The sequence below is a fragment of the Amycolatopsis sp. NPDC089917 genome (assembly GCF_040684635.1).
GTDB lineage: Bacteria > Actinomycetota > Actinomycetes > Mycobacteriales > Pseudonocardiaceae > Amycolatopsis.
Genome location: NZ_JBFBGL010000059.1, coordinates 1 through 49,938 on the forward strand (window position 1 = coordinate 1; position 49,938 = coordinate 49,938).

Here is a 49,938-nt window from a genome sequence, read left to right on the forward strand (position 1 = left end):
TCGGCTGGCCCTCGGGCGTCGGTGAGCACCGGTCCGTGAAGGCCTCCTTGAGGGACCCTGGGTCCCTCAAGGAGGCCTTCACGGACTTGGCACCTGGCCTACTTCTTGGTGAGGTTGATCTCCAGGCTGTTCCCGTCGCCCGAAGCCATCGCGCTGATCACCGGCGTCAGCAGGCCGCAACCGCGGAACTGCGGCAGCTTGTACTCGGCCGTCAGCTTTCCGCCCTTCAGCGGGTTGAAGCCGTGCGCGGAAACCAGCGGGATGTCGGCGGGCTGGGCCGTCTTGCAGGTCGAGCTCGCCAGGATCGGGAACCCGAACAGCCGCACGGTGAGCAGCTTGACGTCGGCCTTCGTGTCGGCCTTGACCGCGCCGGCGTTGACGGTGCCCGTCACGTCGCCGACCTGGTTGATCTTCACCGTCGCCGAGGCCGGGAAGAACCCGAGGAAGCGGAACTGCACGTTCGACGGCGGCAGCGACAGCTGTCCGGTGAACTTGCCGGACTGCGCGTTCAGCTTCGCGGTGAACTCACCGGGACCGAGCGGCAGTTTCGCGTTCAGCCCGGCGATGGTCGTCTTGCCCTTGACCCCGTAGGTGATCTGGGTGTCGCCCGGCGGCTGCGTCGTCGTGGTGGTCGGCGCGGTGGTCGGGCTCGTCGGCTGGGTCGTCGGCGTCGGCTCCGTCGTGGGAGTCGGCTGAGTCGTCGGGGTCGGCTCGGTCGTGGGAGTCGGCTCCGTGGTCGGGGTCGGTTCCGTGGTGGGCGTCGGTTCCGTGGTCGGAGTCGGCTGAGTCGTCGGCGTCGGCTCGGTGGTCGGCGTCGGCTGAGTCGTGGGGGTCGGCTCGGTCGTCGGCGTCGGTTCCGTGGTCGGAGTGGGCTCCGTGGTGGGAGTCGGTTCCGTGGACGACGTCGGTGTCGGCTGAGTCGTGGGAGTCGGCTCCGTCGTCGGGGTCGGCTGAGTCGTCGGAGTGGGCTCCGTCGTCGGCGTCGGTTCCGTCGTGGGAGTCGGCTCGGTGGTCGGCGTCGGCTGCGTGGTGGGCGTCGTCGGGGTGGTCGGAGTCGTCGTGCCCCCGCCGGCGGGCTTGATCTCGAACGTCCCCAGCTGCTGGTTCTGTCCCGGCTGGACGACGCAGTCCGACGTGAACGTGCCGAGGTCGGTCGGCTGTCCCTGCGCGTTCTTCGGCGTCATGGTGGTACTGAAGTTCCCGACCGTCACCGAAGCGGTGCCCGGGCTGGGGAACGTGACCGCGGGCGCCTTGCCGCTCGTCTTGACGTGGAACTCGCCCGACTCCGGCACCGGCGTGACCGGGATGGCCAGCGGCAGGCCGAGGTTCAGCGTCTTGTCGACCGGGTACTTCAGCACCGCGGCGGCCTTCGCGCTGCCTTCGACGGTGGTCGCGCCGACGAGCGTGAGTCCCGAGGTCGCGTCCGCCGGGACGGTGACGTCGACGTCGAACGTGATCGGCGTGGACGTCTTCCCGGCCACGGCGTCGTCCGGCAGGACGGTGTCGATCTTCACGACCAGCGTCTGGTCGCCGATCAGCGGGAACGGACAGGTGTACTTCAGCGTCAGCGACGCGGGCGCCGCCTCGCTCAAGCCCGCGCCGACGACGCCCAGGGTGGCCGCGACGGCGGCCACCGTACCGGCGGCCAAGGCTTGCACGGATCTTTTCGACTTCAGTGGGAACTTCACAACGGTCACTCCCGGGGAATCGGAGAAATTGCGTGACACGACCGAAACGGTGTGGACACGGAAGCGGTAAATTACCTGTGCCCTTCCGCACCGGCAAGGACACCGAATCCGTTTGTGATGCGGGTGGGATCGGGTGACTCATTAACTGGCACGCGGGAATTCGCTTTTGTCACTTCCGTCAGCTCCGGGAATCGCGAAACTGTCACACGCGTCCGGAGTCCGCCCGCGTTCATTGCTGCCGCGCCGAAACCCCCGCTACGTTCGGCGAATGGAGCAGGCTGCCATCGAGGTGACCGGCCTCGCCAAGCACTACGGTGAAGTGACGGCCCTCGCCGGCGTCAGCCTTCGTGTCGGCCGCGGCACCGTGCTCGCGGTGCTCGGGCACAACGGCGCGGGCAAGACGACGCTGATCGACATCCTCAGCACCCGGGTCAAACCGAGCGGCGGCAGCGCCAAGGTGTGCGGTTTCGACGTCGTCCGCGCCGGGCATCACGTCCGGCGGCGGATCGGGGTCACCGGCCAGTTCGCGGCGGTCGACGACGCGCTGTCCGGCCGCGGCAACCTGGAACTCGTCGCCCGGCTGCTGGGCGCGAACCGGCGCCAGGCCAGGACCCGCGCCACCGAACTGCTCGCCATGTTCGGTCTCGACGACGCGTCCGACCGGCCGGCGCGGACGTATTCCGGCGGGATGCGACGGCGCCTCGATCTCGCCGCCGGGCTCGTCGGCTCCCCCGAGGTCCTGTTCCTCGATGAACCGACGACCGGCCTCGACCCGCTCAGCCGCGCGGGTCTCTGGGACGGCGTCGAACGGCTCGCCGCGCGCGGCACCACCGTCGTGCTCACCACGCAGTACCTCGAGGAGGCGGACAGGCTGGCGGATCACGTCATCGTGCTGGGACTGGGGCACGTCACGATCTCCGGACGGCCGTCGGAGCTGAAGGCCAGACTCGGCGAACGGACCGCGACCCTCACCTTCGGCACCGAGCTCGCCGCCCGGCGGGCGCTGGCCGCGCTGCACCGGCTCGGCATGAGCTGCACGCCGTCGGCGTCCGGACTGGTGATCGGCGTCGCGCTGTCCGGTCCCTCCGACATCACGGTGCTGGTCCGCGCGCTCGACGCGGCGGGCGCGCCGATGAAAGACCTCACCGTCGCCGAGCCGACGCTCGACGACGTCTACCTTTCCCTGCACCGGAATCCGGCGGTCCCGTCATGACCGAGGCACGGCACCGCGCGCCGGAAACACCGGTGCTGACCGATCCGGCGACCTGGCCGCCGAGCACCTTCGGCACCCAGGTCCGGGTGCTCGCCGCCCGATCACTGAAGACGGCTTTCGGGGACCGCCGGCTGGTGTTCTTCGGGCTGCTGCAACCGATCGTGCTGCTTCTGCTGTTCAGCCAGGTTTTCACCGGGGTGAGCACGCTGCCCGGTGTCGCGGCCTACGAGGGATACGTGAACTTCCTCGTCCCGGCGACGCTGGTGAACATCGCGATGACCACGGCGATGAGTTCGGGCGCCGGTCTGCTCGCGGAGATCTACAGTGGATTCACCGGACGCCTGCGCTGTATGCCGATCAGCCTTTCGGCCGTCCTGGTGGCCCGCACCATCTCCGATACCGCCCGGCTCGGCGTGCAACTGCTGGTGACGACGCTCGCCAGCGTGGTGCTGCTCGGCTTCCGGCCGACCGGTGGCGTTTTCGGTGTCACCGCGGCACTTCTGCTCACGCTCGTCGTCGGCTGGTGCCTGAGCTGGATCTTCGTCGCCATCACGACCTGGCTGCGCAAGGCCGAAACCTTGCAGATGGCGTCGTTCGTCGTCATGTTCCCGCTGATGTTCTCCTCCAGCGCGTACATGCCGCTGGAGACCATGCCGACCTGGCTGCGCGTCGTTTCGGCGCTCAACCCGCTGACCTACGCGATCGACGCGACGAGGGCTTTGGCGCTGGGACGGCCGTCGGGCTGGTCGATCCCCGTGTCGCTCGCGATCGCGGCCGTGGCGGCGCTGGCGGGCGGGTGGGTCGCGGCCCGGACCTTCCGGTCACCCCGGGAGACCGCGCCGCAGTGAGCGCGCTCGAAGGCGTGACTCGCGTGATCAAGCACGTGACTCGCGTGCTTGAAGGCGGAACTCGCGTGATTGGAGACCGCACTCGAAGGTACGGCTCCAATCACGCGAGTTCCGCCTCTGATCACGCGAGTCACGCCTTCAAACACGCGAGATCCGGGTTTGAGCACGCGAGATCTGGCCGCAGCTTCAGCGAAGCAGGGACTCCAGGTGGTCCACCGCGGCCACGACTCCCCCGGCCGCCGCGAACGAAGCCCGCACCCGCGCGGCCGCCGCGGCGTAGGCGGGCTCGGTGAGCACTTCGGTGACCGTGGAGCGGATGTCCGGCGCCTTCACGCGGTCGAAGCGCAGCCGCAGCCCGGCTCCCGCCGCCTCGACCTGCTGAGCGAGCATCGACTGGTCGTCCCGGATCGGCGCGATCACCAGCGGCAGCCCGGACGCGAGAGTCTCGCTGACGGTGTTGTGCCCGCCGTGGCAGATCACCGCCGCGGCCTTCCGGACGACGTCCGCCTGCGGGATCCGCCGGGCCGTCAGCACGGTTTCGCTGAGCAGTTCGCCGGTGGGGTCGACGACGAGACCTTGGACGTCGGGCATCCCGGCGAGGGCGTCGACGCATTCGGACAGGAAGCGGCGGCCGAGGGTGGCGTTTGCGGTGCCGAGGGTGGCGACGACGAGCGGACGGCCGTCGAGCCGGTCCCACGAGAACCCGACCGGGGGCGCGGGCGCCAGCGCAGGGCCGACGAACCGGACCGTGCCGGCGTCGGCGATCGGTCCCGTCAGGGACACGGTGGTGAAAGCCAGGACCAGCTCCGGCGAAAACCGCAGGTCGCCGCAGGACACCTTGTGCCGCGTGCGGAGATCTCCCTGCAGCTTGCCGACCCAGGCGGCGATCTTCGGCATGGCCGCCAGCGGATCACCGAGTTCGGTCGACGTCGACGCGGACGTCACCCACGGCAGCCTTCGGCGGCTCGCCACCAGGGCGCCCGCGAAGGCCTGTTGGTCGGAGATCACGACGTCGGGCCGGAAGGCGGCCACCGCCTTCTCGACGCCGGGGACCATCGCGTCCGCGAGCGGGACCAGGTACTGCTCCCACAGGAACTTCAGTGCCGCGAACCCGCGCAGCCCCTCGGGACGGCGCTCGACGGCGAACTCCAGCGCGTCGCCGGCCACATACACCCGGCCCGCCCGCGTCAGCTCCGACGTCGTGGGTTCCGGGCCGCACCAGGCGACGTCGTGACCACGCCCCACCAGTTCGCCGGCCACCGCGCGCAACGGCGCGACGTGTCCGGTGAGCGGCGGGACGACCAGCAGGAACCGGCTCATCCGCGCGGCCTCCCGTGCCGCGAGATCCAGTTCAGCACCAGCTCCCGCACCTCACGGTGCTGCTCGACGAGCACCGAATGCCCCTGTCCCTCGAACACGTGCAACTCGCCACGCGGCAGCAAGGACGTCAGCGCGTCGAGATCGTCGGCCTGGTAGCCGTGACTGCCCAAAATGGACAGTACGGGGCAGTCGATCCCCGCCACCTGGTCCAGCGTCAGCAACGGACCGAGCGGGACCTCCTCGGCCATCGACGTCGCCATGATCCGTTCGGCCGCCATCCTCGCGAGCCGCCGGTGATGGGCGCTGTAGTTGGCCTCGATCCACTCGAAGCTCTCCTCGACCTTCAAGAAGCGCACGGTGTGTTCGAGGATCTGCGCCATCTTGTCCGCCCAGAGCTCGGTCGCGGGTTCCGACTCGATGCACACGATGCTGCGCACCCGCTCCGGTTTCGCCACCGCGTAGCTGTACGCGAGGGTGCCGCCGAAACTGTTGCCCACCAAGTGGACGGGCCGGTCGAGGTCGAGCTGGACCAGCAGGTCGTCGAGGTCGGCGACGAAGTCCGCGATCGTGTACCCGCGCTCGGGGCGTTCGGTCTTGCCGTGCCCGCGCAGGTCGTAGCTGATCACGTCGACCCCGGCGGCTGCGACCGGCGGGGCCAGCGTGAGGTAGAAGCTCGCCAGGCTGTCGGTGCCCATCCCGTGCAGGAACACCACGGTCTCGGTGCCGCCGCCGGGCACGAGCTGCACGTTCGTGCGCAGCCCGTTGACGGTCATCGTCGGCACCGCCTCAGCCCCGTTCGCCGAGGCGGGCGGCCACGTAGTCGGCGATGTCGCCGACCCGGAGCCCGATCACGTCGTCGAGATCCTTCTCCGCCAGGAACTCCGCGAGGTTGACGTCCTCACCGAAGAACTCGGCGAGGATGCTCGCGAAGGTCACCAGGTCGATGCTCTCCAGCCCGAGATCCTCGTGGAAGGTGGTCTGCGGGGTGATCTCGATGCCGAGGACGTCGACGTCCCCGACCAGTTCCCGCAGCAACTCGGCCACCGTGCCGAAGACCGACGTCGGGCTCTGCTGTTCGATCGTCATTGCTCTGCTCCTGTTCCTACCCGCGATTCCAGGCCACCACGTACCCGGGTATTCCGGCGAACTCCGCCCCGATGCCGATCTCCTCGGCCAATCCCGCCAGCTCTCCCTCGGCCCGGACCGCGATCCGGGGTGAAGCCGTGGTCTCCTCCCGGACGAGAGCGACCGCGACCTCTCCCGCCGACGCGACGGCCACCGCGAGCGGCGGCACCGTCCGGCCGTGGACTCCGGTCACCCTGGTGCCGTCGGCGCTCACCCGGAGTTCGGCCGGGTAGACACCGTCCGAGCCGAGCTTCGCGCGGACAGCGTCCTTGATCGCGATCCGCTCCAGGAGCCAGCCGCGCTGCCGCCGGGGCGCGCACTCCGCGAACTCCGCGCGTTCCTCGGCGCCGAGGTAGACGCCGGCGTAGATGTCGCGCGCGGCAGGGCTCGGCCAGCGGTCGGTGACCACCGTCCACCCGCTCTGGTGGTCCTCCGAAAGCCGGTGCCGGTCCGGGAAGGCGTAGACCCGGTGGGCGGACCGGTCGCACGGGAACCGGATGTCCCGCCACTGCTCGATCCGGGCGAGCACGACACCGTCCCGCACCAGTTCGGCGTCCATCTCCAGCACGTCCGGCCGGGGCAGGCGGACCCGGACCACGCAGCCGACCGTGGTGCCCGGCGCCGGTTCCGGGCCGTACCAGCTGATCCGGCCCATCGACGTCGGGAACGCCAGCAGCGCGTCCGCTTTGGTCGCCATCAGCCAGCAGCCCAGCAGCTGGCCGACGTTGTCCAGCAGCGCGCCGGGGGCCGACGGGACGACGAGGTCGCCGCGGATGTGCCGTTCGCCGAGTCCGACGAGCCTGGCGAGCCCTTGGTACGCGGGCCCGTGGAACATCTCGCGGCGCGAGTAGATCTCGGCGGCGCTCAACGGCGGCGCGGTCTCCGGGCCGGGCGCCGGGGACGGCCGGGGCGCCGTGGGGTAACGCCGCGCCAGATGGACGTCCATACTGGCGTGCGGTCCTATTTGGACACTGATCCGATCGCCTTCGCGGGTCATCGACAGCGGCACTCGCGCCGCCGGGGCGGCGATCAGCCACCGGGAGAACGCCGCGTTGCTCACCCCCGTCGCGACCGTGCCCGGCCAGGCCCGCTCCGCCTCCCGGCAGGCGAGATCGACGAGCGTCGTCGCGGGCACTGTGGGCCGGAAGTCCGCCTCCTCCGGCCAGCCTTCGCGCTGACGGAAGAACCGATGGTCGACCAGGTAAGGCATCGTGTTGAGCGACACGTCCACAGTGGACTCGACGGTTCGCTGGGCCGCCGCGTTGGCCACGCTCGCGGCGGCTTCCCGGGTCTCGGCGAGCAGCGCGGTGAACTCCGCGACGATCGCGTCCGGTATCCCATCGGCCAGCTCGGGAACCGCACCGGCGCCGTCGAACATGCCCTTGAGATCGCCGTCGACCGAGAGCAGCGTGCCCGCCGTGTCGATCCGGGTCCGGCGTGGCTCCAGCACGTCGAACGCGGGCCGTCCGCCTTCCACCCAGACGGCGGTCGCCACGCGGCGCAGCTGGGCGAGGCCGGGCCGCGTGCCGGAGGACGCCGGGATGACCAGGTGCGGCCGCGTGCCCAGCGTGTCCGCCACGAACGTGCCGACCTGACCGGCCCCCGCCTGCACGAAGACGCGGGCACCGTCGGCGTAGAGCGCGTCGACGAGTTCCCGGAACCGGATCTTGCGCACCAGATGGGCCAGGTACAGCTCGCGGACCTCCACCGGATCCTCGGGATACGGCCGCGCCGTGGTCGCCGACCAGACCGGGATCCGCGGCGCCTTCAGGTCCAGTTCCGCCGCGAGCCGGGTGAACGGGCCGAGCCGGGAGCGCATCAGCGGGGTGTGGAACCCGGACCGGAACGGCAGTGTCCTGGCGACGACGCCGTGTTGCGTGCACAGCTTGGCGAGCCGGGCGGCGGCCGCCGGGTCGCCGCACACGATCGTCTGCCGCGGCGCGTTCTCGTGGGAGATCATCAATTCCGGTTCGGCGGCGAGCAGCGTCTCCGCCCGCTCCGCCGAGCACCCGAGCACCAGGAATTCGGCGTCCGGCAGGGTGAACCCCCGCGGCCAGTAGCGGTTCAGCAGGTCCTCCGTGGACTGTCCCGGGTACATCCCGGCCGCCTGCATCGCCGTCCACTCACCGACGCTGTGCCCGGCGAGCAGATCCGGCTTGACGGCGAGCCGTCGCAGCGCGGTGTCGAGCAGCAACCCGACCTGCGACACACTCGACGCGCGCGCGAGCACGCTCGACGTCGACCACTCGGGCCGCTCCAGGCCGAAGTGCCGGGCGACGTCGGCGCAACGCGGTTCCGCGTCCGCTTCCAGACCCGGGTAGACGAACGCGGTCTTCGCCCCGTCCTGCGCCAGCAGGGGCGCCGTGCTGCACCAGATGTCATTGGGGCCGTGCCAGGACTTGCCCTCGGCGGCGACCTTCGCGAGCACCCTGCGTGCGACTTCCAGCCGCTTCCCGGTCGGCCCGACGATCCCGATCCGGCACGGACCGGTCCCGCCGGATTCCGGCTCCGGACGGTCGAGCAGGACGCGCAGTTCGTCCGGCGTGGACGCCGCGAGCCGCAGGACCCGCTCGGGTTCCCCGGTCACCTTGGCCCGGCGCGGCCAGGCCGGCGCCGGATCGGCTTCCTCCAGCACCACGTGCGCGTTGACGCCGCCGAACCCGAAGGCGTTGACCGCCGCCCGGCGCGGGACGTCGCCTGCCGCCCAGGGTTCGGCGGCGGACAGGGTCCGGAACCGGGTCTTGTCCAGCAGCGGGCTCGGATCCGCGCAGTTGAGGGTTGGCGGCAGGACGGCGTGGTGCAGCGCGAGCGCCGCCTTGACCAGCCCGGCCGCTCCGGCGGTCGGCATGGTGTGCCCGATCATCGCCTTGACCGCGCCGATCGCGGCACGAGGCCCGTCCGGCGGGCCGAACACCTCGGCGAGGGTGGCCAGCTCGGCCGCGTCCCCGGTCGGCGTCGCGGTCCCGTGCGCCTCCAGCAGGCCGAGCGCGCCGGGCGCGGTGGGATCGAGACCCGCCGACGCCCACGCGCGGCGCAGCGCCAGGGTCTGCCCCGTCACGGCCGGGCTGAGCAGGCTCGCGCCCTTGCCGTCGCTCGACGTCCCCGACCCGCGCAGGACCGCGTAGACCCGGTCGCCGTCCCGGCGGGCGTCGTAGAACCGTTTCAGCACGACGATCGCGGTGCCCTCGCCGATCAGCAGGCCGTCCGCGTCGCGTGAGAACGGACTGATCCGCTGGCTCGGCGAAAGGGCGCCGAGCTGGGTGAACATCGACCAGAGCGTGTCGTCGTGGCAGTGGTGCACGCCGCCGGCCAGCACGACGTCGCAGCGGCGGCGGGCGAGCTCGCCGATGGCCTGGTCCACCGCGATCAGCGAGGACGCGCAGGCCGCGTCCACCGTGTACGCGGGTCCGCCGAGGTCCAGGCGGTTGGCGACGCGTGACGCGGCGAGGTTCGGCACCAGCCCGATCGCGGTGTCGGGCCGGAATTCGCCGAGCGGTTCCAGCAGCGCGTCCCGGAGCCTGTCGAGCATCTCCGGGCGCGCCGACGGGAGCAGCTCCCGGACGGCGCCCGTGATCTGGCGGACCGACCGGACTCGCTGGTCGAACCGCTGGAGGCCGGGCGAGAGATAGCCGCCCCTGCCGAGGATCACGCCGACGCGTTCGAGGTCGCCGAGCCGCCGCAGGCCACCGGCGTCGTCGACCGCGGAAGCGGCCACGGCCAGCGCGACCAGCTGGTCGGGCTCCATCCCGTCGATGGTGCTGGGCGCGATGCCGAGCGCCGTCGCGTCGAAGTCCAGGCTGTCGGCGACGAAGCCGCCGCGCCGCCCATAGGTGCGGTCGGGGGTGCGACCGTCACCGTCGTGGAAGCTCGGGTCCCAGCGGTGCGGCGGGATCTCGGTGATCGCGTCCGTACCCGAAACGATGTTCTGCCAATAAGCGTCCACAGTGGACGATCCGGGGAGGAACACCCCCATGCCGACGATCGCGACGGCCTCTTGGTTCACCATAGCGAGGCCGTGTACAGCACCGAACGGACGTCGGCCGGGCCGTAGGCCAGCTCACGCAGGAGCGCGGCGGTGCCTTCGTCCGGATCGATGAGCGCGACCTCGCGGCGTTCGTACTCGCGAGCGAGCTCCGGCGACACCATGCCGGCATGGTCGTCCGATGGCGCCCACGGTCCCCAATGGACGGTCAGCGCCCGGCAGCCGGTGCGGTCGGCCCACTGCTCGCCGAGGGTTTCCAGCGCGTCGTTCGCCGCCGCGTAGTCGGTCTGACCCCGGTTGCCCAGCACGGCGGCGATGCTGCCGAAGAAGGTGACGAACCCGGGCCGGACACCGAAGTGTTCCAGGGCGTCGAGCAGCGCCCGCGCACCATCCACTTTGGTCCCGTAGACCGTGCGGAACGAGCTCTCGTCCTTGTCCGCCATCAGCTTGTCGTCGATCACCCCGGCCGCGTGGACGACGCCGTCGATACGGCCGTAGCGGGTGTGCAGATCCTTGACCAGCTGCCGGACGGCGGCTCCGTCGCGCACGTCGAGCGATCGGTAGGCCGCGGTGCCACCGGCGGCGGCGATCTGGTCGAGCGTCCTGGCGATCTCGCGCTGGGCCAGCACGGTGCGGACGCGGCGTTCGATGTCCGCCAGCGAACCGCCGCGCGCGGCCAGGGCCGAACGCATCCCCGGCGCGTCGCCGGGCAGGTCCTCGTCGCCGGGTTCGGCGGGCCACGGCGTGCGCCCGGCCAGTTCGATCCGGCATCCGCTCGCCGCCAGCGCGACCGCCGCCCGGGCGGTGATCCCGCGAGCTCCCCCGATCAGCAGCAGTACCGAGTCCGAGTCCAGACCGAGTGCCTTGACCTCGCCACCACCGGGACCCGCGCCCGCGTAGGCGATCGAACCCAGGGAACCTGCGGACGGCTCGAAAGCGGCACGCCCGGCGGTGTCGTACCGCACCGCAGCGGGGCCGTCGGCGATCACTTCCTCCAGCACTATCCGCGCGAGGTCCACAGTGGACTCCAGCTCGACCAGCCTGGCCGGCTCGGTCCGTTCCCGCGCCGCGGCGCGGACGAGGCCGCGCAGCCCGGCGGTGTGCCCGGCCCCCTGCCTCGCCACCACGACCACCGCGCCCTTGGCGCCCTTCAGCAGGCCGAAGATCTGCGCCGCGACCGGTTCTTCGGCGTCCGACAACGGGTTCAGCACGAGGACGACGTCCGCGTCCTCCCGCTCCCCCGGAAGGGCGCCCGCCTCGGTGAACACCGCGCGGACCGACTCGGCCAGCTCCTCCTGGCCGGGCTCGAAGCTCACCGCGACCGTCTTGCCGGTCACCCTGGCGAGATCGGGCGTTCCGAGCGGCGCGGCCACGCGGCTGAGCAGGTATCGCCCGGGCGTCCGGCCGGCCGGAGCTTCGGCGGGGACCGGGGCCGCGACGACCGGAGCCGCCGGTTCGAGCCACTTCCGCAGCCGGGTGGCCAGCGCGTTCGCCGTCCGGTCCCGGCTGAGCTGATCCTGCGCGTCGTCGTGCACCCGCCCGGAGAGGCCGAGTTCCACCAGCAGCGAGCCCGCGATCTCGGTGCGTTTGATCGAGTCGATGGAGAGGTCCGCTTCGAGGTCGAGATCGGCGTCGATCATCTCGGCGGGATAGCCGGTGCGTTCGCTGATCGCGCCGATCACGGTGGCCAGGACGTCCGTGACGACGGCCTCAGGCTCAACTACAGGCGCGGACACGACAGGCGCCTCGACCGGTGGCAGCAGCGCCGGGACGACCGGGACCTGCACCACCGGTGCCGGGGCGAGCGGCGCGGTGCCGAGGTAGCCCAGCATCACGTCCCGTTGCGCCGCCAGCAGTTCGCGGCTGGTGCGGAGGAATTCGACGACGGCCTGGTCACGACCGGGCGCGGGCTGGTTCATGGTCGTCCTCGGGATTCGTCGGGCGGGCACGAGCCCATGGGCGGGGACCTCGCCGCCGGGCGCGCGGACGGTCTGGCCGTCCACGGTCCAGGCGGGTTTCGGGAGCGCGCCGACGCGGACGCGTCCGCGGAACAGCCGTTCGGTACGGACGTCGACGCCGGTGAGCGCGAGGCGGGCGAGCGCCGTCAGGAACCCGCGCAGCCCCGGGCCGCCGGGATCGCAGGCGATCACGGTGTACGGCCGGTCGCCGAGGATGTCCTTGACCAGCCGGGACAGCACCTGCCCCGGACCGACCTCGACGAAGGTGCGCGCGCCCGCCGCGTACATGTCCTCGATCAGCTCGACGAAGCGCACCGGCGAGCCGATCTGCGCGGCCAGTTCGGCGCGGACCTTCCCCGGTTCGTACGGCCGGGCGGTGCGGTTCGACCACACCGGCGGGGCGGGCTCGCCGACCTCGGCGTTGTCGAGATCGACCGCGAACACGTCGCTCGCGCCGGCCACCAGCGGGCTGTGGAAGGCACAGGCGACGGGGATCCGTTTGGCCCCGATCCCCTTGTCCCGCAGCACCCTGACGGCCTCGTCGACGGCGGCCGTCGGTCCGGAAAGGACGGTCTGGCCGGGTGCGTTGTGGTTGGCCAGGACGACGTCCGGGTGCTCGAAGGCGGCGGCCAGTTCCTCGCGGGACGCCTTCACCGCGGCCATCGCGCCCGGATCGGCGCCCGCGACTTCCGCGATCGAGCGGGCGCGGGCCCGGCTGAGCGCGATCAGGGTCGCGGTGTCGAACGCGCCCGCGACCGACAGCGCGGACAGCTCGCCGTAGCTGTGCCCCGCCAGCAGATCCGGCCGGACGCCGAGGTCGGCCAGCAACCCGCACAAGGCCGACTCGACGAGCCCGAGCGCGGGCTGCGCGACCCGCGTGTCCTTGAGCGCCTCGTCCTGCGCCGTACGGGCCTCCTCGGTGAAGGCGCGCGGCGGGAACGTGGTCGCCGCGACGTCGGGCGCGAGCCGCAGGACGTCGGCCAGTTCCGGGAAGTGCACGAACAGCTCCGCCAGCATCCCCGTCCGCTGGCTGCCCTGACCGGGGAACAGGAACGCCACCGAGCCCGCCTCGGTGTCCTTCGCGGTGAGCCCGCCCCGCCCCTCGGCGGCCTCACGCAACTCCGCGACGTCGCTCGCGACGACCGCGAGCCGGACCGGCCCGGATCCGCCCTGCTCTGCAGCGAGGGCGGCGATTTCCCGCAGCGGACGGCCTTCGTTCGCCGCCAGCAGGTCGCGCAACGCGGCGCGGGCGCCGTCCACGTCGGAGCCGCGGAGCAGGACCAGCTCGGCGTCCCAGTCACGCGGTCCGTGCCGCCGTCCGGGCGGGACTCCAGGCGCGGCGAGTACGGCGTGGAAGTTGGTCCCACCGAACCCGAACGCGCTCACTCCGGCGAACTCGCGTCCGCGCGGAACCGGCATCGGCCGGGCGCCGGTGGAGAAGGTGAAGGGACTGCGCTCGGCGTCCCAGGCGGGGTTCGGCCTGCTCAGGTGCAGCGTGGGCGGCACGACCTCGTGCCACAGCGCCAGCGCCGCCTTCATCAGGCCCGCCAGCCCCGCGGCGCATTTCGTGTGGCCGATCTGGCTCTTCACCGAACCGAGCGCGCAGGTGGCCGGTCCGGCGCCCGCGTCGAGGAAGAACTCGGTGAGCGTGGTCAGTTCGGTGGCGTCGCCGACGACCGTGCCGGTGCCGTGCGCCTCGACCAGCGAGACGTCCGCCGGGGACACTCCGGCGTCCTCGTACGCCCGGGCGAGGGCCCGCCGCTGCCCCTCGGGACGCGGCGCTGTCAGGCCGAGCGCCTTGCCGTCGCTGGCCGCGCCGACGCCCTTGACCACGGCGTAGACCCGGTCGCCGTCGCGTTCGGCGTCGGCCCGCCGCTTGAGCACGAGACACGCGACGCCTTCGCCGAGCGCGATCCCGTCCGCCGTCGCGTCGAACGGACGGCACCGGCCGGTCGGCGACAGCGCGCCCGCGGAGGTGAACATGAGGTAGTCGTTGACGCCGTTGTGCAGATCGACCGCGCCGCACAGGACCATCGAGCTGGTGCCCGCCCGCAGTTCTTTCACCGCGAGGTCCAGCGCGGCCAGCGAAGAACCGCACGCCGCGTCCACGGTGTAGTTCGTGCCGCCGAGGTCGAGCCGGTTGGCGATCCGGCCGGAGATGACGTTGGCCAGGGTGCCGGGGAACGAGTCCTCGGTCAGTTCCGGCAGCTGCGCGAGCAGCTCCTCCGGGACGTCTTCGAGGTAGCTGGGCAGCAGCGCGCGCAGGACACCGGCATTGGCCAGGTCTCCCCCGGCTTCGGCGCCGAAGATGACGCTGGTGCGCTCGCGGTCGAAACCGCCGTCGCCGTAGCCCGCGTCTTCGAGCGCGCGCCGGGCCGTCTGCAACGACACGAGCTGGGCCGGGTCGATGCTGCCCATCGACTTCGGCGGGATGCCGTACGCGAGCGGGTCGAAGTCCACTGGAGGCAGAAAACCGCCCCATTTGGACGTCGACTGGCCGGCGTAGACGTTCTTGTCCCAGCGCTGATCCGGAACCTCGGTGACGGCGTCCGAGCCGCGCAGGACGTTCGCCCAGAACGACTGGAGATCGGATGCTCCGGGGAACACACACGCCATGCCGACGATGGCGACGTCATTGTCCACAACGGACTCTTCGGGCGGAGTGCGAGCGGCCAGGAGTTCGGCCGCGCCTTCGGTGACTTCCCGGTGCAGGGCGGCGATGTCGGTGCGCCGCTCGCGCAGGACCGTCACCTGGCCCGCCATGTACATCCCCTCGGCGAGCTGGCCGAGGGTGTCGACCTCGACGAGGGCGTCGCCTTCCCGCCGGAGGCCCTTGCTCGCTATGCGCAGCCGTCCGGTGTTGAGTTCCTCCAGTCGTTGCCATGCCTCCTGCGGCGGAACGCCGTCCGCGCGGAGCCCGGCCTTGAGCGCGGCGAACTCGTCGGTGTACGGGCTGGGCAGGCAGCGGGTGAGGTGCCCGGGCGCGGTCTCCAGGGTGACCGTGGCCCCGGCGTCGAGCACCCGGTCCTGGAAGACCTCGGTGATGGCGCCGTGCGTGACGGCTTCCCCGGTGAACAGGTACGCGGTGCCCATGAGGACGCCGATTCCCGTGAGCGGCCCGGCCATGGCCGAGACCATCGCGGCGGACCGGGCGTCGTGGATCCCGCCCGCGAACAGCACCTCGACGTCGTCGGCGCCGTGCTCGCGCAGGACGTCCAGTTGCTGCTCCCACAGCACGAAACTCGACCGCGGGCCGATGTGCCCGCCGCATTCGGCGCCTTCGAAGACGAACCGGCGGACACCGGCGTCGAGGAACTGCCGCAGGAGGATCGGCGACGGCACATGGAGGAAGGTCGCGATCCCGTCGGCCTCCAGCGCCTTGGCCTGCGCGGGTTTGCCGCCCGCGATCAGCACGCAGCGCGGGCGCGCGGCCCGGACGGCCGCGAGTTGCTCGGCGCGCAGGGCCTCCGGGACGAAACCGAGGATGCCCGCGCCCCAGGGCCGTTCGCCGAGCGCTTCGGCGGTGCGGCCGAGCAGTTCGGCGGTCTTGGCGCCGTTCGCGGTGGCCACCGCGACGAACGGGAAGCCGTCCTGCCCGGCGACGGCGGCGGCGAAACCGGGCTGATCGCTCACCCGCGTCATCGGTCCCTGCACGACCGGCAGCCGGGTCCCCAACGTGCGGCACAGCCGTACGCCTTGGCCCGAGGGGCTCGCCGGCTCGTGCCGCGCCAGGGAACGAACGACCGAGCGGACAGCGCTTTCCGCGTCCTCGAAGCGATCCGCGAACAACGCGGCGAGCCCGTCGTCGGCCCTGAGCAGTTCTTTTCGGGCCGTCTCGGGCACGTCGGCTTCGGGAAACAGGCCGAGTCCGTCGAGGATGACACCGGCCGCGCCCCCGGCGAGGGCGGCGACCGCCGTCCGCGGCCCGATGCCGCCGTACGCCCACACCGGGACGTCGTCACCGAAACGCTCCAGCAGCCGCTGCAGCAGGACGAACGTGGTGAGGTCCGAGCCGCCCGCCTCGGCGCCCTTCGCCACCAGACCTGAGGCGCCGGCGTCGAGCATCCGGACGGCCTGCTCGACGCCGGTCACCTCGGCCAGCACGGGGAGGTCGCCGCCGCCCTGCCGAACTGCCCCTTCGGCCAGCAGGACGAGCCCCGCGCCGCTTTCCCTCACCTCTTCGTCCCGCACGCGTCGGCCCGCCGGGATCCGGACGCCGAACGGGAACTGCCCGTCCACTATGGACTTCGCCTGCCCGAGGTCGAGGATGCCGAGACCGCCGCCCCTGGCGACGGCGGCCGCCAGCCCCGGATCCGGCCGTCCGAGCGGGTTGACGCCGAGTACCCGCGTGCGCGCCGTCGCATGACTCACCGGCGGACCTCCTGTTCGGCTGGGCTGGTCGAACCTCGCCGGGTTCGGCGATCTTCGGCGGGATTCCCAAGAAATAACCTACTTGCCGCAGAGAGCGCAATACTCTCGCGGGAAAACTCGGAAAACAAGGGAACACATGCTAAAGTCCGGCGCCGGAAACAAATATGTCGACACGATCAGAACAGGTCACTGACCTGCACTTTTATCATCCGTATCGCATATTTCGACAAGTCATCACTCACCGGCGTCACAAAACAGAAGAATTGTCATCGAAAGCAGACGAAATAACCATGGAGCGCATGTGGAAGTGACAGGACGAGTCGTCGTGCTGACCGGCGCGGCACACGGTATCGGCGCCGCCATGGCCCGGCGGTTCGCCGCCGAGGGAGCCGCCGGAGTGGTGGTCTCCGACCTCGACCTCGAAGCGGCGGAGAAGGTCGTCGCCGAGATCACGGTCGCGGGTGGCGCGGCGATCGCGCGCCACGCCGACGCGTCGTCCAAAGAGGACTTGAAGATGCTGGTCACCGAGGCCCGCACGGAGTTCGGTCCGGTGGACCTGTTCTGTTCCAACGCCGGGGCCGCGTTCGGCACGGGAGTGCACGCCGCCGACGAGCAGTGGTCGCGGTCGTGGGCGATCAACGTCATGCAGCATGTGCACGCCGCGCAGGTCGCGCTGCCCGCGATGTTGAGCCGAGGACACGGATACCTGCTGATCACGGCCTCGGGCGCGGGTCTGCTGGGCACGCCCGGCGACGCGCCGTACTCGGTGACGAAGCACGCGGCCGTCGGGCTCGCCGAATGGCTGGCCATCACCTACCGGCCGCGCGGGGTGCGGGTCAGCGCGCTGTGCCCGCTCGGCGTGCGGACCGCGTTGCTGGAGCCGGGGATCGCCGCCGGACATCCCGCCGCGCTCGCGATCGCCGCCGCGGCGCCGCTGCTGGAACCGGAGGACGTCGCGGAGTCCGTCGTACACGGCCTGGCATCGGAGGAGTTCCTGATCCTGCCGCACGAATCGGTGCGGGAGACCTACGCCCGCAAGGCGGCGGGCCTCGACGAGTGGATCGACCGCACCATCCTCGAAACCGGCGCTCGGAAGAGGTGACCATGGAGTACCGCAGGCTCGGCGCGAGCGGGCTGTCCGTCAGCGAGATCTCCTACGGCAACTGGCTCACGCACCCCGACGGCGCGGAATGCGTCCAGGCCGCGCTCGACGCGGGCATCACGACATTCCACACCGCCGCGGCCTGGGACGGCGGCGCGGCCGAAGAGAACCTCGCCGCGGCGCTGAGCCACACGCGCCGCGACGATCTCGTCCTCTGCACCGGCGTCTTCTGGCCCGAGGGCCCGGGTGTCAACGACGCTGGCCTCAGCCGCAAGCACCTCACCACATCGCTGCACGCATCGCTGCGGCGCCTGCGCACCGACTACGTCGACGTCTACCAGCTGCTGCGGTTCGACTACCGCACCCCGCTGGAGGAGACGTTCCTCGCGCTGTCGGATCTGGTGCGGCAGGGGAAGATCCTCTACGCGGGCACCGCGGAATGGACCGCCGAGCAGTTGCTCGAGGCCAGGCCGCTCGCCGACCGGTACGGCGTCCCGCTCGTCGCGAACCAGCCGCACTACTCGATGCTGTGGCGGGTCGCCGAGGCTCAGGTGATGCCGGTGTGCGAACGCGCCGGGATCGGCCAGTTCGCCTCGGTCCCGCTCGCGCAGGGCGTACTGACCGGCAAGTACCGGCCGGGTGAGATCCCGCCGGACTCGCGAGGCGCGAAGTCGGCCGAGGCGCGGCCGTTGCTCCTGCCGGACCTCCTCGAACGCGTCGGCATGCTGCGCGGCGTCGCCGACGAGGCCGGGCTGACCATGGCCCAGCTGGCGCTCGCGTGGACGTTGCAGCACACCAGCGTCGCGTCCGCCGTGACCGGGGCGAGCACCGCCGCCCAGGTGACCGAGAACGCGAAGGCGTCCGGGGTGGTGCTGGACCTCGACGCGCTGACGCGGATCGACCAGCTGCTGGGCAGTTTCGTGCAGACGGACCCCCGGCTGACCTGGTCACCGCCCGCGACCGGCGGGTTCGCGTGACTGGATGGACGACACACGTGATCCGACGGACGACTCGCGGCCACGGCCGAGTCCCCCGCGTGTCGTCCATCCAGTCACGCGTGTCGTCCATCTGATCACGGGTGTCGTCCACTCAGGCACGCGACAGTGCCGACTCGGCCCAGTTGGTCGTGAGTGGCGATTCGGGTTAGAACCCGAATCGCCACTCACGAGCCCAGCGCGGTCCGCAGGATGGCCTCGAATCGCTCCGCCGTCGGCGGTTCGTCGCGCAGCAACCCCTGCAGCAGCAACCCGTCCACCAACCCGACCAGCATCTCCACCCGCACCGGATCGTCGGTGTGCCGTCGCGCGAAGTCCGCCAGAGCCGCCATCCAGCGATCGGTCGACTCGCGGAGCTTCGGCTCCCGCGCCGCGAGCAAGTACAGCTCGTACTCGGCCAGCAGATGTCCCGGCTTCGCGGCCACCCGGGCCAGCAGCGCGGCGAACTTCGGCAAGGCGTCCGCGCCGGTTTCCGCGGCGAGGACGCGCATCCGCTCGGCGTCTTCGTCCATGCACCGGGTGAGCGCGGCGGTCAGCAGGTCTTCGATCCCCTGAAAGTGGTACGCGGCCGCCGTCGCGGGCAACCCCGCCTCACGGGCGACCGTGCGGTGACTGACCCCTGACACGCCGTCCCTCGCGACGATGCGCAGGGTCGCCTCGATCAGTTCCCGTTTGCGTCGCTCGCCCTTGGCGAGGCGGCCGTCGGCGATCGGCTCGTTCAGCGTGCCACCTCCTCACGGATCGCGGTCTTCCTGGTCAGCAGAGGATACGAGAGCAGGGCGATCAGGATGATCAACCCACCGGCGACGACAGCGACGGTGAACCCGCCGCCCGGCCCGAAGCGGTCGACGGCCTCTCCCGACACCGCGGCGCCGAGGGCGACGCCGATACTGAGGCCGGTGATCGCCCACGTCATCCCTTCGGTCAGTTTCTCCGCCGGGACGATCTTCTCGATCATCCCCATGACGACGATCATCGTGGGAGAAAAGAACAATCCGGCGACGAAGACCACCGCGCAGAGGCCGACGACGCCCTCCACTACCAGCAAGGGCACCGCGCTCGCGGCCGTGCCCGCGGTACCGATCAGGAACAGTCGAGGCGGGGCCATCTTCAGCTTGAGCGTCCCGAAGACTAGTCCCGAGATCGCGGAGCCCACCGCGTAGACCGAAACGACGATGCCCGCCGCCGACGGCGCCCCGACCTGTCCCGCGAACGCCACGCTGACGACGTCGACCGTGCCGACGATGACGCCGCCCGCCACCAGCGTCAGCACCAGCACCCGCAGCGCGCCCAACCTGATCGCCGAACTCCCCGCCGGCCCGCTCGACGGCAGGACGCGCGGTTCCGTCTCGCGCTGCGCCACGAACAACAGCACCCCGACGGCGAGGAGCACCATGGCGGCCAACGGTCCGGCTTCCGGGAAAACGGTGGTGCACAACGCCACCGACAGCGCGGGCCCGATGACGAACGTCAGTTCGTCGACCACCGATTCCAGCGCGAACGCCGTGTGCAGCCGCGGCGAGTCGCGGTAGAGCCCCGACCACCTGGCCCGGACCATCGCCGCCATGCTGGGCATGAACCCGGCGAGGATCGCGCAGACGAACAACGTCCACGCCGGCGCTCCGAACCGGGCGCAGAGCAGGAGCGCGCCGAGCGCGAGCACGCTGATCCCCGTCACCGGCAGCAGGATCCTGCCCTGCCCTGCCCCCGGCGGTCAACCAGCCGCGAGACCTGCGGCCCGAGCAGCGCCATGGACAGCGTGAACGCCGCCGAGACCAGTCCGGCGAGACCGTAGTCGCCGCGCGTCCGCGCCAGCATGGTGATGATCCCGATCCCCATCATGGGGACCGGGATCCTGGCGATCAGCCCGGCGCCGGAGAAGGCCAATGAGCCCTTCGCGGAGAACAGCTCTCGGTACCGGCCTGCCACAGCACTCTCCACTACTTGAACAGTCGTTACATTTTGAACGGTCGTTTCACTTTATACACGCTTCGCGCGAACCCGCAACGAACCGAAGCGCTTCGAGCAGTCCGGCCGGGTCGCCGTCCGAAGTGGCCCACGCGACATACCCGTCCGGCCGCACCAGGAACGACGGTCCGGAGTCCGCCTCGACGTGCCGGACCCGGCCGTTCACCATCTCCCGGATCCCTTCGGTCCCGGACACCAGAAGCGCGCGGCCGTCCTCGGACACCAACGGCACCGGGGCGAAGCGGCCGACCACCGGATGCACGGCGTCGGGCGCGTAGTCGATGTCGGTCCCGTTGCCCAGCGCGATGAAGTGCCGCATCGCCTCCGGGATCTCCAGCGTCTCCCGCAGCACTTCCCGCAGTGCCTCGGCCTGCGGACCGGGACGCATCAACGCGACCTGCGCCCGGGTGTTGCGCAAGACCCTCGCCCCCACCGGATGCCGCTCCGCGGTGTAAGTGTCCAATAAGGACTCCGGCGCCCGGCCGCCCGCCACCAGGCCCAGCTTCCACCCGAGGTTCATCGCGTCCTGGAGCCCCAGGTTCAGCCCCTGGCCGCCGATCGGTGAATGCACGTGGGCGGCGTCGCCCGCAAGGAGCACCCGCCCCTGCCGATAAGTGGTGACTTGACGCGTGTTGTCGCTGAAGCGGATTCCGCCGTCCAGCCTCGTGATCGTCACCTCGACCCCGCTGACCCGGCGGATGCTCGCCCGCATCTCCCCGGCCGTCATCGGCGCGTCCCGGTCCTCCGGTCCGCCGTCGAATTCCATGGTCGAGATCTCCCCCGGCACCGTCGACACGAGCACCGTCCCGCCGCGTCCGTGCACGGACGACTCCACCACGCCGGGATCGGCGAGCTCCGCGGCGGCGATCCGTCCGGTCATCGTCGCGTCCGTGCCGGGGAACGCGAACCCGGTCCGCTTCCGCACGACACTGCGGCCGCCGTCGCAGCCCACCAGGTACGCGGCCCGCTCGATCCCGCCGTCGGCGAGCACCACGCGGACCTCCGAATCCTCCTGGACGACGTCGACGACTTCGCAGCTCGTCCGGATCCGGACGCCGAGCCCGGACGCCCATTCGGCGAGGATCCCTTCCAGGACATGCTGCCTGAGGATGAAACCACCGGCCCCGTTCGGGTCAGGCTCGTTCTCGACGAGCGGCAGGCCGCCGAAATGCCCTCGCGCCCGGTTCCCCTTCATCAGCCCGGGAAGCCGCCGGACGACGGCGGAAAGCTCGCTCTGCGCCTCCGAAAACGCCTCGATCAGGCCACGCATCCGCAACGACTGCGAGGTGCGGCCGTTGATCCCGCGCAACCCGAAACTCCGGTTCCGGCGGGCGGCCCCGTCCGCCGACTCCAAGACGAGCGGATCCGCGCCGGCCAGCCGAAGCTCGCCGGCCAGCAGCAAGCCGACCGGTCCCCCGCCCACGATGATCACGTCGTTCATGACACCCCCTGGTATTTACAGCGTATATTTACACTGTAAATATGATAGATACACCGTAAACCTGTCAAGTGGAGGACGTGAGATGACGCGGAGAGACCCGCTCAACCGGGAGAAGGTCCTGGACGCGGCACTCGCCCTGGCCGCCGAGGAAGGCCTCAAGGGCCTGTCGATGCGCAAGCTCGCCAAGACGCTCGGCGTCGAAGCGATGGCGCTGTACAACCACGTCCAGAACAAGAACGACATCCTCGACGGCATCGCGGAACGCGTCTATCGCGGGATCGAGCGAGCGGACCCCGGCTCGCCGTGGCCGGAACGGGTGCGGGTCACCGTGCTCAACACCTACCTCGCGCTCGCCGAGCATCCGGTCGTGCCGATGGCCCTGGCCACCGACGAGGCCAACCCGAACTCGCAGCAAGCCTTGCTGTCGTTCGACGATCTCATCGGCGCGCTCTACGAGGCCGGTTTCGACGACGACGGGGTCCGTCAGGCGCTGGGCGCTTTGAACAGCCTCGTCTTCGGATCACTGCTGCTGACGACCTCCGGCTTCACCAAGGCGCGCAAGGACGAAGCCGAACGCGAGCAGGAGGAGCAACTTCTCGGGCGAATCGACCCGGCGGTCCTGCCGAACTTCAGCCGCGCGATCCCCGCGTTGAAGGCGCACGACCCCGAGCCGGACTTCATCCGGGCACTGGAGCTGCTGATCAGCGGTCTGGTCGCGGCCGCAGCATCGGGACCAGGAACCGCCTAGCCACTTCGCGGACCTGCTCGTCGTCGTCGAGGTCGACGACCTGACTGGGCGTGACCAGGAACGAGGCGGAGACCCGGGTCATCAGCTCGGCGACGAGTTCGACGTCGACGTCCTCCGAGACCTCGCCTGCCTGCTGCTCGCGGCGGAGCTGACCCGCCACGAATCGCTGGACCGTCGCCAGCGTGCCGCCGCCGTCGCTGACCATCGACGGGACGAGCACGTCGGGCTCGACGGCCATCAGCCCGCCGATCAGCGGATTGCGCCGGATCGCGCCCAGTGCGCTGGCGAAGCCCAGCACGACCCGGTCCGCGGCGGTCTCGGCCTGCTGGATGTCGAGCAGGAACTGGTCGAAGTAGCGACGGAACTCGCGGCGCACGACCTGTTCGACCAGGGCGTCCTTGGTGGCGAACCGGCGGTACGCGGTGATCCGGGAGACGCCGGCGCGACGCGCGACGTCCTCCATCGTCGACCGCCGGATCCCCATCCGGCAGAACTGTTCGTAAGCGGCGTCGAGCAGCCGAAGGGCGATCTCGTCGCTCTCCTCGGCGCGTTCGAGCGCGTCGGCGAGGGCGCGCTCCAGCAAAGAATCCGGGTCTGGCGTCTTCGCGATGATTGTGCTCTCCTTGAGATACGCGGTTGCACTACTTGTATCACAGTATCAATCCGCAGGTCCGGGACTCAAGGAGGAGTACTGGCGCATGACCGAACTCAATCGACGCAAGATGCTGATCGTCAGTGGCGGAGCGACCCTCTTGGGAGCCATGGGGATGGCCCAGCCCGCCTGGGCGTGGAGTCCGAGCGGTTCGGTGGCCGGGGCGGGGGCGGGCACCGATCCGAAATGGGTGTGGGACGCCGAGGCCGATCCGGTGGTCGCCGCGATGCTCGACCGAGGCGAGGTCGCGGCGGTCAACCAGGCACTGCGGACCTGGACCAGGAACGACCAGCCGACGCCGTCCGGGCTCCCGCCGGACCTGCGGGAGTTCGTCGAGCACGCACGACGGCTCCCTTCGTGGGCCGATCAGTCCAAATTGGACGCGGCGGCGGACTTCATGAAGGTGAGCGGCCGGTTCGTCAACCTGCTCAACGGGCTCGGCGGCGGGATGCTGAGCACCGCCATCCCCAACGAGGCGAGGGCGGTCTACTACTCCAAGGGCGGCGCGGACATGAAGGACCGCGTCGCGAAAACGGCCAAACTCGGCTACGACGTCGGTTCGCTCAACGCCTACCGGCCCGACGGCCAGATGATCGTCTCCGCGGTGAAGACCCGTCTGGTGCACGCAGCCGTCCGGCATCTGCTGCCACAGTCGCCGCACTGGCAACAGGGCATCCCGATCAGCCAGAACGACATGCTGGTCACCTGGCACACTCTGCCGACGTACACGATGCGCAAGCTGACAGACTGGCGCGTCCGGGTCTCCTCCGCGCACTCCGCCGCGTACCTGCACAGCTGGCAGGTGACCGGGCACATGCTCGGGATCCGCGACGAGTACCTGCCGTCCACTTGGGACGCCGCTCACGCGCAGTCCAAGCAGGTGCTTGACCCGGCGATGGGCCCGACCCGCGAGGGCGTCGAGCTCACCGACATCCTGCTCGACATGCTCGCCGAGCAGACCAGCCCCGGCCGCGCCGACCGGCCGATGGTCAACGCGCTGGCCCGCCACATCATCGGCGATCGGTTCTCCGAGTGGAACGGGATCCCGCGCGAGCCGATCTGGGATCCGTTGGTCGGCACCGCTTTCCCCGCGCTGGTGGCGTTCCACGAGAAGCTCATCCCGCTGCCTCTGGTACCGCAAGCCGCCTGGGTGCTGGACGAGGCGATCCGGCGGTACATCCGGCTGTGGCTCTCGGAGGGCAGGCCGGTGAACATCGAGATCCCGGACATGAACCGCCCCTCTTGAGTGGTCTCCCGATGTCAGGAAAGGGTCGTTCAGGACATATTTCGTCCTGAACGACCCTTTCCTGACATTTCGGTTCCCGAGGCTCAGCCCAAACTGGAGCAAGGTCTCGCGTCGGGATCCTGAGCGCCCTTGGGCACCCACCGCACATTCGCGAACGAAGCCGAGAACTTGCCGTCGGTGTACACCAGGAATGGCGTGTTGACGTTCTCCAGATCCAGCCCGTTCGCGAAGCACGACACCGGGATCTTCACCGTCGACTTCGGCGCGCCCGCCAGATCGGTGAACAGCTTGGTCGCGTTCACCTCCGAGAAGCACGGGTAGACGCAGTGCATGCTGATCACCGTCCGGTTGGCGGGCGCCTCGTGCACGATCGTGTCGAACTCCAGCGCCGCGTCGGCGTTCAGGTATCCGCGCAGATCGTTGGTACCGGCCGGGTTCTGGAAGTAGAGCTGCGCCGGGCCGGTGCCGGTCCACGTCGACTTGAGCCCGTCCTGCTGCACGTTGACGTCCGACTGCGCGACGGTGATCTCGGCGTGCGAAGCCGCGCCGTCGGGGCCGATCTCGGTGCCGCCCCAGTTCTGCGCGGAACCGATGAAACCCTTGTACGGCGGGACATCGGTGCGGTTGAACACCTCGAGGTCCTCGGTCGCGGTGCCGCCGCCACCGGTCGAGCCACAGGCCACCGGGCCGACGGTCTCGTCCAGCTGACCGATCGTGACGCGCTGACCGGTCTTGAGGCCATAACCGAGTTTGAACAGCGGGTCGTAATCCGCCGAACCCGGGTTCAACGGCGTCTGGCAGGCGCTCTTCGGCCACGAGTACGACAGGGTGCCCTTGAAGCCGCCCTTGACGAGGACGTCCGCGACGCCGCCGCCTTCGGTACCCGGCAGCCACGCCGCCACGAACGCGTCGGAGCGGTTGATCTCCTTGTTCATGTACAGCGGGCGGCCACCGACGTAGACGGTGACGACGGGAGCGCCCTTTCCGCGGACCTTGTCCAGCACCGTCAGGTCCTCGGGGTACAGCTTCGAAGCCTCCAGCGTCTTGCGGGTCAGGTCGCCGACGCCTTCCGCGTACGGGGTCTCACCGATGACGGCGATGACGGCGTCGTAGCCCTTGGGGTCGGTGTCGCCCTTCTCGTCGAAGGTGACGTTGACGTCGCCGAGCTGCTGTTTGAGCCCGGCGAGGATCGACGTGGCGTTGGGGAAGTCGGCGTTCGTGTTGCCGGTTCCCTGCCAGCTCAGCGTCCAGCCGCCGGTCTGGTTCTGGATGCTGTCCGCGCTCTTGCCGACCACCAGGACCTTCGACTTCGGCTTCAGCGGCAGCACGTTGCCGTTGTTCTTCAGCAGCGTCTGCGACGAGCGGACCGCGTCGCGCGCCAGCCAGGTCTCCTTCAGCGCCTCGTCGGAGTTCGCGTAGGAACGATCCGACGGCTTCTGCGACTCGTACAGTCCGGAGCGCAGCTTGACGCGCAGGATGCGGGTCACCGCGTCGTCGATCCGTGAGACCGGGATCTGGCCGCCGTTGACCTGGGCGACGGTGGTGGCGATGAACGCCTTCCAGTCGTTCGGCACCATCACGATGTCGATGCCGGCGTTGATCGCCTGCGGGCACGAGGAGTTCGTGCAGCCCGGGACCTGGCCGATGCCGTTCCAGTCGGACACGACGAGGCCGTCGAAGCCCATCTTGCCCTTGAGGATCTGGTTCAGCGCCTTGTCGCTGCCGTGCAGTTTGCCCTCGTTGATCCCGAGGTCGGCGTTGGTCCAGCTGTTGAACGACACCATCACGGTCTGGGAGCCCGCCGCGAGCGCGCCGTAGTAGCCCTGCCCGTGGAGGTTGATCATCTCGGCCTCGGACGACGGGTTGACGCCCTGGTCCTGTCCCTTGAGCGTGCCGCCGTCGCCGATGAAGTGCTTGGCGGTGCCGATCACGCCGTTGTAGCCGATGCGTTTGGTCGAGCCGTCCTGGAGACCGTTGATCGCCTCGTAGCCGTAGGACCGGGTGATCCGCGGGTCCTCGGAGAACCCTTCGTAGGTGCGGCCCCAGCGGTCGTCCTGCACGACGGCGAGCGTCGGCGCGAAGGCCCAGTCCTGGCCGGTGGCGCGGATCTGCCGGGCCGTCGCCGCGGACACGTCGCGCACCAGGCAAGGGTCGTGCGCCGCGCCGAGACCGATGTTGTGCGGGAAGACGGTGGCGCCGTACACGTTGTTGTTGCCGTGCACGGCGTCGATGCCCCAGATCACCGGGATCTTCGTCCGGCTGGTCTTCGAGGCGTCCCAGTAGGAATCGGCGAGCTTCAGCCAGTCCTGCTGGGAAGCGTGCTTGTTCTGGTTCGGCCACGAACCGCCGCCGTTGAGGACCGAGCCGATGGAGTACTGGCGGACCTCTTCGGGGGTGATGGCGGCGATCTCGGGCTGCGTCATCTGCCCGACCTTCTCCTCCAGGGTCATCCCCTTGAGGATCTCGGCGATCCGCTGCTCGTCACCCGCCTTGCCCTTGAACCGGCTCTCGACCTTCGGCCAGTCGGCGAGCGTCGGCAGGCTCTTTTCGATCCGGGCACAGCCGTCCCGGTCGAGCGCCGGTTTCCCGATCACGGGCCGCTCGGCGGCGACGGCGGCGGGCGTGGCCACCAGCGCCCCGCCGAGCAGGGTGAGACTCATCAGGGCGACGAGCGGACTTCGGCGCGCGCGAGGACGTCTTGCCATGGTCTGGTCCATTCTGCGGGAGGCGGGACCGGCCGATCCTCACCGGACCCGGCGGCGGCGTCAAGAGTTTCGGGCAAGTACGGAGGCCGTTAATTTTTGCCATAAACTAAGACTCGACCGGTCACCCGGCCACGCTCCGCCGGTTGCGCCGCTTGGCGGTGTACGGCAGAGCGAACAGGTACAGCCCGCTGAACATCAGCAGGAAGAGCGGCGGCAGGGGCGTGTAGAGCACCCATGGGGCCGAACTGCCCATCGCCACGACGACGAAGCAGACGATGACGGTGGCGACGAAGACGAGGGACGTCCACCGGTGGAACGTCCGGATCCGCTTGCTCACGAGAACCTCCTGGAGTCGTTTTTCCTGTGGCGAAGACGCTAGGGATTCCGCGGGCGCGACCGCTTCTCGATTCCTGACCGGCTCGCTTGACCTCCACCTTGATCGAGCTTTTACCTTCGCGGAAGACGAAGGGAATCATCATGACCGTCTTGGTAACCGGGGCCACCGGGAACACCGGCCGCCATGTGGTGGCCGAACTCGTCCGCCGCGGGGAACGTGTGCGGGCACTCAGCAGGAACCCCGCCGAAGCCCGGCTTCCGGCGGGCGTCGAGGTGGTGCAAGGCACGCACACCGCACCGGAATCACTGAGCTTCGAAGGCGTCACCCGGCTGCACATCACCGCGACCGCAGGACTCGCCGACGTCGGCGCCGACCTGGTCAAGCGCGCCGTGGACGCGGGCGTGCGGCGCATGACCATCGTGTGGGGCGGTCACGTCGGGCCGACGGAACAGGCCATGGCCGAATCCGGAGCGGAATGGACGCGGCTGGAGCCTCAGGAGTTCATGTCCAACACGCTGACCTGGGCAGACACGATCCGCGACGGAGGCGTGGTCCGCGAGCCGTACGACTTCCCCAGCGCTCTCGTGCACGAGGCCGACATCGCCGCCGTCGCCGTGACCGCACTACTGGAGGACGGACACTCGGGGCGGGCCTACAACCTGACAGGCCCGGAGGTGCTGACGCCGCGCGAGCGCGTCGCGGTCCTGTCGGCCGCCCTGGGCCGGAAGATCGAGTTCGCCGAACTACCCCACGGGCAAGCGATCGAACGACTGATGGCTACCGGTGTGTCCCGCGAGGACGCCGAGTACGTCATCGGCTGGTACGGCGATCCTCCGGCGGAGGCGAGCACAGTGGTCGACACGGTCGAGAAGGTGACCGGGCGTCCGGCGCGGACGTTCGCGCAGTGGGTGAGCGAGCACCTGGACCGGTTCTAGCGCTGAAGGGCGCTTTCCCCGCATGAGACGCGGGGAAAGTCCCCTTCGGCTACCCGTCGGCGGCTTTGAACCACGCGCCGATCCCCGCCAAAGCGCCCGGACCGTAGTCGCCCCTGACGCCGTCGGCCAGATCCGCGATGGAGACCGCGCGCAACGCGGCCCGCCACTGGGCTTCGGCGTTCGCCATCGCGCGGCTGATCGCGCACGGCGCGGTGCACGCTTCGGGCGGCGTCGCCATCGGGCCGCGCTGCCGGATCTCGGTGCAGGTGAAGGCCGGGCCGGGCCCGTCGATGGCCTCGACGACGTCGAGCACGGTGATCTCCGAAGGCGGCCGGGTGAGGACGTAGCCGCCAGCCTTCCCTTGCACCGACCGGACGAGGCCGGCCCGGGAAAGCGCCTGGAGCTGCTTCGCGAGGTAGCTGGGCGAGACGTCGTGCAGCTGTGCCAGGCGCGCGGCGGGCGCGGGTTCGTCGACCGAGGTCAGCACGACACAGCAGTGCAAAGCCCATTCGACTCCGCCGGACATCTTCACCCGGATTACTCTAACCCGCCCCTTGACTCGGACACAACGTATCCGAGTACCATCTCGGACATGAGGTGTCCAGGTTGGCGGACGCCCACCGAGAAGGGGCTCTGGGTCATGAAATTCGCGATCATCGGCGGGACCGGGCTGATCGGCTCGCAGGTCGTGCGGAACCTGAACGAGGCCGGGCACGAGGCGGTGCCGCATTCGCCGTCCACCGGGGTCGACCTGCTCACCGGCCAGGGCCTGGACGCCGCGCTCGACGGCGCCGACGTGGTCGTCAACCTCACGAACTCGCCGACCTTCGACGACGCCTCCCCCGCGTTCTTCCGGACGTCGATGGACAACCTCGTGGCCGCGGCGAAGAAGGCGGGCACCGGGCACTTCGTGATCCTGTCGATCGTCGGCGTCGACCAGGTCCCCGAGCTGGACTACTACCGCGCGAAGACGCTGCAGGAGGACATCCTCAAGGAAAGCGGGCTCCCCTACTCGATCGTCCGCGCCACGCAGTTCATGGAATTCATCGACGCGGTCCTGTCCTGGACCGCCGACGAGACCACGGTCCGCCTGCCCGGCACGCCGATCCAGCCGATCGCCGCGGCGGACGTCGCCGCCGCCGTCTCCGAGGTCTCGGCGGGAAAGCCGCTGAACGGAACCCTCGACGTCGGCGGCCCGGACGTCTGCCCGCTCGACGAACTGGGCCGGATCACCTTGTCCGCCAAGGGAGACAAGCGTTCGGTGACCAATGACGAAACCGCGGGCATGTTCTCCGCCGTCAAGGGTGACGTCCTCACCACCAAGGACGGCGCCCGCATCGCCGGGACCCGCTACCTCGACTGGCTCAAGTAGGCAGCAAGTCCGTGAAGGCCTCCTTGAGGGACCCTGAGTCCCTCAAGGAGGCCTTCACGGACTGATGAGATCAGCTCGGCAGCAGCGCGGGGGCGGAGAGACGGCTGGCGTTCGCCGCTTCGTCGTCCGGCTGGGCCTGCGCGGAACGCTCCGCCTCGACCCGCGCGAGGTAGTTGGCGACCTCGCGCTCCTGCTTGTGGGAGTCCCAGCCCAGCAGCGGCGCCATCAGCCCGGCCGCCACCGGCGCCGCCGTCACCCCGCGGTCCCGCTCCTCGATGGAGATCCGGGTGCGGCGCGTCAGGACGTCCTCCAGGTGCAGCGCGCCCTCGTGCGAGACCGCGTAGACGACCTCCGCCTTGAGGTACTCCGCCGTCCCCGGGATCGGCTCGCCCAGCTCGGGACGCTCCGAAATCGACTCCAGGATGTCCTCGATCGCGGTGCCGTAGCGCTGGAGCAGGTGCTCGATCCGGCGGATCGGCAGCCCGGTGCGCTGGACCAGCGCGTGCCGCGCGCCCCACACTTCGTGGTAGCCCGTCGCGCCGACGATCGGGAGCCGTTCGGTCCAGGACGACGGCGCCGGACGACCGAGATCCTCCACCGCGACGTCGACCGCGTCGGCGGCCATCACCCGGTACGTCGTGTACTTGCCGCCGGCCACGATCACCAGTCCCGGCACCGGATGCGCCACGGCGTGCTCCCGCGACAGCTTCGTCGTCGACGTCGCCTTCGCGGCCAGCAGCGGCCGAAGCCCGGCGTACACGCCTTCGATGTCATCGGCGGTGATCGGCGTGCGCAGGACCGCGTTGAGGTGACCGAGCACGTAGTCGACGTCCGCCTGGCTGGCCGCCGGGTGCTCGCGGTCGAGGTCCCATTCGGTGTCGGTGGTGCCGACGATCCAGTGCCGTCCCCACGGGATGACGAACAGGACGCTCTTCTCCGTGCGCAGGATCAGCCCGGTGTCCAGGTCGATCTTCTCGCGCGGCACCACCAGGTGGATGCCCTTCGACGCGCGCACGGTGAACGGCGCGGGGATGCCCGCCGCTTCCGCCATGTCGTCGCTCCACACGCCGGTGGCCGCGACGACAGTCTTCGCCCGGACCTCGATCTCCGCCCCGCTCTCACGGTCGACGACCTTGGCGCCGACGACGCGTTCGCCGTCCCGGATCAGCGAGGTGACACGCGCCCGGGTGAGGACCGAAGCACCTTGCTCCGCCGCGGTCCGCGCGATCGTCATGGTGTGGCGGGCGTCGTCGACCTGGGCGTCGTAGTACTGGATGGCGCCGATCAGGGCGTCGTCGGCGAGGCCGGGAGCGACCTTGCCCGCGCCCCGCTTGGACAGGTGCCGGTGCCGAGGCAGCGCGCGAGCCCCGCCGAGGGTGTCGTAAAGCGTGACGCCCGCGCCGATGTACCCGCGTTCCCAGACGCGGTGCTTGAGCGGCACCAGGAACTTCACCGGCCGGACCAGGTGCGGCGCCAGCGTCTGCAACAGCAGGCCGCGTTCCTTCAGCGCCTCCCGGACCAGCTTGAAGTCCAGGTTCTCCAGATAACGCAGGCCGCCGTGGATCAGCTTCGACGACCGGCTGGACGTCCCGGCGGCGAAGTCGCGGGCCTCGACGAGCGCGACGGAGAGCCCGCGTGACGCCGCGTCGAGCGCGACGCCGGCACCGGTCACTCCCCCGCCGACGACCAGCACGTCGATCTCTTCGCGGGCGAGCTTGCGCAGCGTCTCGGCACGGTAGACCGGGGAAAGCGGTACGGGTGTCACTGTGTTCCTCCTGTTCATCGGGCTCACTCGACCTCGACCCAGTCGAGCGTGCGGCCGACGGCCTTCTGCCAGCCCGCGTAGCCCACGGCGCGCTGCTCGTCCGTCCAGGACGGCTCCCAGCGCTTGTCCTCGTTCCAGTTCTGTTCCAGCTCGTCGGTGGACTTCCAGAACCCGACGGCCAGGCCCGCTGCGTAGGCGGCGCCGAGGGCGGTGGTCTCGGCGACGACCGGCTTCGACACCGGCACGCCGAGGATGTCGGCCTGCAGCTGCATGCACAGTTCGTTCGCGGTCACGCCACCGTCCACTCGCAACACGTCGAGCGTGACGCCGGAGTCGTTCTGCATGGCCTCGACGACGTCGCGGGTCTGGTAGCAGATCGCTTCGAGCGTCGCCCGCGCCAGATGCGCGTTGGTGGTGGCGCGGGTGAGGCCGACGATCGCGCCACGCGCGTCCGAACGCCAGTACGGTGCGAAGAGCCCGGAGAACGCGGGGACGAAGTAGACGCCGCCGTTGTCGTCGACCTGCCGGGCGAGGCTTTCGCTCTGCGACGCGCCGCTGATGATGCCCAGCTGGTCGCGCAGCCACTGCACGGCGGAACCGGTGACGGCGATGGAGCCTTCCAGCGCGTAGACCGGCTTGTCGTCGCCGAACTGGTAGGCCAGCGTCGTGAGCAGGCCGTGCTTCGAGCGGACGACCTCGTGCCCGGTGTTGAGCAGCAGGAAGTTGCCGGTGCCGTAGGTGTTCTTGGCCTCGCCGGGCCGGAAGCACACCTGGCCGACGGTCGCCGCCTGCTGGTCGCCGAGCACGCCGGTGATGGCGACCTCGCCGCCGAGCGGGCCGTCCGCGCGGGTGACGCCGAAGTGGCCGTTGTTCGACGACGGCCGGATCGACGGCAGCATCTGCTTGGGAACGCCGAAGAACGACAGCAGTTCGTCGTCCCACTCCAGCGTTTCGAGGTCCATGAGCATGGTGCGCGACGCGTTGGTCGGGTCCGTCACGTGGACGCCGCCGTCGGGGCCGCCGGTGAGGTTCCAGATCAGCCAGGAATCCGTGGTGCCGAAGAGCGCGTCGTCCTTCTCGGCGTCTTCGCGGACGCCGTCGACGTTCTCCAGGATCCACTGGAGCTTGCCGCCGGAGAAGTAGGTCGCGGGCGGGAGACCGGCCTTCCGCCGGATGACGTCGCCCTTGCCCGCGCGTTCCAGCGCCGAGGCGATCCGGTCGGTGCGGGTGTCCTGCCACACGATCGCGTTGCAGTACGGCCGCCCGGTCCGGCGGTTCCACACGACGGTGGTCTCGCGCTGGTTGGTGATGCCGAGCGACGCGAGGTCGGCGGCGGTCAGCTTCGCCTTGTTGAGCGCGGTGGCGATGACCGAACGGGTCCGCTCCCAGATCTCGGTCGCGTCGTGCTCGACCCAGCCCGGCTTCGGCAGGATCTGCTCGTGCTCCAGCTGGTGGCGGGCGATCTCGTTGCCGCCGTGGTCGAAGATCATGAAGCGCGTGCTGGTGGTGCCCTGGTCGACGGCGCCGATGTAGTCAGGCATGGTTTCGCTCCTTAGGAAACGCGCTCGATGTCCTTGGCGGGCAAAGCTTCCGGTGCGGGATCGCTGGGGAGGTACCGCTCGATGAAAAACTTGTAGATCGCGCCGCCGATGACCGCGCCGACGATCGGTGCCACGATCGGGATCCACCAGTACGGATAGCCGTATTGGTCGGTGAACGCGGTGTCGTAGCCGGTGAGCCAGGACATCAGCCGCGGGCCGAAGTCGCGGGCGGGATTGATCGCGTAGCCGGCGTTGGTGCCCCAGGCCATGCCGATCGCGACCACGAGGAAGCCGACGACGACCGGCGCCAGGTTCGCGGCGGGCGCGGTGTTGCGGAGGTCGGTGATGGCGAAGATCACCAAGGCGAGGATGGCGGTGCCGATGATCTGGTCGCGGAACGCGCCCCAGTCACCCACTGGCAGGGTTCCGTTACCCGGAAGGGTGGAGAAGACGCCCTGGGTCTTGATCGTCAGGCCGGGGTCGGCCGCGTTGAGCACCTCGGTGTAGTTCCAGCGCACCAGCAGCGCGCCGAGGAACGCGCCGGCGGTCTGCGCCAAGGCGTACGGGGCGACCTTGCGCCACGAGAAGCCCTTGAACACCGCGAGCGCGACCGTGATGGCCGGGTTCAGATGCGCGCCACTGATCCGTGAAGCCACGTAGATCCCCAGCGTGACGCCGATCCCCCACGCCCACGCGATGCTGTCGTGGTCGCCGATGCCCGCCGCGGCGACTTGGGCCACCACCCCGCAGCCGAACAGGATGAGGATCATCGTCCCGACGAACTCCGCCGCCAGTTCGCCCGCGAGTCCGCGAGCCTTGAGGTTTCGCACCATTGCTTCCTCCACAAAGGACACCGTTGCCCTGTTGAGGCCGAAGTTAAGTTCGCGGAAACCCGGGGTCAACGGACGCCGGTCGGCATTGTCGAACGTCGGAGGACGATGTTCGACATTGTCGAATCAGGGCCGGTCGGGCTACGGTTGAGCCGTGCCCGGTCCGATCCAGTCCATCGAGCGCGCCGCCGCGATCCTGCGGTTGCTGGCGCGCGGTTCCGGCCGTCTCGGGGTCGGTGAGATCGCCGATTCCCTCGAACTCGCCAAGGGAACGGCGCACGGGATCCTCCGCACCCTGCAAGGGGTCGGCTTTGTCGAACAAGACCGTGACACTGGGAAATACCAACTGGGCGCGACGCTTCTGCACCTCGGCACGAGCTACCTCGACGTCAACGAACTCCGGTCGCGCGCGATCAACTGGGCCGACGCGCTGGCCGCGCGCAGCGGCGAGGCGGTCCGCATCGGAGCACCGCTGGAGGGCAGGGTCCTGGTGGTACACCACGTGTTCCGGCCCGACGACAGCCTGCAGACACTCGACGTCGGCACACTTCTGCCGCTGCACGCGACGGCGCTCGGAAAAGTACTTCTGGCCTACGACACCGGTCTCGTGGCATCGTTGCGCACCGGCGGGCCGGAGGCGTACACCCGCCGGACCCTGGTCACCCAGACCGCGATCAAACGCGCCTGCGGCAAGGTGCGCGAGGCGGGCTGGGCGAGCGAGAACGGCGAGATGATCACCGGCGAGGCCGGGATAGCGGCGCCGATCCGCGGGCACGGCGGCATCGTGGTCGGCGCGATCGGGGTGTCCGGCGCGGCGGAACGGATCTGTGAAGCCGACGGCAGCCCGATCGCGCGGCTGCTCGGCCACGTGCGCGACGCGGCACGGGCGGTCTCCCGCGATCTCGGGGCGTCCCGATGGTGATGGAGGTGCTCGCGTGGTCCAGCGCTATGTGATGTCGATCGACCAGGGCACCACCTCGACCCGGTGCATCCTGTTCGACGCGCGCGGCAGGCTGGTGTCGGTCGCGCAGCGTGAACACCAGCAGCACTTCCCCCGGCCGGGCTGGGTCGAACACGACGCCGCGGAGATCTGGCGCAACGTCGGCCGGATCGTGCCGCAGGCGCTGGCCGACGCGGGCGCCGAACCGGCGCAGGTGGTCGGCCTCGGCATCGCCAACCAGCGCGAGACGACGGTGCTGTGGGACCGGCACACCGGCAACCCGGTCGGGCGCGCGATCGTCTGGCAGGACACGCGGACCGACTCGATGCTCGAACAGCTCGCCCGCGAGCCGGGCGCCGACCGGGTCAGGCGGCTCTGCGGGCTGCCGCTGGCGACGTACTTCTCCGCACCCCGCATCCGCTGGATGCTCGAAAGGACCCCTGGCCTGCGCGAACGCGCCGAACGCGGCGACGTGCTGTTCGGGACGGTCGAGAGTTGGCTGATCTGGAACCTGACCGGCGGACCGGAGGGCGGCGTCCACGTCACCGACGTCACGAACGCCTCGCGCACCATGCTGATGAACCTGCGGACGCTGTCGTGGGACGACGAACTGCTGGAGTTCTTCGACGTCCCGCGCGCGATGCTGCCGGAGATCAGGCCGTCGACCGAGGTGTACGGGACGACGTCGCGGGTCGTGCCGGGGATCCGGATCGCGGCGGCGCTCGGCGATCAGCAAGCGGCCCTGTTCGGCCAGACCTGCTTCGCGCCCGGCGAGGCGAAGTGCACGTACGGGACGGGCAGCTTCCTGCTGCTCAACACCGGCCCGACGCCCGTGCACTCCACGCACGGCATGCTGACCACCGTCGGGTTCAAGATCGGCGACGAACCCGCCGTGTACGCCCTCGAAGGGTCGATCGCGGTCACCGGCTCGCTCGTGCAGTGGTTCCGGGACGGGCTGGAGCTGATCGGCAGCGCGCCCGAGATCGAGACGCTGGCGAGGACGGTCGAGGACAACGGCGGCTGCTACATCGTGCCCGCGTTCTCGGGTCTGTTCGCGCCGCACTGGCACAGCGAGGCGCGCGGCGTGATCGCCGGGCTGACGTCGTATATCACCAAGGGTCACCTGGCCAGGGCCGTGCTGGAGGCGACGGGCTGGCAGACGCGCGAGGTCGTCGACGCGATGAACGCCGATTCGGGACTGGCGCTCTCGACGCTCAAGGTGGACGGCGGGATGACCGCGGACAACCTGCTGATGCAGTTCGTCGCCGACGTCCTCGACGTGCCGGTGGTCCGCCCGATGGTCGCCGAGACGGTGTCGCTGGGCGCGGCGTACGCGGCCGGGCTGTCGGTCGGGTACTGGCCGGATCTGGAGGGCCTGCGCCGGAACTGGCACCGCGCCGGGCAGTGGCTGCCGTCGATGGACCCCGCCCGCCGCGACAGCGAGTACGCGCATTGGCGCCAGGCCGTGGAGCTGACGTTCGGCTGGATGCGACCGGGACCGACGGCCGCTCCCCCGGGCTCCGACCTGGTCGAGGTCGTCCTGGCCGACCATCGCCGGATCGAACAGCTCTTCCGGGATCTCCGCAACGACGAGGCCGACCGCCCGGCACTCGTCGCGGAACTCTCGGCGTCCCTCGTAGCGCATGTCACCGCGACGGAACGGATCATCCGTCCTGATGCGACAGAGAGCGACTTCGCTTCCGAGCTGCTCGCGGTGCTGGAATCGGACGACTTCGAAAAGGCGTTGGAATCACTGGAGAATTCGGTGGACGCGCATATCCGTTCGGAGGAACGCGGACTGCTGAACGAACTCAGGCGCACGCTGTCCACTTCGGACCGAACCGGCCTCGGCCGGGCGTTCGTCGCGGAACGGCAACGGCAGCTGGACCTCGACTGCGGGTCGGTCGCGCATGTCCGGGAGCAAGGACCTCGGCTGCGGCTCTCGTGACGTGCTAGCCTGTCGCCGTGCGCCGCTTTGACCGACTCGTAGTCAAGCGCGCCGGCTGAAACCAGGTCGTCGGCGCGCAGCTCGGCGACCCCTCGAAACGGGGCATCTCCCGGGACCTGGCCCTCCATGGCCTGTCGCTTCCCGCCCTTGGAGACCACGATGTCGCTCACCACGTTCCAGGTTCCCGCCCCTCGCTCGTCCATGCTGGTCCGCCGCCGGATCGCCACCTACTTCGTCGGCGGCGTCGACCGGATCCCCGGCTTGGTCGACGCGCTCGGCTGCCTGGTCCACGACCTGTCGCTCGACGTGCGCGACGGGGTCCGCGAAAGCACCATGACCTGCGCGGTCCTGATCGCCGAGGACGAGATCGAGCCGCTGCTGGAGCGACTGCGGGGGCTGGACGCGGTCATGTCCTCCGAGCTGCTGTGATCATGTGTGATCGAACGGCGAACTCGCGTGATCAGGCGCCGCACATCCGTGTTCGCCGTCTGATCACGCGAGATCCGCCTTCAATCACGCGAGTTCGCCGCCTGATCACGTGAGCCACGCCCGCTTGCACGGTTCCATGCAGCCGATCCCCGAACGGACGCCAGCCTCTTGACTTAGTTAGGAAGCCTTCTTAACTTCGATTTCATGGCCGAAACTCCCCGGAACAGCAGGTCTCAAGCCTACCGTCGGCTCAGCTTGGCCGAGAAACACGACAAATTCGTCAATCAGTACTCGCGGCGGACCCTGTTCCGGGTGGGCGCGGTCAGCGGCGCGGCGCTCGCCGCCGGTGGCGTGCTGCTGCCCGGTACCTCGGCCGCCTCCCCCGGACCGACGGGGCCGACCGTGCTGCTCAAGGCGGACAAGGTCGCGGGTTCGGCGCTGCGGCCATTCGGGCGGCGCATCGCCTACGGGGCCGACCCGTCCCAGCAGGTCGTGGTCTCCTGGCAGGTACCCGCGGCGGTGACCGCGCCGTTCGTCCGGATCGGCACGGTCCCCGGCGACTTCAGCCCGCCCATCCAGGCCGAGGTCCGGGCGCTGACCAGCCAGATGTCCTGGCAGCACCCGGTCGAGGAGTACCCGCCGAACAGCCCGAAGTCGATCACCCAGTACTACCTCCACGCCCGCATCGACCGTCTCCTGCCCAAAACCACCTACTACTACGTCGTCGGCCACGAGGGTTACGACCCCGCCGCCCGGCTCGGCGAGATGGCGAGCTTCCGCACCGCGCCGGCCGCGGGCGGCGACGGCACCTTCTCGTTCACCGCGTTCGGCGACCAGGGTGTCGGCTACAACGCCGTCGCGACCAGCAGCCTGATCGCGGGCCTCGACCCGGCGTTCCACCTCGCGATGGGCGACCTCAGCTACGCCCTCGAAGGCGAGGGCGGGCACCCGGAGGAAGACCAGTACGACGCCCGGTTGTGGGACTCCTTCTTCGTCCAGAACGAACCGGTCACCGCCGGGATCCCGTGGATGATGGCGCTCGGCAACCACGAGATGGAGGGCTGGTACTCCGAGGACGGGTACGGCGGCGTACGGGCGCGCTTCACCATGCCGGACAACGCCTGGGACGGCTCCACCTGCATCTATTCGTGGCGCTACCAGAACGTCGGCCTGATCAGCCTGGACGGCAACGACGTCTGCTACAACAGCCCGTCCAATCTGGACTACACCAAGGGCAAGCAGCTCAAGTGGCTCGGCAAGACGCTCGCCGCCTTCCGCGCCGACCCCACGATCGACTTCATCGTCGTCTACTGCCACCAGTGCACGTACTCGACCTGCCATTCCAACGGCGCCGAACTCGGCGCGCAGAAGAACTGGGCCCCGCTGTTCGACAAGTACCAGGTCGACCTCGTGCTGAACGGGCACAACCACATCTACGAGCGCACCGACCCGATCCGCGCAGGCAAGGCCGTCAAGAAGGTGCCGTCGCGCGGGACCACCAACCCGGTCAAGGACGGGACGACCTACATCACCGCGGGCGGCGGGGGCGGCAGCGTCTCCGAGTTCCCGGCGCCCGACACCTACCTGGGCCACGAGACCAGCAACGACTCCCCCGTCCCGATGAAGTACTCGGAACGGGACGGCCAGGACCGCACCAAGAAGGTCACCTGGTCCCGCGTCCGGTTCCGCGGCTACAGCCTGGTCGCCGTCGACGTCATCGCGGGAACCGGCACCACACCGCCCAAAATGGACGTTCGCGCGATCAGCGCCGACGGCACCCTGGTCGACCAGATCATCGTGCAGCGTTCCTGACCCGGCGGCGGCCCCCGGCACCGCCGAGCACGGGGGCCGCCGCCTTCCCCGCATCGACCGGAAAGCCGGTCCACATCGGCCGATCGGCCGGTATCCGGACACCATTTCCGACCCGGTTTCCGAAGCGCCGAAACGGTTTCCGTGCGGTCCGCCGCTGTTACGCACTCATGACAAGAACGAGACGGGACAACGATGATCGTCTCTGAACATCGACGTCATGTTCGACGACGAACGAACCAGGCCGATAGCCGTTCCCGGTGCGCGCCGGCGGCTCCGCCTCCCCGTGACGATCCTGATCGCTTTCCTGCTCGTCACCGGAATCCTCGGCTACGTCATCTTCCAGGCCAACGCGGCGGGCCGCCCCACACGGGACGAGCGGACTGCCACCGTCGTCTTCGACCGTTCGGCGGGCAAGCAGGTGGTCGGCGACCATGGCGGCGAGAGATTTCGCACCGCTTCGGTGGTGAAACTGTTCATCGCGCTGGACGCCCTCACCCACGACCCGCGGAAGTCCGACCAAGCCCAGATCAACCGGATGCTGTCCAAAAGCGACGACGCGATCGCCAACACCCTGTGGACGCGGAACGGGGCGTCCGCGATCGTCACCAGGACGGTGGCCGCGATCGGCCTGAAGAACACCAGTCCGCCCGCCGACGCGGGCCGGTGGGGCGACACACTGTCCACCGCGGACGACATAGTCGCGACCTACCGGCACATCCTCGCGCTGCCGAAGGCCAAGCGGAATCTGATTCTGAAGCCACTGAGGGAGGCTCCCAGGACCGCCGCCGACGGGTTCGACCAGCACTTCGGCATCCCGACGGCCTTCGAGGACCGGCCATGGGCGGTCAAACAGGGCTGGGCGGCCGGACGCGGCGCCGTGGACGCGCACACGACCGGCCTCGTCGGCGAGGGCGATCGCTACATCGTGGTCATCCTGTCCAGTCACGCCGACGGCACGGCCCTCGCGGTCGCGACGGCGTCGGCTACCTCGGCCGCCGCGTCCCTGGTTCCCCGTCTGGAAAAGTGACTTCGGCCGCATTCTCCACCGTCGTTCTGAAAGCGCTTACAAGAAGTTCGGCGAAACAGGCCTTCGGGGCGACCTGCGCGCCTCCGATCTGGGCTCTGAGCACGGCCAACTGCTCGTTGGCGAGCGGCGCGACCCGGTCCAGGAACTGTCCGAGGAACCGCAGCGCCGCGAGCGGCGGGATCCCGGCGCCGGCGAGGTCCGCCACCGCCCGCGAAACGGACGGGCGCACGACGGCGGGCGCGCCGGCGTCGTCCTTGCCGAGCACGCCGTGCCGTTCCAGGCACCGGGCGACGGCGGGCTGGTCGCGCGCGATGTCGGCCATCGCCGCGTCCAGCCGTTCGGCGGCGTCCACTGTGGTCGTTCCGAGCATCGCGGCGATGGACACCAGGTTGAAGCCCTGTTTCTGCAGCACCGTGATACTGCGCAGACGCCGCAGATGGACCTGGCCGTAGTAAGCGGATCTGCCGTGGCGGACGGGCGGGGGCAGCAATCCTCTCGTCTGATGCGCCCGGATATTGCGCGCCGACATGCCGACGATCGTCGACAGTTCTTCGATCGTGTATCCGGCCGGGCGCGGCGAAAAGGGCTTCACGCCGATCAGCTTAACCAATGGTCGGATGAGTGCGCAGTGAAGCCGGGCGCAATGACGGCAGCACTGTCACCCGGCTGAATCAACAAGTGGCCATAAGTCCATCGGTTCCCGGCCAGGAACACAAGGTGAACGGGAGGTTTACATGGTTTCGTGCCAGTGAATGCCGGTTTTGGGCTGTTCTCGGACCGCCGACTACTCCGGTCAGGCGATCTTGGTGGGCCGGGGACTTCCTTACCGTTTTAATGCTGCCAAGACATCTGATGTCTCGACTCTGTCGACGCCTGCGGAGCGCCGCTGAACCCGATGGTTGGTCGTCAAAGTTTCAACTTTTCACCAGGAGGTTTCCCATGTTCTGGAAACGGATCGCGGTCGCCGCCGTGGCCGCGACCGGCTTGGCCGCGGCGCTGGTGGTGTCCCATCAGGACACTCCCGCCGCCGCGATCGAGCCCGCCGCGGCGAAGGTACCCGCGTTCGACCACATCGTCCTCGTGATGTTCGAGAACAAGGACTACAAGGAGATCAACGGCAGCTCCAAGGCGCCGTACTTCAACAAACTCGCCTCGCAGGGCGCCAAGTTCACGAAGGCGTACGGGACGACGCACCCGAGCCAGCCGAACTACATCGCCCAGTTCGCGGGTTCGACGCACGGCGTCGACAGCAACAAATGCCAGGATCTGGGGAACAAGGAGAACATCGCCTCCCAGCTGGCGGGGATCGGCAAGAAGTTCGTCGGCTACGCGGAAAGCATGCCGTCCGACGGCTACACCGGCTGCGAAAAGGGCACTTACGCCCGCAAGCACAACAGCTGGGTCAGCTTCGGCAATGTCCCCGCCTCGGCGAACAAACGCTTCTCGTCGTTCCCGAGCGACTTCACCAAGCTGCCGCACGTCGCTTTCGTGACCCCGGACCTGTGCAGCGACATGCACGACTGCTCGGTCGACACGGGCGACAAATGGCTGAAGAAGAACCTCGACGCGTACGCGCAGTGGGCCAAGACGCACAACAGCCTGCTGATCGTCAATTTCGACGAGGACAGCGGGACGTCGGTGAACCAGATCTACACCACCTTCGTCGGCGCCCACGTGAAGCCGGGCAGCTACAGCGAATCCGTCAACCATTATTCGATCCTCCGCACAATGGAGGCGGCGTTCGGCCTGCCGGGCATCGCCAACGCGGCGAACAAGTCGCCGATCACGAGCGTGTGGCAGTAATCGGGTGAACCCCGCGGGCGTGTCCACTGTGGACGCGCCCGCGGGCGGTGAAAGGCGGTCCGTCGCGTGTACCTGTCCACGATCGGCCGCCGGGAGCATCCCGGCGGCGTGTCCAAGAAATCCTTCGCCCTGCTCGGCGGCAACGTCTTCGCCCTGGGCACCGTCAGCCTCGTCACGGACGTCTCCTCGGAGATGGTGACGGCCGTGCTGCCGGTGTACCTGGTGCTCGGGCTGCACCTGGGCCCGGCGGCGTACGGCGTGGTGGACGGCCTGTACACCGGCGCGACCGCGCTGCTGCGCCTGGTCGGCGGCTATGTCGCGGACCGGGTCCGGCGGCGCAAGGCGGTCGCCGGACTGGGCTACGCCGTGTCCGCGGTGGCCAAGCTGGGACTGGTGGCGGCCGGTTCGTCGGCGACCGCGATCGGCGTGGTGCTGACCGCGGACAGGACGGGCAAGGGCCTGCGGACCGCGCCCCGCGACGCGCTGATCACCCTGTCGGCGCCTGAGCACATGCTGGGCCGCGCGTTCGGAGTGCATCGGGCGATGGACAGCGTCGGCGCGTTCCTCGGCCCGCTCGCGGCGGTCGGGGTGCTGGCCGTGGCGGGTTCGGCGACCGGGCTCGAAGGGTTCGACGCGGTCTTCGTGACGAGTTTCTGCATCGCCGCCGCCGGGGTGCTGCTGCTGGCGTTGTTCGTCCGCGATCACCGCGCGCCCAAACCGCCGTCGGGCACCGTGTCCTTGCGGGCGGCGGCGGACTCCTGCGCGGCACCGGCGTGCGACGGCTGCTGATCGCCGCCTGTGTCCTGGGCCTCGCGACCATCGGCGACGGGTTCGTGCACCTCCTGCTGCAGGCCAAGGAGGACATCGCCACCGGCTGGTTCCCGCTGCTGGCCGTCGGCACGAATCTCGGCTACCTGCTGCTGGCCGCGCCGCTCGGCGCGCTGGCCGACCGGATCGGCAGGCTGCCGGTGATGCTGGCCGGATACGGCGCGCTGGCCACCGTCTACCTGTTGCTGCTCAGCCCGCTGACCGGCTGGGCGCTGTTCGCGCTCACCCTCGGCCTGTACGGCGTGTTCTACGCGTCGACCGACGGCGTGCTGATGGCACTGGCCGGTCCGTTGCTACCGGAGGCGTTGCGCACCACCGGCATCGCGATCGTGCAGAGCGGGCAGGCGCTCGCCTACTTCGTCTCGTCCGTCCTTTTCGGACTCTCTTGGCAGTTCTGGGGTGCGACCACGGCGATCGCGATCGCTGCCGGCACGGTGCTCGCCGCCGTCGCCGCCACCCTCGTTCTCTTGGCTCCCCGCAGGAAGGCACGACCGTGAACACCCGCACCCGCGTCCTGATCGCCGTCATCGGAGTACTCGCGCTGGCCGCGGCCGCCGTGATCTACGTCGGGGTGGCGGGAGCGCGAAACCAGGACACCGCGTCGGCGGGCACCAGCGGCGCCGTCACCCTGGAAGGCGGGCGGCTGCTGTTCCGCAGCACCGCCGATGCCGACCGCGGGCACGTGTCCAGTGTCGCGACGGCCGATCCGAGCGGAGCACGGGCGGTGTCGACCGTGTCGTGCAGCCGGATCTACGCGGCGGGCGGCACCGGGATCTGCCTGCGCCCGGAGACCGGCCTGACCACGTATCAACTGGCGGTGCTCGACAGCAAGCTCGCGGTCACGCAGGAGATCCCACTGGTCGGGCTGCCCAACCGGGCCCGCGTCTCGCCCGACGGGCGGCGGCTCGCGTGGACGGTGTTCGTCACCGGCGACTCCTACAACGGCGGCCGGTTCTCCACCCGCGCCGGCACTCTCGATCTCACCACCGACAGCGTCGAAGGCACGCTCGAGGACTTCGCCGTGACCGTGGACAGCAAGCCGTACAAGGCGGCCGACTTCAACTTCTGGGGCGTCACCTTCACCCGGCAGCCGAGCCGCTTCTACGCCACGATGTCCACCGGTTCGCACCGGTACCTCGTCGAAGGCGACTTGAAGGCCAGGACCGTGAAGACCCTGCGGGACGACGTCGAATGCCCGTCCCTCTCCCCCGACGAGACCCGCATCGCCTTCAAGGCGGCCATCGACGGCGATCCCGCCAAGGGCTGGCGGGTCTCGGTGCTCGATCTCGCGAGTGGCACCGTGACGCCGCTGGCCGAGACCAGGAACGTCGACGACCAGCCCGCGTGGCTCGACGACCGCGCCGTCGCCTACGCCCTCCCCCGCACGCAGGGACATTCCGACGTCTGGGCCGTTCCCGCCGACGGCACCGGTGCGCCGCGGCTGCTCATCCCGGAGGCCGAATCGCCCGCCGCGCTGCCCTAGCGAGGGGATCAGCGGCGTCAGGGTGGTCGTGAGTGGCGATTCGGGCGGGCGGCTGCGCGTGGTGCCCGCGGCGGAGGTCGAGTTCACAGCCTGAACGGGCGTGACCATAGAATCGCCGCGCCATGATCACGAACTTCCTGCTCGACCACTCCGCCCTCGTGCCGGTGGCGATCCTCCTGGTCGCGCTCGTCTGCGCCGTCCTGGGCCTGCTGTTCGCGAGCAGGCCCAGGATCCTGTGGGTTCTCGCCGGGGTGTCCCTGGTGCCGGTCCTCGCGCTGACGCTGGTGCCGACCGGCCGCACGATCGACGAGATCGGGTGCACGGTCCAGTTCTGGCTGCCCACGCTCGGCGCCGTGGAACTCCTGGCCAACATCGCGTTGTTCCTGCCGCCGGTCTTCTTCGCCGCGCTGGCGTCCCGCCGCCCGCTGACGATGCTCGCGGCGGGCTCGGCGCTGTCCGCGCTGGTCGAGGCCCTGCAGGCGTTCCTGCCCGCGATCGGCCGTGCCTGCGACACCAACGACTGGCTGATGAACACCATCGGCGCGGTCCTCGGCGTGCTCCTCGCGGTGGGTACCGCCTGGCTGGTGAAGCGCCGCGCTCAGTCCGGCAGTTCGACGGGCGCGATCTCGTCGTAGACGTCGCCCGGGCCCGGGTTGGCGGGATCCGTCTCACCGCCGAAGTGGTTCAGGACGCCCCACACGGCGTTCAATGCCGTCTGGACGGCGCCTTCGGCCCAGCCTGCCGTCCAGGAGACGTCGTCACCGGCGAGGAACAGACCACGGTAACGCTCCTCCAGCCTGTCCTGCTTGAAGTGCGTGAACAGGCGGTGCTGGTAGCGGTAGTGACCGGGCAGGTTCGCCTTGAACGCGCCCATGAAATGCGGTTCGGCCTCCCAGGACACGGTCACCGGGTCGCCGATGATGTGCCGCCGGACGTCGACGCCCGGGTAGATCTCCCGCAGTGACTGGAGCATCACCTCGACCCGCTCGGACACCGAGAGCGGCAGCCACTTCAGCGAATCGTCGGCCCAGGTGTAGGACAGGCAGATCACCGCGGGCGCGTCCGGATCGTCGCCGAGCAGGTAGGTGCCGCGCGGCATGCGGTCGGTGAGCGTCATGCTCATCGTGTCGCGCCCGGTCTCCGGGTCCTTGTCCAGCCAGAACGGCCGGTCGACCGGGACGAAGACCTTCGAGGACTCCATGTAGTGCGTGCGTTCGATCGCGGTCCAGTGATCGATCGGGAACAGCGCCTCGTCGCATTCGATCTTCGACAGCAGCATCCAGCTCTGCGCGGTGAACACCGCCGCCGGATAGGTGCGGATGCGGCCTTCGGTGTCGGTCACGGTGATGTTGTCCGGCGCGGTGCGGTGCAGCCGCGCGACGCCGGGGTTCGGGCCGCCGCCGTGCAGCGAACTCAGACTCGTTCCGGCAGGCCAGAACGCGATGTCCTCGGGCGTGTGGTCCCACAGCCGCAACGGAAGCTGCCTGCTGCCGCCGACGATGCTGCGGTGCTCGTCGTCGGCGCCGGTGTAGACCACCCGCAGGATCTCCAGGATGGAGTTCGGGAAGTCGGTGTCCCAGCCGCCGGTGCCGAAGCCGACCTGTCCGAAGATCTCGCGGTCGCGGAACGAGGCGAACGCGGGTGACTGGCAGAGGAAGCCGTAGAACGTCTGGTCGTCCAGCTTCGGCACGAGTTCGTTCCACAGCCGCTTGATCGTCTTGGTGTCGCGCTCGCGGATCGCCTTCTGCATCTCGGTGAACGCGGCCTGCTCGGACAGCGTGCTGTCCCAGGCGGCGGCGACCTTGCCGAAGACCGCGGGAAGCTCGTCCGCCGAACGCGCGTAGTGGCTCTCCCCCTTGAGGTCGACGACGGTGCTCGGCGTTCCCGGCGCGAGCGGGTTCGGGAACGGCGTCGTGTCCAGGCCGACCTTGTCGATGTAGTGGAACAGCGCGGTCGACGCCGGCGGGAAGCGCATCGCGCCCATCTCCGCGACGACGTCGTCCGGGCAGCCCGGGAAGTTCACGGTGCGCAGGCGGCCGCCGATCTCGGCGATCTCGTACACGACGGGACGCAGGCCGAGCTTCATCAGCTCGTACGCGGTGACGATGCCCGAGAGACCACCGCCGATCACCGCCACCTCCGTGCCGTGCCGCTCGGCGGGAAGCGCGCCGAGACCAGCGGGGTGGGCGAGGAAATCGTCGTAGGCGAACGGGAAGTCCGGGCCGAACATGGTGATCGGGCGGCCGGCCGGTTCGTCGTGGTGGATCGCGGTCGGGAGGGCGGAGGTCATGCGGAAAGTCCTCGGTACAGATCGGGCCGTCGGTCGGCCAGGTGGGTGTTCTCCAGTCGCGACGCGACGAGCGCGTCACGGGTGACGTCGGCGCTGATCAGCTCCGGGCCGGAGCCGGCGCGGGCGAGTACCTCGCCGGTCGGGGCGACGACGCAGGACCGGCCGCAGTAGGTCAGGTCCTGTTCGGTGTCGCAGCGGTTCGCGTAGGCGACGAAGAGCTGGCTTTCGTAGGCGCGGGCGGGCACCAGCGTGTCGGCGACCAGCTCGTACGGGCTCATCAGCGCCGTCGGCACCACGAGCAGTTCGGTCCCGGCCAGCGCGTGCGCCCGCACGAGCTCGGGGAACTCGACGTCGTAGCAGATCAGCAGCCCGATCCGGAGACCGCCGAGTTCCGCCTGCACGACCGCCTCGGTGCCCGGTTCGAACCAGTCGCGATCGATGTCGCCGAACAGATGGGTCTTGCGGTAGTTGGCCAGACGGCGTCCGTCCGGGCCGATCAGCTGAACGCTGTTGTACACGCGACCGCCGTCGGACTCGGGGTAGCCGTAGACCAGCGCGGCACCGGTTTCCGTTGCCAGCGCGGACATCCGGTCCGCGGTCGGACCGTCGGCCGGTTCGGCGAGCTCGTGGGAGCGGGCGCCGATGTGGTAGCCGGTCGTGATCATCTCGGCGGCGACCACGAGATCGGCGCCCGACGTCGCGACGGCGGACGGCAGCTCGGCGTGGGAGCCCTGATGGACGGCGATCTTCACACCGACGACGATATCCGCCGTTTCGATGCGCCGATAAGGGCTGATCGTTGCGCATGAGCTTGGCAGACCATCGAACTGATGCGGTTCAATGCAATCGCGCGGCGATTTGTTGTCTGGATCACCCGCCCGGCGGTGGCTCTTCCGCCTGCTCGTCGGCCCAGCCGAGCGCCTCGGTGATCGCCTTCCCCGCGATGCCCGACATGGTCGACATATAGGTACCGCTGACGTGGTTGTCGTCGAGGTAGACGAGCACGTTGCCGATCACCGGCGGACAGACGTCGGCCGTGCAGAAGTAGTCGCTGAAGTCGAGGAAGCGCACGTTGCCCGGCAGATCCGGCAGCGTCTCGTACGGTGGCTCGACCGCGTAGAGGTCGTAGCGCGGCGTGGCGCACTCGGGCGCCTGCACGCCACGGCTCTCGACGCAGGCCGACGGCGACTGGCCGAAGCGCGGGTTGTCCCGGACCGCCAGCACCGGGATGCCGGCCTCGTCGACCTTGCGCCACTGGGCGACGTAACCGCCCGGGACGCGTTCCTCGACACCGGTCCGCACGTCCCTGGTGCCGATCGTCATCACCGCGTCGGGCCGGGTCGTGGCGATCTCGTCCACGACCGCGGAGTTCCAGTCGATGCAGGCCTGGTCGCCCGGCACGGCGTCGGAGTCGGTGGAGAACGGGCAACCGCCGCGGAGGATCGAGGTCACCTCCCAGTTCCGCTGCTCGGCGATCGGCAGCAGGGCGCCGAGGAACTGCCCGGCGTGCGAGTCACCGGTGACCACGATCCGGCGAGTGGGATGCCCCGACGTCTGCGAGGTGCAGACTTCCAGGTCGGCATTGCGCGGGGACACCCCGCAGCGGGCCGGGTCGATCCCCGCCCAGTCTTCGGACACGGCGACGAACGACGGGACGAGGGCGGCGTCGGCGGCGCCCCAGTACTTGAAGCCTTCGGTGTGCGCGAGCGCGCCGGGATGGTCGGGATCGTTGACCGCGATCGAATAGGTGTCCGCCTGGCTCACGCTCACCCACTGCCAAGCGCCCGTCGCGGCGAGCACCGCAGCGAGCGTCGCGACGCCGAATCGGTAAGCGCCCCAACGGGTCCGGGCTCCGATCTCGGAGGCGCGGATCGGTTTCTCGACCAGGTGGTGGGTCAGTACGGCGAGGACGAAGGAGAGCGCGATGATCACCGCGCCGCCGCGCAGGCCGACCTCTTCACGATCGCGGGCGACGAGGTAGAAGACCAGGACCGGCCAGTGCCAGAGGTAGAGCGCGTAGCTCAGATCGCCGAGGTATTTCAGCGGGCGGCTGGACAGGAACCGGTCCGCGCCGCCCTTGAACGCGGTGTCGCCGGCGAGGATCACGAGCGCGGCCGAAAGCGTCGGCCACAGCGCGAGATAGCCGGGGAAGACCGTGCCGACCTGGAGCACCAGCCCGCAGGACACGAGCCCGGCGACGCCGGCCCAGCCGAACGCGACCCGCGCGGACCGGGGCACCCGGACGCGGTCGACGAGCAGGGCGAGCAGCCCGCCGAGCGCGAACTCCCAGGCCCTGGTCAGCGAATCGAAGTAGGCCAGCGGCTGGTCGACGGCGGTGAGCCACACCGAATAAGCCAGCGAGGCCGCGAACACCGTTCCGAGGGCCGCGAGCAGCAGCGGAAGGACGTTTCGTTTCGCCTTCTTGGCGATCAGCAGCACCAGCCCGACCAACAGTGGCCAGACCACGTAGAACTGTCCCTGGATCGACAGCGACCAGAAGTGCTGGACGACGCTGGCCGAGTTGTGCTGGGCGAAGTAGTCGGTGGAATCCGCCGCCAGCTGCCAGTTCTCCACGTAGAGCGCGGAGGCGACGACCTCCTTGATCGTCTGGAACCAGCGGTTCTGCGGCAGCAGCACCGTGCTCGCCGCGATGATCAGCAGCAACACGGTGAGCGCGGCCGGGAACAGTCGTTTGATCATCCGGCCCCACATCGGCCGGTACTCGATCTTCCCTCGCGACGCCGCGCGGTAGAGCTGGCCGGTGACGAGGAACCCGGAGATCAGGAAGAACGCGTCGACGCCACCGGAGATCCGGCCGAGCCAGACGTGGTAGACGACCACCAGGACGCACGCCAGCGCCCGCAGCCCTTGGATTTCCGGGCGAAACCGCCGCTCCGTCTCCCGCACAAACCACCACCATGATCACCCGGCCACCGACGGGCGGGGACCCTACGGCAGGAAGCTGTGAACGAGCTTAGTTCGGATGATCGGATGGCTACCGCCAGGTAGGTGGGTCTCTCGTGCCGGGTCTCGGTGCCGGTGCCGGCCAGGTCGGTCGCGTGAGACCCTGCCGAAGTACATGAAGGCCCCCTTCATGTACTTCGAGGTGGACGAGCGCCGTTGTGGGGCGGGCAGGGCGCCGGTGTCACGTGGGTCCGTGAAGGCCTCCTTGAGGGACTCTGGGTCCCTCAAGGAGGCCTTCACGGACCCCACGAAAGACACACCAATAGCAAAAG

At 69.7% G+C, this 49,938-nt stretch carries 37 protein-coding genes and 1 pseudogene; 17 read left to right on the top strand and 21 right to left on the bottom strand.

The features are described 5' to 3' along the window. Positions 1-98: 98 nt before the first annotated feature. On the bottom strand, positions 99-1,688 hold the full coding sequence (locus AB0N89_RS32180) for a DUF6801 domain-containing protein (protein ID WP_364212376.1): 1,590 nt from the start codon (positions 1,686-1,688) through the stop codon (positions 99-101). A gap of 268 nt (positions 1,689-1,956) precedes the next feature. Here AB0N89_RS32180 and AB0N89_RS32185 point away from each other — a divergent pair, with 268 nt between their 5' ends. Continuing rightward, positions 1,957-2,901 carry an ATP-binding cassette domain-containing protein gene (locus tag AB0N89_RS32185; RefSeq protein ID WP_364212379.1) on the top strand — a complete coding sequence of 315 codons (945 nt, stop codon included), beginning with the start codon at positions 1,957-1,959 and terminating at the stop codon, positions 2,899-2,901. Continuing rightward, the gene (locus tag AB0N89_RS32190) at positions 2,898-3,749 is read left to right on the top strand and encodes an ABC transporter permease (RefSeq protein ID WP_364212382.1); all 852 of its coding nucleotides are present in this window, start codon (positions 2,898-2,900) and stop codon (positions 3,747-3,749) included. Before AB0N89_RS32185 ends, AB0N89_RS32190 begins: the two co-directional genes overlap by 4 nt. A gap of 186 nt (positions 3,750-3,935) precedes the next feature. Here the strand turns inward: AB0N89_RS32190 and AB0N89_RS32195 are convergent, their stop codons facing one another. From AB0N89_RS32195 to AB0N89_RS32215, 5 genes are read right to left on the bottom strand one after another with little or no spacing between them, the layout of a single operon-like run. Then, positions 3,936-5,069, bottom strand: coding sequence for a glycosyltransferase (locus tag AB0N89_RS32195; RefSeq protein WP_364212385.1), 1,134 nt, complete (start codon positions 5,067-5,069; stop codon positions 3,936-3,938). Further along, positions 5,066-5,851, bottom strand: a complete 786-nt coding sequence (locus tag AB0N89_RS32200) for an alpha/beta hydrolase (RefSeq protein WP_364212388.1) — start codon at positions 5,849-5,851, stop codon at positions 5,066-5,068. The genes AB0N89_RS32195 and AB0N89_RS32200 overlap by 4 nt, the downstream gene beginning before the upstream one ends. Positions 5,852-5,855: 4 nt before the next feature. Next, complete coding sequence (locus tag AB0N89_RS32205) at positions 5,856-6,155, bottom strand: phosphopantetheine-binding protein (protein WP_005167249.1); 300 nt, start codon at positions 6,153-6,155, stop codon at positions 5,856-5,858. Between the two features lie 16 nt (positions 6,156-6,171). Next, positions 6,172-10,200: a beta-ketoacyl synthase N-terminal-like domain-containing protein gene (locus AB0N89_RS32210; protein WP_364212393.1), complete on the bottom strand. Its 4,029-nt coding sequence runs from the start codon at positions 10,198-10,200 to the stop codon at positions 6,172-6,174. Then, positions 10,194-16,505, bottom strand: a complete 6,312-nt coding sequence (locus AB0N89_RS32215; RefSeq protein WP_364212396.1) for an SDR family NAD(P)-dependent oxidoreductase — start codon at positions 16,503-16,505, stop codon at positions 10,194-10,196. Before AB0N89_RS32215 ends, AB0N89_RS32210 begins: the two co-directional genes overlap by 7 nt. 301 nt (positions 16,506-16,806) lie before the next feature. On the opposite strand from AB0N89_RS32215, the gene AB0N89_RS32220 reads away from it, so the two are divergent. Both AB0N89_RS32220 and AB0N89_RS32225 read left to right on the top strand, forming a co-directional pair. Next, positions 16,807-17,607, top strand: a complete 801-nt coding sequence (locus tag AB0N89_RS32220) for an SDR family oxidoreductase (protein ID WP_364212399.1) — start codon at positions 16,807-16,809, stop codon at positions 17,605-17,607. A 2-nt stretch (positions 17,608-17,609) separates the two neighbouring features. Continuing rightward, entirely contained in the window at positions 17,610-18,584 is a 975-nt protein-coding gene (locus AB0N89_RS32225) for an aldo/keto reductase (protein ID WP_364212402.1), read from the top strand. 185 nt (positions 18,585-18,769) lie between these two features. On the opposite strand, the gene AB0N89_RS32230 is transcribed toward AB0N89_RS32225, so the two are convergent. The 4 genes from AB0N89_RS32230 to AB0N89_RS32245 are packed head-to-tail and all read right to left on the bottom strand — an operon-like array spanning position 18,770 to position 22,011. Next, positions 18,770-19,324 carry a TetR family transcriptional regulator C-terminal domain-containing protein gene (locus AB0N89_RS32230; RefSeq protein WP_364212477.1) on the bottom strand — a complete coding sequence of 185 codons (555 nt, stop codon included), beginning with the start codon at positions 19,322-19,324 and terminating at the stop codon, positions 18,770-18,772. Next, on the bottom strand, positions 19,321-20,280 hold the full coding sequence (locus AB0N89_RS32235) for an MFS transporter (protein WP_364212405.1): 960 nt from the start codon (positions 20,278-20,280) through the stop codon (positions 19,321-19,323). The genes AB0N89_RS32230 and AB0N89_RS32235 overlap by 4 nt, the downstream gene beginning before the upstream one ends. After that, positions 20,277-20,531 (bottom strand): hypothetical protein, encoded by a 255-nt coding sequence (locus AB0N89_RS32240; RefSeq protein WP_364212408.1) that lies wholly within the window; start codon positions 20,529-20,531, stop codon positions 20,277-20,279. Before AB0N89_RS32240 ends, AB0N89_RS32235 begins: the two co-directional genes overlap by 4 nt. Positions 20,532-20,577: 46 nt before the next feature. Further along, positions 20,578-22,011 (bottom strand): FAD-dependent monooxygenase, encoded by a 1,434-nt coding sequence (locus AB0N89_RS32245; protein WP_364212411.1) that lies wholly within the window; start codon positions 22,009-22,011, stop codon positions 20,578-20,580. A gap of 82 nt (positions 22,012-22,093) precedes the next feature. Here AB0N89_RS32245 and AB0N89_RS32250 point away from each other — a divergent pair, with 82 nt between their 5' ends. Further along, on the top strand, positions 22,094-22,759 hold the full coding sequence (locus AB0N89_RS32250; RefSeq protein WP_364212414.1) for a TetR family transcriptional regulator: 666 nt from the start codon (positions 22,094-22,096) through the stop codon (positions 22,757-22,759). On the opposite strand, the gene AB0N89_RS32255 is transcribed toward AB0N89_RS32250, so the two are convergent. Then, positions 22,713-23,342 carry a helix-turn-helix domain-containing protein gene (locus AB0N89_RS32255; RefSeq protein ID WP_364212417.1) on the bottom strand — a complete coding sequence of 210 codons (630 nt, stop codon included), beginning with the start codon at positions 23,340-23,342 and terminating at the stop codon, positions 22,713-22,715. The genes AB0N89_RS32250 and AB0N89_RS32255 overlap by 47 nt on opposite strands. A 115-nt stretch (positions 23,343-23,457) precedes the next feature. Here AB0N89_RS32255 and AB0N89_RS32260 point away from each other — a divergent pair, with 115 nt between their 5' ends. After that, positions 23,458-24,657 carry an oxygenase MpaB family protein gene (locus AB0N89_RS32260; protein WP_364212420.1) on the top strand — a complete coding sequence of 400 codons (1,200 nt, stop codon included), beginning with the start codon at positions 23,458-23,460 and terminating at the stop codon, positions 24,655-24,657. An 83-nt stretch (positions 24,658-24,740) separates the two neighbouring features. Here AB0N89_RS32260 and AB0N89_RS32265 read toward each other — a convergent pair whose 3' ends face one another. After that, complete coding sequence (locus AB0N89_RS32265) at positions 24,741-27,317, bottom strand: exo 1,3/1,4-beta-D-glucan glucohydrolase (protein WP_364212480.1); 2,577 nt, start codon at positions 27,315-27,317, stop codon at positions 24,741-24,743. A gap of 166 nt (positions 27,318-27,483) precedes the next feature. Further along, a complete protein-coding gene (locus tag AB0N89_RS32270) occupies positions 27,484-27,699 on the bottom strand; it encodes a hypothetical protein (RefSeq protein WP_364212423.1) in 216 nt (71 codons plus the stop codon). A 140-nt stretch (positions 27,700-27,839) separates the two neighbouring features. Between AB0N89_RS32270 and AB0N89_RS32275 the strand changes: the two genes are divergently transcribed. Further along, complete coding sequence (locus AB0N89_RS32275) at positions 27,840-28,634, top strand: NAD(P)H-binding protein (protein WP_364212426.1); 795 nt, start codon at positions 27,840-27,842, stop codon at positions 28,632-28,634. 49 nt (positions 28,635-28,683) lie between these two features. On the opposite strand, the gene AB0N89_RS32280 is transcribed toward AB0N89_RS32275, so the two are convergent. Beyond that, positions 28,684-29,160 carry an Rrf2 family transcriptional regulator gene (locus tag AB0N89_RS32280; protein WP_364212483.1) on the bottom strand — a complete coding sequence of 159 codons (477 nt, stop codon included), beginning with the start codon at positions 29,158-29,160 and terminating at the stop codon, positions 28,684-28,686. A 114-nt stretch (positions 29,161-29,274) separates the two neighbouring features. On the opposite strand from AB0N89_RS32280, the gene AB0N89_RS32285 reads away from it, so the two are divergent. Continuing rightward, positions 29,275-30,006, top strand: a complete 732-nt coding sequence (locus AB0N89_RS32285) for an NAD(P)H-binding protein (protein ID WP_364212429.1) — start codon at positions 29,275-29,277, stop codon at positions 30,004-30,006. Positions 30,007-30,076: 70 nt separating this feature from the next. Here AB0N89_RS32285 and glpD read toward each other — a convergent pair whose 3' ends face one another. From glpD to AB0N89_RS32300, 3 genes are read right to left on the bottom strand one after another with little or no spacing between them, the layout of a single operon-like run. Then, positions 30,077-31,789, bottom strand: coding sequence for a glycerol-3-phosphate dehydrogenase (glpD, locus tag AB0N89_RS32290; protein WP_364212432.1), 1,713 nt, complete (start codon positions 31,787-31,789; stop codon positions 30,077-30,079). Between the two features lie 5 nt (positions 31,790-31,794). Then, the gene (gene glpK, locus AB0N89_RS32295; protein ID WP_364212435.1) at positions 31,795-33,312 is read right to left on the bottom strand and encodes a glycerol kinase GlpK; all 1,518 of its coding nucleotides are present in this window, start codon (positions 33,310-33,312) and stop codon (positions 31,795-31,797) included. An 11-nt stretch (positions 33,313-33,323) separates the two neighbouring features. Continuing rightward, positions 33,324-34,145, bottom strand: coding sequence for an MIP/aquaporin family protein (locus AB0N89_RS32300; protein WP_364212438.1), 822 nt, complete (start codon positions 34,143-34,145; stop codon positions 33,324-33,326). Positions 34,146-34,296: 151 nt separating this feature from the next. Between AB0N89_RS32300 and AB0N89_RS32305 the strand changes: the two genes are divergently transcribed. The 5 genes from AB0N89_RS32305 to AB0N89_RS32325 all read left to right on the top strand — a co-directional run bounded on the left by AB0N89_RS32305 (position 34,297) and on the right by AB0N89_RS32325 (position 40,298). Continuing rightward, positions 34,297-35,064, top strand: a complete 768-nt coding sequence (locus AB0N89_RS32305) for an IclR family transcriptional regulator (protein WP_364212441.1) — start codon at positions 34,297-34,299, stop codon at positions 35,062-35,064. 13 nt (positions 35,065-35,077) lie between these two features. Beyond that, positions 35,078-37,030, top strand: coding sequence for a glycerol kinase GlpK (glpK, locus tag AB0N89_RS32310; protein ID WP_364212444.1), 1,953 nt, complete (start codon positions 35,078-35,080; stop codon positions 37,028-37,030). 159 nt (positions 37,031-37,189) lie between these two features. Further along, the gene (locus tag AB0N89_RS32315) at positions 37,190-37,459 is read left to right on the top strand and encodes a hypothetical protein (protein WP_364212447.1); all 270 of its coding nucleotides are present in this window, start codon (positions 37,190-37,192) and stop codon (positions 37,457-37,459) included. A gap of 255 nt (positions 37,460-37,714) precedes the next feature. Next, on the top strand, positions 37,715-39,271 hold the full coding sequence (locus AB0N89_RS32320) for a metallophosphoesterase family protein (protein ID WP_364212450.1): 1,557 nt from the start codon (positions 37,715-37,717) through the stop codon (positions 39,269-39,271). A 217-nt stretch (positions 39,272-39,488) separates the two neighbouring features. Next, entirely contained in the window at positions 39,489-40,298 is an 810-nt protein-coding gene (locus AB0N89_RS32325; RefSeq protein ID WP_364212453.1) for a serine hydrolase, read from the top strand. On the opposite strand, the gene AB0N89_RS32330 is transcribed toward AB0N89_RS32325, so the two are convergent. Beyond that, positions 40,255-40,890, bottom strand: a complete 636-nt coding sequence (locus AB0N89_RS32330) for a MerR family transcriptional regulator (protein WP_364212456.1) — start codon at positions 40,888-40,890, stop codon at positions 40,255-40,257. The genes AB0N89_RS32325 and AB0N89_RS32330 overlap by 44 nt on opposite strands. Positions 40,891-41,237: 347 nt before the next feature. Between AB0N89_RS32330 and AB0N89_RS32335 the strand changes: the two genes are divergently transcribed. From AB0N89_RS32335 to AB0N89_RS32350, 4 genes and pseudogenes are all read left to right on the top strand, one after another. Further along, positions 41,238-42,101: an alkaline phosphatase family protein gene (locus AB0N89_RS32335; protein WP_364212459.1), complete on the top strand. Its 864-nt coding sequence runs from the start codon at positions 41,238-41,240 to the stop codon at positions 42,099-42,101. Positions 42,102-42,209: 108 nt separating this feature from the next. Next, positions 42,210-43,426: pseudogene (locus AB0N89_RS32340) on the top strand (MFS transporter). Beyond that, positions 43,423-44,412 (top strand): hypothetical protein, encoded by a 990-nt coding sequence (locus AB0N89_RS32345; protein ID WP_364212462.1) that lies wholly within the window; start codon positions 43,423-43,425, stop codon positions 44,410-44,412. The pseudogene AB0N89_RS32340 and the gene AB0N89_RS32345 overlap by 4 nt, the downstream one beginning before the upstream one ends. Positions 44,413-44,534: 122 nt before the next feature. After that, entirely contained in the window at positions 44,535-45,047 is a 513-nt protein-coding gene (locus AB0N89_RS32350) for a VanZ family protein (RefSeq protein ID WP_364212465.1), read from the top strand. On the opposite strand, the gene AB0N89_RS32355 is transcribed toward AB0N89_RS32350, so the two are convergent. The 3 genes from AB0N89_RS32355 to AB0N89_RS32365 form a co-directional block, all read right to left on the bottom strand. Next, a complete protein-coding gene (locus tag AB0N89_RS32355; RefSeq protein WP_364212468.1) occupies positions 45,011-46,702 on the bottom strand; it encodes an NAD(P)/FAD-dependent oxidoreductase in 1,692 nt (563 codons plus the stop codon). The two genes, AB0N89_RS32350 and AB0N89_RS32355, sit on opposite strands and share 37 nt — an antisense overlap. Next, positions 46,699-47,454: a carbon-nitrogen hydrolase family protein gene (locus tag AB0N89_RS32360; RefSeq protein ID WP_364212471.1), complete on the bottom strand. Its 756-nt coding sequence runs from the start codon at positions 47,452-47,454 to the stop codon at positions 46,699-46,701. The genes AB0N89_RS32355 and AB0N89_RS32360 overlap by 4 nt, the downstream gene beginning before the upstream one ends. Before the next feature lie 118 nt (positions 47,455-47,572). After that, positions 47,573-49,609 carry an acyltransferase family protein gene (locus AB0N89_RS32365; protein WP_364212474.1) on the bottom strand — a complete coding sequence of 679 codons (2,037 nt, stop codon included), beginning with the start codon at positions 49,607-49,609 and terminating at the stop codon, positions 47,573-47,575. Positions 49,610-49,938 lie beyond the last annotated feature (329 nt).

Coding starts and splice junctions, on each gene's coding strand:
- AB0N89_RS32190 (WP_364212382.1), top strand. CDS start 2,898: ATGACCGAGGCACGGCACCGCGCGCCGGAAACACCGGTGCTGACCGAT.
- AB0N89_RS32355 (WP_364212468.1), bottom strand. CDS start 46,702: ATGACCTCCGCCCTCCCGACCGCGATCCACCACGACGAACCGGCCGGC.
- AB0N89_RS32210 (WP_364212393.1), bottom strand. CDS start 10,200: ATGGTGAACCAAGAGGCCGTCGCGATCGTCGGCATGGGGGTGTTCCTC.
- AB0N89_RS32195 (WP_364212385.1), bottom strand. CDS start 5,069: ATGAGCCGGTTCCTGCTGGTCGTCCCGCCGCTCACCGGACACGTCGCG.
- AB0N89_RS32225 (WP_364212402.1), top strand. CDS start 17,610: ATGGAGTACCGCAGGCTCGGCGCGAGCGGGCTGTCCGTCAGCGAGATC.
- AB0N89_RS32275 (WP_364212426.1), top strand. CDS start 27,840: ATGACCGTCTTGGTAACCGGGGCCACCGGGAACACCGGCCGCCATGTG.
- glpK (WP_364212435.1), bottom strand. CDS start 33,312: ATGCCTGACTACATCGGCGCCGTCGACCAGGGCACCACCAGCACGCGC.
- AB0N89_RS32335 (WP_364212459.1), top strand. CDS start 41,238: ATGTTCTGGAAACGGATCGCGGTCGCCGCCGTGGCCGCGACCGGCTTG.
- AB0N89_RS32325 (WP_364212453.1), top strand. CDS start 39,489: ATGTTCGACGACGAACGAACCAGGCCGATAGCCGTTCCCGGTGCGCGC.
- glpD (WP_364212432.1), bottom strand. CDS start 31,789: ATGAACAGGAGGAACACAGTGACACCCGTACCGCTTTCCCCGGTCTAC.
- AB0N89_RS32265 (WP_364212480.1), bottom strand. CDS start 27,317: ATGAGTCTCACCCTGCTCGGCGGGGCGCTGGTGGCCACGCCCGCCGCC.
- AB0N89_RS32285 (WP_364212429.1), top strand. CDS start 29,275: ATGAAATTCGCGATCATCGGCGGGACCGGGCTGATCGGCTCGCAGGTC.
- AB0N89_RS32250 (WP_364212414.1), top strand. CDS start 22,094: ATGACGCGGAGAGACCCGCTCAACCGGGAGAAGGTCCTGGACGCGGCA.
- AB0N89_RS32350 (WP_364212465.1), top strand. CDS start 44,535: ATGATCACGAACTTCCTGCTCGACCACTCCGCCCTCGTGCCGGTGGCG.
- AB0N89_RS32315 (WP_364212447.1), top strand. CDS start 37,190: ATGTCGCTCACCACGTTCCAGGTTCCCGCCCCTCGCTCGTCCATGCTG.
- AB0N89_RS32185 (WP_364212379.1), top strand. CDS start 1,957: ATGGAGCAGGCTGCCATCGAGGTGACCGGCCTCGCCAAGCACTACGGT.
- AB0N89_RS32260 (WP_364212420.1), top strand. CDS start 23,458: ATGACCGAACTCAATCGACGCAAGATGCTGATCGTCAGTGGCGGAGCG.
- AB0N89_RS32300 (WP_364212438.1), bottom strand. CDS start 34,145: ATGGTGCGAAACCTCAAGGCTCGCGGACTCGCGGGCGAACTGGCGGCG.
- AB0N89_RS32205 (WP_005167249.1), bottom strand. CDS start 6,155: ATGACGATCGAACAGCAGAGCCCGACGTCGGTCTTCGGCACGGTGGCC.
- AB0N89_RS32280 (WP_364212483.1), bottom strand. CDS start 29,160: ATGTCCGGCGGAGTCGAATGGGCTTTGCACTGCTGTGTCGTGCTGACC.
- AB0N89_RS32245 (WP_364212411.1), bottom strand. CDS start 22,011: ATGAACGACGTGATCATCGTGGGCGGGGGACCGGTCGGCTTGCTGCTG.